Genomic DNA, 57671 nt, shown 5'->3' on the forward strand with positions numbered 1-57671 from the left:
CCCCCAAAGATCTTCTCCACCACTAATACCTTCTTCATCTCTGCTCTGGTCAATGTCACTGTCTCCTGTCCCATAGTGACATTATCTCAGAACAGTTATAGGGTGACATTATCACAGCACAACAACACATGCTGGTGCCAAATAGTTGACGAAAATTGGAGAAGTGATTAAACTATTTGAGCATTTTTATCGAAACCCGCCGTCGTGGCATCTCTTCGTTACGCTAACGGAGAACGATAGTTGAATCACCGATAACAAGGCCGCCAATTACTTCGGTGGCCTTCTGTGCATCTTATGAAGGCTTAATCATTGCCCTTGGATCGGGTCAAAAAGGTTGGCAATCATGCGCCGCGGCGCATTTTTCGCCGATAGACCCGTTAAGCTGAACCGTACCATAAGTGACGGCGAGTTTTTGGTGGGTATCGGAGAACGAGATACCTCAAGTTAAAAATTAATCAATATTTTTGTAGTATGGATATGTCGAGATTGATCCATGTTGTTCGTTGATTAAATGTAAGGAAGAAAATCTAAAGCCAAAGGAGAAGTGAAAATGAAATTCCTATGTTTGGGTTACATGGATTCTAAGAAAATGAATTCCCTCCCGCAGGATGAGATCAATGCGGTTATGCAAGAGTGTATGCCACACCTTAAGGAACTCTATAAGAGCGGCCAAGTTATTATTGATGCCGGTCTTACCTCGGAAACGAAATGCTTACGGCGGGCGAAGGGGAAGGTGAAGGTTACGGACGGTCCTTTTATCGAAACGAAGGAGATGATTGGCAGCGCATTTATCATAGAAGCACGAGACATGGAGGAAGCAACTCGCATAGCTTCTTTACATCCGACTGTACAGGTAGACTTGGGAGAGCAGTATGGTTGGAGGATTGAAATACGACCGATCCACTACTTCGAAGAGGGGTCTAGTACCATCTAAGTTCCTATTTTGCGAAGCACATGGGTTTGGCCGTCCTTACAAGGGTGGCCTTAAAACTTGCCGTTACATACAGTGCGGAGAACCGTATCATAAGTGACGGCGAAAAATTTGGTGTCGGGAATGGCAGGGGAATGCTGTGGAATCAGTGTTTGAGCCCCCTAAGGCAACAGGTTTCTGGGGTCTTTCTTTTGAGAAGAATTCACACAAAGACGACCATTATAAACCAAGCCACCACCAAAACAAGTATTGCGAGAATAAATTCAATCCAAAAATATTCGAAGATTCGCCGAAATGATGATACGCAGAGTAATGCAAGAATATGAGTCGAGCTTAAAACATTATATAGCCACAATAAAAATCACCAATCCCGACACGGACTTGGTGATTTTTATTCATATAAGCTGACTTAACGCTTAGTATCGAGCGCATTAAAGATGTCCCGATTTATCTTGTTAATCATTTCAAGTTCTTCTATACTCCTGCCGCTTATCATGGACATATGTTCATCAACTGCCCTCTGATGTGCCTTGGCGGCATCATTAGTTTCAAGCCCATCCCGAAACAACTCAATAGGCGGTACATGTAAAGCTGTAACAATTTTCTCCAATGTTTCTAGGGAAATATTGCGTTCTCCGCGTTCTACCCCACCTATATAACTATAATGAAGTGACGAAGCCTCTGCGAGTTGCTCTTGAGTCCATCCCTTCGCTTTCCGCATTGACCTAATTCTATTTCCAACCAAATTCGATAACCTCACCAAAACCACCTCTACTACAGGTTAGGGAACGTTTTAAGACACGAACAGATATTTAAAATAGAAATAGTATTGCCTAAAAAAAGTACTTAATAGTACTATTTTAAAATAAAAACTTACTCTATCGTATTTGAACCAACCATGCTGTTTGATGAACTATCAAAACTTGAAGGCGACATATTTAGAAACAAGGGCAACGGCGAAGAAATCAATTGTACCGAGAAATCGTGAAAAACTAGGAAAGGAACGGGAAGGAAAATTCCTTCAGTGAAGCTGAAGTAGCGGTTCTCAAAAAGGAAATTTCCCACAACCAAAATCAACCCTGGCGATAGAGGAGCGTATTTTCGTGAAACTTTTAACCCGCTAGAAATGGATTGAACGGATGTGGGCAGGGATAGTATGGGTTGTACGAGGAATCATAAGATAGGGAACCATTTTTATTTCTCGTCAGATGTGTTACGGAGAACCTTTACCATAAGTAGGGTGAATTTTTGGTGAAAACCCTTATTTGACTTGGAATGCTTACGATTTCTACGAGAGTCAAAATAGCATTGCGATCAGTTCCTAAGTCCACTGCTTATGGTACGCACAAACAACGATGTGATGCCATGGACAAGCTGAGATCCGGATTTGCCCGTGCAATGAAAGTTCTAATAGGCTGAGCTTGAACGAGCGAAGATGCAATGAGGCTTGAAAAGTGGGTTATTTATCTCCGACCACGAGTTGACATTGCCTCGCGCTTGTTCTAGTAATTGATCGAAAAGTTGAATGAATTGTTGAGCACGATTCAGTTGACTTATGAATAATTTGGAGTTAACGTTATTAACATGAAATAGCAAGAGGATGTGCGGCAATCAGAAATGGAAGATGACAAGCAACAGCCTGAGCAACTTACTCGCCCCTATCGAATGGAGGCCAGGGCAAGATCGGCGGCAATAACGGGAGAACGTATACTTGATGCTGCGGTGGAGATTTTTTACGAGCAACCGGTCGCTAACCTCTCTCTTGAGGAGGTCGCGCGCCGCTCCGCTGTCTCAGTGCAGACGGTGATACGGCGTTTCGGAGGCAAGGAAGGCCTCTTCGCTGCAGCCTCCGAGCGCGAATCGAGACGAATAGCCAGCCATCGTGACCAAGCGGCGGTGGGAGACGTGGCAGGGGCATTACATATATTGCTCGATCATTACGAAGAGGTAGGTGATGGGGTGCTTCGCATGTTGGCCGAAGAGCATTGGATGCCAGCACTGCGAGAGATAATTGACGGCGGACGTGGTTATCACCGGCAATGGTGCGAGCGAGTGTTCGCCCCAGCGCTGACCGAACGAGAAGGGACCGAGCGGGAGAGACGCCTTGCTCAGTTGGTAACTGTGACGGATATCTACACCTGGAAACTACTTCGTCGCGATTACGGTTTGAGCCGCGACCAAACTGAGCTCGCTCTGGGCGAGCTACTTCATCCTCTAACTGGAGGTAATTAGATGGCCCGTATCCTTGCTTATACTTCGCCCGCCCGCGGACACTTGTTTCCGCTGACTCCGATTCTGGATGAGCTTTGCAAACGCGGTCACGACATCGTACTGCGCACACTGGCTTCGCAGATGGAGCTCGCACGATCGCATGGCTTCGACGCCGCTCCGATCGACAAACGGATCGAAGCAATGCCTCACGATGATTACAAGGCACGCACGGCACGGGGGGGACTGCAACGCGCTGTAAGCATGTTCAGCGCGCGTGCGGAGCATGACGGACCCGATCTGAAGCAAGCGATCGCGAGTACGCGCCCCGACGCTGTAATCGTCGACGTAAACTGCTGGGGTGCTGTCGCGGCTGCCGAGGCTTGGGGCGGTCCATGGGGGACATTCTGCCCCTATCCGCTTGCGTTGACTTCGCGTGACGCGCCGCCTTTTGGTCCAGGGCTTCCGCCTGCTCGCGGAACTCTTGGCAGAATGCGCGATCGCGCTCTGAAGCCGTTGTTTGTAGGTACCTTCGAGCGCACTATGTTGCCGCCGCTCAACGAAATACGCAAAAGGCTTGGGCTTGGCCCGGTAAGCAGTGCCGACGATATGTTTGGCCGCCCGCCGCTTCTACTCTATCTTACAGCCGAACCGTTCGAGTACCCGCGCTCGGATTGGCCGTCAAACATCGTCATGGTCGGCCCCTGCGCTTGGGACCCGCCTGCCGAACCTCCTGAATGGTTAGCTGAGATCGAACGTCCAATCGTACTTGTTACAACGTCCTCGGAGTTTCAAAATGACGGTCGCCTTATCGAAGCGGCGCTTGACGCTTTCACTGAAGAGAATGTCCACATCATCGCAACAATTCCCTCACAAGATTCGGCCAAATTCCGAACATCAGCCAATGCCAGCTTAGTACCATTTCTTCCTCATGGACTCGTGCTTGACCGCGTAGTGTGTGCAATTACCCATGGTGGCATGGGGGCCACGCAGAAAGCTCTTGTACACGGCGTTCCTGTGTGCGCGGTGCCTTTTGGACGTGATCAACTGGAGGTGGCGCGGCGCGTCGAGGTAGCCGGAGCGGGCACGCGCCTGCCCGCCGGCCGACTCAGCCCAAGTCGCCTACGTGCCAAGGTGCGCGAAGCGATGGCGTGCGTCGAAGGCGCCCGCAGAGTATCCGAAAGTTTCGCGTTAGCGGGCGGAGCCATTGCCGCTGCTACTGCGATTGAGACGCATCTTTTAGAACTTAATCGTGACTAAACCTCAAAAGCACGAAAACGATTCAATCCTCTGAAGGTCGAAGCCGGAGAACATCCAAAAGAAACCGTTCCAACGGAATCCCGAGATCGACGTCCGACCGACGAATACGGGGTAAAACCAGAAGCCTGCTCCGCCGCGCGGCCAAATATACGTAAAGCGGAACATGCAGCGGGAGATTGCGCCCGGATCAACGGCAAGCGTCGATGTGAGAGGCTTCGGAGGAATCGTTTGAGGCGGCGGCGAAGAGGGGGGCAGCGGCCCGCCTTGCGGTCCGAAAGGAGGCGTAAAGGCCATGTTCATCACTCCTTAAGTAGTCGGCTGTCCTTGCGTCCTCAGAGTAGCGATATGGTGAGAAGGTTAAACAGAACAAGCGGAAGCACGAAGTCGGTATAAGGGTTCGGCGGACCTGGAAAGAAGGCGCGAGCGTAACCCTCGTTCGATAGGCACAAATATAGAATTCCTCTGTCGCAATGAAGGATATACCCTTCGAAGACATCTCCGTCCATTGTCTCGACCTTGACCAACCGATTGGCGTGGTGAGCGCACAACCGATGAAAATGGTCTCTGACGGATAGCAACGTCTTATGAACATTTGGATCGCACTGATAGATCGACGTTAGTTCTTGATGAACCGTAATTTTCGAGCCCATGGCAAAGACCTCCGTATTTTCGAACATGGGTTATTCTATGTAGGGGCCCACTTCGGCGTTACATTAGCATGAGTAGTCCCAAACTTCATGCAAAACAACCTCCAATTCCACCCATAAAGTGGAGATGGAGGTTGCTTTGCTTGAATTCCCTTTTCCGTTTTGAAAAATTAACGGAGAAGCTGCAGAACGCCTTGAGGTTGTTGATTGGCTTGTGCAAGCATAGCTTGCGCGGCTTGAGCAAGGATGTTGTTCTTTGTTAGTTCCATCATTTCCTTCGCCATATCCGTATCACGGATACGAGATTCAGCAGCTGTCAGGTTTTCAGAAGAAGTGTTCAAGTTGTTGATCGTGTGTTCTAAGCGGTTTTGAACAGCACCTAGGTTGGCGCGTTCAGAGGACACCTTATTTATTGCATTGTCCAGTACTTTAATCGCAGCAGATGCTTTTGTAGAATCAGTTACGTCAAGAGAATATTCAGCAGCGGTATTGTCCGTTCCATTAGTAGCGGATTTTGTTGCGGTCCAAGCTGCACCCGTTGCTCCGGTCGCTTCGGAAGAATTAGCAGCGCTAATTCCAAGAGCATCAGAACGCATGTCAGCCAAGCTCATTGCTAAAGTTTGTCCTTGATTTGCACCTACTTGCATGGTGAGGGACTTGTCTACAACTCCATTTTCAATTTCAAATGTTGCTTTGTCAGTAGTAGCAATATTAGTTCCAGCTTTAATGTTTATCCCTGTTGAACCTAAGGCTACCGTATCATTAGGATTAATAGATTGATTGGAAACGTCAGTTGTTTCATATGAACCATTGTTGTCGGCATCTCTTTTAAGTGTCATTCTGAAGTCATCCGCAGGGATAACATCTTTAACCGAGAAAAAGATTTCACCCGCAGCAATGCTAGTGCCTGGCGTAGTTCCGTTGTATTTAAGACCGACATTAAATCCTAAATCAACTTTTTCGGTTGCGGTTGTTCCAGTAAGTGCATAGGTTCCTCCTCCAGCTGAGGTTCCATCTGCCTTTTGGACCGTTGCAGTCAATGATGTCGAACTTCCGATTTTAAAGGTCACATTACTCGTTGCTCCTGCAGCCATCACGCTCAACTTGGATGAATCTAAGTCGATTTGCACGCCATTCCCTGCAGCTCCGATTGCAATGTTAGTGAGATTAGCAGAGTTGGATAATTGGCTTTCCGTGATATTAACCGGACCTCCAAGCGCAACGCCGCCTGTATCTTTCAATTGAATCGCATAGTTATCTGTGTGTGTTACATTCGTTGAATACGTATTTCCACGTACAAATTGGTTCGTATCGTCTACAGTAGTGAACGATAGTTTTCCACCATCTGCAAATGTAAGCGTCTGTGTAGCGGAAGCGGCTCCGTCATTAAAATCCGCAATTTTAATGTCACCCGTTGATTGTTGTGTAACCGTAACGCGGTTGCCGAGGGTTAATTGAATTTCTTGGTTGTCAAAAGAACCGTTTACTGCAGGAGCAGCGTTAGCATCAGCCCACATTTTGGCATTATCTAGATTGAAGCTAACGTCTCCCAATTGGATCGATGTTGAACCAGCACTATTCGTTACTGTAGTATTTGCTGTTTGTAGTACGGTTCCTCCGGAATCTTGCAATTCAAACGTAAAGGCTGCTTGACCGGCTACGCCCGCAGTAACTGTTTCGGTTTGCTTAACTACAATCTTGTAACCAGTACCATTTGCATACGGCGAATTACCGGCAATCGTAATTCCCGACATTGCTCCAGTAGTAGCCGTGTCGGTAATCGTACCTGCACCAGTTCCTGTTCCTGCCGTACTAGATATCCTAGCCGAGGTAGTGAAGGTATAAGTACCCTCTTTAGCAGGATTAGCGGGGTCGGAATTAGCAGAAACAGCGCTTATTCCCCCGCCGTTAATTGCAGTTGCTGCCACAGTAGTCGTTTTCGCGACTTCAACAGTATAGTTAGCGGCACTAGCCGCCAAATTAGAATTCGCATCGATGGTAATGGCATTATTACCGCCCGCTGTATTAAGAACGGCTTCATTAACAGTGGCGTCATCTGTAACTGTATTCGTAGATTTTGCAGTTTGGCTTGCGACTACAATTTTATAGTTACCTTCAGCGAGACCAAGGTCGCCATTGCTTGCAGTACTGAACGATTCAACTCCGGTAGCATTTGTAGTGCCTGTAAGTACGTTATCACCTACGCTTTGATAAGCATTACCGGATCCGCCGGCATTTGTAATAGAGATTTCATACTTTCCGGATCCCGCTGTTGCATTGGGATCAATAGTAAGATTACTTAAATTTGCTGAAATCACAGGTGTGGAGCCGGTTTTCAATTGTTTTGCGGCACTACTTGCAGAAATATTACCGTCTAACAATTTTTTGGTATTGAACTCCGTCGTATTAGCAATTCGGTTAATTTCAGAAGTTAGTTGATTAACTTCCTTTTGAATTTGTTCGCGGTCTTCTGAAGTATTCGTACCGTTTGCCGCTTGCGTAGCGAGCTCCTTCATACGTTGAAGAATCGAGTGAGTTTCGTTCAATGCACCTTCCGCTGTTTGAACAAGAGAGATCCCATCTTGAGAGTTACGGCTTGCTTGATCCAAACCGCGAATCTGCCCTCTCATTTTTTCGGAAATCGCAAGACCTGCAGCGTCATCTCCTGCACGGTTAATGCGAAGACCAGATGATAACTTTTCGATGTTTTTGTTGGAAGCAGCAGAGTTAGCAGACAACTGACGGTACGTGTTAAGCGATGCGATGTTGTGGTTAATTCTCATTGATTATTACCTCCATGTGGTGTGTTTTAGGATGCCTATCCTTTTGCATCCCTTTGAAGCGCATACCTTGCGATGCCTCACAAATCAGTGATGGATTGCGCGCCGATCCAAACGATTTGTAAGTCAAACGGGTTATCTTCCTTGACTTGCACCACTCGTCCTTAAGTGGAAGAGGTCTTGGCCTTTTCTGCCGTTCCTAAAGCTATATTTTTTTCTTCCCATAACTCTCCGCGAACAATGGGAATATGCTTCGGCGCTTCGATCGCCAAGCGTAAATGACCTTCATCGCTCTTGATGACCCTTACCATAATGTTGTTGTCGATCAGCACATATTCTCCAGGTTTTCTACCTAACACGAGCATTGGCTCATCCCCTTATTTCGCTTATAAAATGGACATAAAAAATGAGCAAACACGTCGCTGCCCTTCTTCATCCTGAAGAATGACGGCGACCTATTTGCTCATCCATAAGTCTGCAAATGATTCAATTTTCAAAAAGCGACATTAAACAGCAAAAAAAGACGAATAAATAGGCATGCGTTTCAGATGTTCCTCCCTGAAACTTCATGCCTATTTACTCGTCCATGAGTAATCGAATATGAGATTGATTTATATATCGACAATTCGCTTGAAATGTTTAGTCTTTTCGCGAAAATCTTTTTGAAAGTGATTAATAAATTTTTATAAATCGAATTCGTTGTGAATCCCGCTGATTAGTATATTATGAATATAGTCCTATTTTTTTGTGATTATAGTCCTATCAATATAAGGTATTCATAGGGTTCCATATCTTCAATCCATGTTAGATGGGGGTTAAAAACGTTGAACGACAACAAAGAGATGACTTTAAGGACGTTCATGAAACAGAATATAATCGATCTCCGGGGATTTTTCTCCATCGCATTGGAATTAGTAGAGTTGATTAGAAAGCGGCATCTAAGCGGTGTCATTGTGCACGATTTAAACCCAGCGAATATATGTATTCAATCCCAAAGCGCTCGACCGACGCTTCGGCTTATTCATCCATTCGGATCAGAGCAGATTCATGGGCAAACCATCGTACAGCCAGACGATCTCATCCACGCGTTTGCTTACATCTCGCCAGAGCAAACAGGTCGCATGAAACGAAAAATCGATCAACGCAGCGATTTGTATGCTTTAGGTGTTCTTTTTTACGAGTTGCTTACGGGGGACGTTCCTTTCAAGGCGAAATCGGCAAACGAGTGGATCCATGCCCACATGGCGCTGCTGCCTATTCCTCCGCGGACCGTCAAACCCGAAGTCCCGCAAATGTTGAATGATCTCGTGATGAAGCTGCTTTCGAAAACAGCGGACAATCGGTATCAAAGCGCCTACGGTCTCCATGACGATCTGCGAAAATGCTCGGAACAGCTCACGGAGAAAGGAATAATCGAGCCGTTTCCATTAGGAGAAGTAGATGAAATAAGCCGTTTTCGGTTGCCGGAAAAGCTTTATGGCAGAGAAAAAGAATTGCAAGAGCTGCTCAACGCTTATGAGCGCTCCTGTTCGGGCTCCATGGAGATCATGTTAATCGGCGGTCATGCCGGAAGCGGTAAAACAGCGTTAGTCAAAGCCATTCAAACGCCCGTTATTCATAAGAAAGGGTATTTTATTTCGGGTAAGTTTGACCAACTCAATCACTCCATACCCTACGCATCGCTTATTATTGCTTTTCGCGATTTGATTCGGCAGATTTTAGCGGGGAGCGAGGATCAGATTGCCGTATGGAAAACAAGGATTTTAGAAGCCCTGGGACAAAGCGGCATCGTTCTCATCGAAGTGATTTCCGAGCTAACGTTGATTATAGGGAAACAGCCCCCGGTAGAGGATTTGCCTCCAACGGAATCGACGAACCGGTTCCAAACGCTTTTCAGCAACTTGATTAAGGTTTTTGCGGATCGGAAGCATCCGTTGGTCATTTGGTTGGATAATTTGCAATGGGCCGATTCGGCCTCGCTTCGCTTGCTTCGGGTTTTAATGGATGACCCGTCCAATAAGTATCTGTTCATCATGGGTACTTATCGAAACAATGAAATCGACGAGGGACATTTATTAGGAGAAATGTTTTTAGATAACTCGTCTAAGATGGATAACGCCATTCATTATTTGAACATTAAAGCGCTCGGTTATCTCAAAGTAATCCAATATGTCGCGGATGCGCTGCATGCCGATCAAAGCGGAATCAAGCCGCTGGCGGAAGCCTTGTATCAGAAAACGGCGGGCAATCCCTTTTATCTAAAGCAAATGCTGCAAGTTTTTTATGATGAAAAGCTGCTCTATTTTAATTCGGACAAGACGCGCTGGGATTGGGATATTCAATCGATTAAGGAACGGGAAGGCTTTAAGGATGTCATTAGCCTGATCGCGGGCAGGTTTAACACGCTTCCGGAAGAAACTCGCCAAGTGCTGCGTTTAGCGAGCTGTATCGGAAACTCTTTCGATATTGAAACGTTGTCTATGCTATACGGGCAGGGGACGGATCATACGGAACAAGATTTGCTGCCCGCGTTAAGCGAAGGCTTGCTACTGACTGAAAAAGACGCCTATATTTTCTTGCATGATCATGTGCAGAGAGCGGCTTACGATCTTATGCCGGACGAGGAAAAGAAGCAAGTCCATTTGAAAATCGGCCGTACCATGCTTCGTTATTATCGATCGGATACAACGGACGATCATCTATTCGAGGTAGTACATCATTTGAATTTGGGCAGCGAGTGCATGACGTACCCCGCGGAGATCGAACAGTTGTCCCGGCTTAACCTGCAAGCTGGAAGAAAGGCCAAAGCTTTCGCAGCGTATGTCCGGGCGTTGGAGCTATTGGAAAAAGGCGCGCTGTTGATTGCAGCCGAGGGTTGGTCACGGCACTTTGCTCTGTATTCCAACCTCTTGCTTGAAAGCTCAGAATGCCGGTATTTCTGCGGTTATTTCGATCGGGCGGAGGCCGATTTGGAGCAGTTGCTGCTGCGCGCCGGAAACGTATCGGATCGAGCCAAGATCTATGTCATCCAGATTACGATGTACGCTTTTCGGAAGAGAGACGGAAAAGCGTCCGATATCGCCTTAAAGGCAATGGCGGAGTTCGGGATGAATATTCCTCCCAAAGCCTCGCGTCTATCCATTATGGCCGAGATTGCCTATACGCAAATGGAGCTTTCCAGAAAAGCGAGCCGCCTAAAGGACTTGCCGATCAGCCGGGATCCGTTGCATAAAGCGTTAGCGGATATCGTCATGGCCTCGTCGTCGATTTTATTTATCGTCAACGAGGAATTGGCCGTGATTTTGTTTGCGAAATACGTACGAATGTCTTTGAAGCAAGGGCACTCCGAAGCGTTCTCCATTGCGCTCGGCTCTTATGCCATGACGTTGGCTCACGGATTAAAAAGCTATAAAACCGCGTTACGTTTAGCCGAGATTGCTCTTCGCTATTCCGAGAAAGCGGACAGTATCCTTCTCAAAGGAAAAATTCACTGCATCATGGCATTGGCTTTGCAATTTCGGCGACCTCAAGAGCCGGGACGATACTTTCAGAAAGCAGAACGGTTAAGCTTGGAAGGCGGGGATAGGGTATACGCGGGATACGCCATATCTTCGAGATTAATTACGGAAAGAGAAGATTTGCGCCGCTTGAATCATATCTGTCGTCAATATGAGGAAAAAGCAACTCAAACGCTGGACGATATCACTTTAAGGGTGCTCTACCAAACGAAACAATACGTACGCCTTTTGCAAAGCGCGACGGATACGAACCATCTGATTTTCAGCAGCGAACGTTTCGATGAGGGCCAATTGCTGCGGGAAGAAAAATCGAACAACGTGTATAAAGGAAATCTGTATTATTACTACACCTGCAAGCTTGAGGTTTATTATTTATATGGCCGTTCTTCGGAGGCTGTGGCATTTGCCGAACAATCCAAGAAATTATATGCATCCCTTATGTTGTCGGTAACGCAGAGACACTGCTTCTATCATGCATTAGCCATTACGGCCGTATATCCCTCTGCTCCGAATGATGAAAGACGCAATTATCGCAAAGAGTTAAATCAATTGCTGGCCCAGATGAAAAAATGGAAGAAGCTCGTTCCGGAAAGCTCATTGTCCAAATATCGAATCATGTCGGCGGAATGGGCACGTTTGGAGGGCAAACATTCGAAGGCGGCGAAGCTTTATGATCAAGCGATTGAGTGGGCTCAAGAAACGGGCTATCCACAAGACGAAGCGGTCGCGAACGAATTGGCCGCAAAAATGTTCCTGTCGTTGAACAATAATCAAATGGCGGAAAATTACCTCCGGAATGCCTGCAAGGCGTACTTTAGATGGGGTGCGAATGGGAAGGTTAGAAGCTTGCAGGAACGCTATCCGATACTCAGGACGCTTTCGTTCGAGGAACTGGACGAATCCGAGAATTCGGACGGCAGCGCCGAGAAGGAAATCGCCGCAATGGATAGTAGGCTTCACAACGGGCTTGATAACGAATTGGATATGGATACGCTGCGGCAGGCTTCGCAAATCGGGTCCAAGGGTACGGATGAGACGGAGTTGCTGGAGGTTTTCCTTCATCTGGCCATCCATCATGTCGGAGCCGAAAAAGGTTTTGTCCTGTTGGGTAAGGAGGGGAAATGGGTTGTTGAGGCCGAGAAGGATATCAACCGGAACCGAGAGAGGACGGTGGATATCGAAGACTCTTATTCTACCGCCGTGGTTCAATTCGTGATGCGAACGCGGGAATCCGTCGTTCTTGGCGAAGCGCGCCAAAGTATATTCGCAGCGGATCCTCATATCCAACGGAAGCGCCCCAAATCGATTTTGTGTTTGCCCATTCGTTATCCGGACAACCGAAACGGCGTGCTGTACCTGGAAAACAATCTAACATCCGATGCCTTTACGGCAGACCGTTTGGAAGTATTGGAAATGGTGTTCTCGCGAATGGCCTATATGAAGCTCTGGCAATTACGAGACAATGCCGACGAAGACGCGAAAACGGTCGAAGCGAAAATAACACCTTCTCTGGTCGAATCGCTTACGAACCGAGAAATTGAAATCCTTCGTCTGATGGCCGAAGGTTTATCCAATAAAGAGATTGCCCTGCGATTAGAGATTACGGAAGGAACCGTAAAAATTCACTCTTCCAACATCTATGGAAAGCTGCAAGTGAATAGAAGGGTACAAGCCATCTCCAAAGCAAGGGAACTGCAGCTGTTGGACTAGTCCAACAGCTGCGTAGTGCAAGGTTGTTGCACATCGACTCCCGCTTATTCCCGATCAAGCAATTCTCCGCGAACGATAGGGATGTCCTTCGGCGCTTCAATAGCCAAGCGTAAGTGCCCCTCGTCGCTTTTAATGACCGAAACAATAATTTTTTCGTTGATCACGATGTATTCTCCGGGTTTTCTTCCGACAACCAGCATTCGACTCGCTCCTTTACCGGGGAGGATATATTCATGTGATTTGAACACCTTTACGAGAATGATCATAATTCGTTCCAGCCATAAAGGTATCTGACGAAAGATATAGATGGACAAATAAGTTCCGAATATTGACGTGACCAACCTGTATAACGAAAGATATATTCGATAAATTTCCCGTGCAGAGAGTTATGAACCGAACTCATGGCAATGTACTATAAAGGGCGCAAATAAAGGGAAACCAATGCTTGTATAGAAATTATATTTTAGAATACCTTCACGGAAAGGAGTCAGTGTGTTGAAAGCAAATCGTATGGAAGCGTTCAGCGATGGCGTGCTAGCCATCATAATTACCATCATGGTGCTCGAATTCAAAGTTCCCGAAGGCCATGATTGGAGTTCTTTGGCCGACTTGGTTCCCAAGTTCCTCAGCTACGCGGTCAGCTTTATTTATGTAGGGATCTACTGGAACAATCATCACCATCTGCTTCACACGGTTCAAACCTTAAACGGAAAGCTAATGTGGTTGAATTTGTTGTTGTTATTCTCGCTGTCTCTCGTGCCGTTCTCTACGGCTTGGATGGGAGAAAGCAACTTTTCCTCCACGCCAACGGCGTTGTATGGTATCGTGTTGCTGCTTGCAGCGATTTCATACACACTGTTGCAGCGCGCGATTCTTAAACAGCACTCCTCCGATTCTGCTTTCGCGATCGCGATGGGTAAGGACTTCAAAGGCAAGATTTCACCTTTGTTTTACCTGGCAGCCGTTGTGTCGGCATACCTCAATTCATGGGTATCATGCTTCTTCTACGTGCTGGTCGCTGTGATTTGGTTCGTGCCTGATAAGCGGATTGAGCACTTTATAAGGAGCAGGGCATCGTAACCAAGAAAGAGACCCTATGAACTTCTGTGAGAACCGACCTCTAAAACTCAGTTTTAGGGGTAGTTTCGTTCCTCGCTTTAATCGTTCTAGCATATTCCGACGGCGTCATGCCGACCGTTTTCTTGAAGTGTCGAGAGAAGTAATGGACGCTGCTGTATCCGAGCAGATCCGATATTTCAGTCAAATTGTATATCTCTTCGCGGATGTATTTTTTCGCGTGCTCGATTTTCGACTGATTGACGTAAGCGATAATCCCGATCCCGACAGTCCGCTTGAACAGGATGTTCATTTGCGTTCTGCCCATGCTGAATTGCGCGCACAAGCCGTCCAACGTAATTTTGCTCGACAAATTCCGTTCGAGGTATTCGATGATTTGCTTGCTGAGATGCGCGCTTTGATTTTCTCTTGTCGTCGATAATAGGGCGGCTTGCGGCATGTCTGAGCGTTCATTGCGTATGATCAATATAAGCAACTGTTCTAGATAGATTTTGAAAAGCTGCTCTGAGGCGAATGGAGCATCTTGCTTAGGCGTGATCGGGAACAGATTCAGGCCGAAGGAATTCAGGCTTTCCTTCATTAATCGCGCTAACACCGCATGCTCGACTTGCCCAATGCGAAACAGCTTATGTTCGTCAAAAAACTTCATCGCCTCGTTATCGCAGCGAAACGTGACAATGAACAAATTCGGCGCCTTATTGCCGGTGCTCTCCAGTTGATGGTACTCATTCGGACTATGAACGAGAATGTTGCCCTGATTGAGCCGATAGTAGCCCGATTCGGTATTCGCGTTGACTTCGCCTTTATCCACGTAGACGATTTCCCAGAAATCATGACTTTCCCCGTTATATTGTTGCCGATTGGACAACTCGAAATAGTAACAGGTGAAGATGTCGTTAACGACAATCTGTTCGTTGAGTCTGTAAGGTACAAAGTCCATCGTCAGTTCCCCTCCAATATAAAGTATAAATAATCCGTTCTATAATGCAAATGGAAGTGCAAATAAATCGATGCATTATCTAAATCAAGCGGATGAATTAAGCGTTATCATGGTGACTGTCAGATTGCATTCCAGATAAGGAGATGGCAGTACGATGATTAAAGTCGGATTGATCGGTTTGGGGTCGATGGGACGTGTGCATCTGGATATTTTCGCGAGGTTAGAGAGCGAGGGATTTCCGATTAAGCTGGTTGCTATTTATGATGTCGATGAGCAGAAGTTTAAGGGGAAAAGCCAGGAGAGCAACATAGTCGATTTGGGTACGGCGTACGACTTGTCCAAGATCAACACGTATACGGATTTAGAGCTATTTTATCAGGAAGAATTGGATATGGTGGATATTACGCTGCCCACTTATTTGCATGATGAGTTCACGATCCGATCGTTGAACAAGGGGCTTCATGTGCTATGCGAAAAACCGATTGCGCTAGATTCGGACAGAGGGGCGGCCATGGTGGAGGCAGCAGCGGCAACGGGGAAAAGTTTGATGATCGCTCATTGCCTTCGTTTCTGGCCTGAATATGAATACTTAAAAAGCATGGTAGACAGCGAAAAATACGGAAAAGTAAGGGTGGCCAATTTCTACAGAGGCGGCAATGCACCGGGATGGTCCTATGAGAACTGGATGCTGCAAGTAGATAAGAGCGGCGGCGCGCTCGTGGATTTGCACATTCACGATGTAGACATGATCAACTGGCTGTTCGGCAAACCGGAAGCGGTATCGGCGCTGTGCAGCGAAAGTTATGATATTGTTTCCGCGCATTTTCGTTATTCGGACGGGAAAATCATTCAAGCGCAGGCAGATTTATCGCTGCCGGGGGAAGTCGGGTTCTGGATGAGTTATCGCGTTCATATGGATACGGCGACGCTTGAGTTTCAAGATGGCCGATTAACCGTCTATCCGGCGAATGGGCAGTCCTGGGTTTACGAGCATGAAGGGGATCTTGGATATTATCGAGAAATCAAATATTTCGCGGAACGACTGTTGAACGAAGAGGCTGTAATCACGTCGACGCCGGAGGATTCTCTTCTTGCGCTGCGAATCGTCGAAGCTGAGCGGAAATCCTCCGGCAAAGATGGACAATTCGTGCCGATAGGCGAATAAAGGAGGCAGTTATGATGGAAATCGGCGTCATTCATATGCTCGACACAAGCGTGAAAGGGAATATGTTTCAGGTTGTCAGCGAATATGGCTTTCGCGTCTGTCAGCTTTGCGGTTGGGACATGGAACTTTGTACGCCTGAAGTGGCCGAACGCGTAGTCCAAGAAGCGCGCGAGGCTAATGTACGCATTTGCGCGATGTGGGCAGGGGTTCCGGGTCCGGCGGTATGGAATTTTACAGAGGGACCTGTCACGCTGGGACTTGTACCGGAGCAATATCGCGAGGAACGGATCAAGGCGCTGAAAGGATGGGCGGATTTCGCGGTATGGATCGGCGCGCCTGCGATTATTACCCATTGCGGATTTATTCCGGAGAACATGACGGATCCGGAATATCCGCAAGTCGTAGCTGCGATTCGCGAGGTGGCTGCCTATTGCGAAAGCAAAGGGATCGGCTTCTGGTTCGAGACTGGACAAGAAACGCCGATCGTGCTGCTTCGCACCATACAGCGGGTCGGCACATCCAATCTGGGAATTAACCTGGACCCTGCGAATTTGATCTTGTACGGCAAAGGCAACCCGATTGATGCGCTGGATACAATCGGCCCTTATGTGCGCAATATTCACGTGAAGGACGGGCTGTATCCTGTCGACGGCGACCGGCTGGGCGAAGAGGTGCGGGCAGGCGCGGGGAAGGTGAATTATCCGGTGTTCATGCGCAAGCTTAAGGAAATCGGTTTTACAGGTGAATACATTATTGAACGCGAAATAGCGGGAGAAGAGCAGCGGCAGGATATTTTGCATACGACAAATGATTTGAAACGGTGGATGCAGGAAGAGTAGACTCATAATCCTATCGAAGCCGATAGAACCGTCAGGGCCTCTGACGGTTCTTTGTGATAATCGGACCCTAAAGCGATCATAAAAAAGACGACTCCTAGTGAATTTAGGAGCCATCTCATGGCAAATTGCATAGGATCTTCATGATTGGAAAGAAGCTTTTTTATGTCAACTAGGTGGGTCGATATCCTTATTTGGTCGATAAAGAGGAATAAACCTTTTCCAGATAGGCAATCGAAACTTGCTCCGCTTCCTTCCTGAGTACCAAATCAGTAAAGCGATAACGAAGGTTTTGGTATAAACGAATGGTTGATTGCAGGGCATTATAACAGCTCTTGGAATTGTGGGAGGGGATAGTCTCCTCTAATTCTGTGATCACGTTGCCGGCATGTTGCTCCAGTCTCCTTACGCCCCTAGGCAGCTGTCCGTTCTCGGTAAGAATTAATGGACCTAATACCACGCTCCGTATGAATGTAAGAAGATCAATTACTTCGAATAACTCGCCTCTACCTAGTTTGGTGGCACCGTAATGGATCCATACCCAGAATCGGTCTTCATTCCATTGAGGATCAGGAGAAGGACTGTTGGGGGAAGAATGCTGTAGTATTGTACTGATTTCTATCCCTCTCTCCCAAAGAATAAGAGGCTGCTCGATTCGTTCTGCAAGCTCCTCGGGTGTAACGAACTTAAAATCCACATGTAATGGGGATGGACCGTATAGGCAGATGACTAGCCGCGGCTCTCCCACATGTTCACCAGTGAATGCTGACAGCAAGCTCCCTAACTTTTCCACTATATTTAAGCGTTGTTTCATGATCTCTGCTTGATAGGCTGGCTGATACACGACAATAAGATCCAAATCGCTGTACTCATCCATTGTTCCATATATCATGGATCCGCCCGCAAGAAGGCCAATTATCCTTTTATCTTGGATGAAACTCTCTTTTACATGTTCGATAAAGCGCATATGAATCGGTAACACCATTGTAATGCCCCCTAATAATATGACCCATGAAAATGGGTATTACGCGAATATATCATTGGTATATTACCTTGTCAATGCAGAGAACCGTATTATAAGTATCGGCGAAAATTTTGGTGAAGCAGCTTGTGGAGAGCAGTTAAAGGGAGTGGTTAATACTGTAAGAACCAGCCTCTAATCTCGGTTTAGGGGGTTTTTGTTGTCTCTAATCGTGTCAATGAACTGTAAACAAAGGTGAACTAACTACAAATCGCCATACTGTGTTAGATTAGAGTTAGAAAAGGAATTTCATGGGATTTATGGATTCGTAGAAATGCCGTGTATATGGATGTTTACGAACTTCGCAAATAAGAGTTATAGGAAATCAACGCAAATCATTAAAAACTCTTGTAGGAGCCCATATGATGAAGATAAAAACAAGAAATATTAGTGTGCTATTAATAATTCTCGGAGCTTTATTTTTAATATTTTGGCGAATTGGATTACTCGGTTTATGGAATGAAGGGATATCATATATTGCTGATAACACAAAGAATTATAGCGATAAAAATGGTCATATAATTCAAGAAAATTATTCAATTTCGATTAATCTTGCAGATTTAAAAAGCAATATTGGCAAAGTCTTATATGATGATGGAGATAATAAGATTTATGTAATATGGGTTAGTAATTCAGACAATATAAACTCGGGTGGTTATAACATCGGTTTTAGATCAATCGGTAAATATTCATTATCAGGAGCAACATTGATTTCTGGGGTACATCATAAAACATTAGGGGAACATTCATTTACTACAGAAATGTCAGCAAAAATGACTGTTGAATATAAATCCAAGAAATACTCAAGTTCCACTGCTGGAATTAGTGGTTTGAACTATAAAGATGGGGACGATTTTTCATTTTTTATTTTCCCGTCAACCGCATATGAAACAAAAGAGGTATCATTAAATGAAACAGGAGAAGTGATTATTACAATATCCAATCTCTTTAAAAATATCTGGATCAGAAAATAATAATGAAACTACTACTGTCGGTTAATTCGAAGACGGCGTTGACATCCTATAACACCATGTTCACGCTTCGGGCCATTCAGCCCTCGGTCCGGCAGGAGTTAGATGAGGATTCAGAGATGCAATAGGCAGCAACGAGGAAGCGGAATCAGCCGGACACATCCGCACCACCTAACCGCGTCGCGGCCGGCACCTGACGGTGCCTTAAGGTGGTGGGACGTCGTGAACACGAAACGTTATGTGAAATACTTACAATTAATTAATTATTGGAGTTGATTCAATGCTTGTAGTTCATTGGTCTCCAGTAAATAATTCAAAAAGCATTCTGAAAAATGGGATAAGAAAAAATCAAAATGGCCTATACTGTTATCCAGTTACAGGCCATCTTTCTTTAGATAGGTGGTGGATGAAGGCTCTTAAAAGATTTCGGAGAGATGGAAAACGATATAATGGTTTTATTTTCAAAGTCGAGGAACAAGATCTACCAGCATATTATGGTCATTTCATGGGAGCGACTACAAAAGATAAATTTGAAAAACCAATAAAAAGCTTATTAGAATTAGGGCAAGAACTTCAGAATACAATCATCTGGAGAATCGGGGAAAGAATTTCAGGGGGAACCTCAGAAAGGATAACAAACGAAACTGATTATTTAAAGCTCGGTAGGGATGAGATCATAAAGAGACCTGATATATATAAAGAAACACTTAATGATACTGCATTTATGGAATACATACTTGAGGACTTCCAAATAGTATTAACGAAATCAATAGCAGCAAATAGAATAATTCGAATTATCCCGTCAAACGAAGAATTCGGAAGAATTTTATATAAAAACAAAAAACAGCAATATGTTGAGGGAGAATTCAGGGAAGGCAAGTACTTCGGCTAACACCATGTTCACGCTTCGGGGCATTCACCCCTCGGTCCGGCAGAAGTCAGATGTGGATTCGACGAGGCATTTCAGTATCGAGGAAGCAAATTCAGCCGGACACACCCGCACCACCTAACCGCATCGCGGCCGTCCCTTCGGGACTTAAGGTGGTGGGGCGTCGTGAATACAAGAACGTTATATGCAATCAAAGCAAATTCCCATGTGGAGGTAATTCAATGGCAGAGAAAACAATTAGATCATACGAAGACTTATTGAGCATGCTTGATCAGAAGTTTCGTTCACCTGAACAATTCTGGGATCCCTTTTATACAAATCGGGAAAAGCCTGTCCCGTTTTTCAAGAATGCTCCAGATGAGAATTTGGTATCTTATTATGAAAGAAATCTTATCCAACCAGGTAAAGCAATGGATTCAGGATGTGGTTCGGGTAGAAACTCCATTTATTTAGCTAAACAAGGATTTGATGTTGTTGGTTACGACATTTCAAGCGTAGCAATTGAATGGGCACGGGATCGTGCAGATGAGAGTAAGTTAAATATACATTTTGAATGTAAATCAGTGTTCGAAATTAATGTCCTTGAACAATTCGACCTTGTTTACGATTCAGGTTGCTTGCATCATCTCTTGCCTCATCGAAGAATCCAATACCTTGATATGATTTACCGGTCCTTAAAGTCTGGAGGATTTTTTGGAATTACATGTTTTAGACCAGGTTTTGGAGATCTAGGTGGTCCTGTTCGTGAGATGTCCGATTGGGATGTATATGAAGAAGGGACTATGAATGGTGGATTAGCATTTTCAGAGGAGAAAATAAGATATATTTTGGAACCATATTTTGAATGCATCGAATTCAAGTCAGTTGAAAAGCAGGATAATGATGAAGTCTTTGGAGTCCCCTTCTTATGGGGTTCTCTGTGGAAAAAGAAGTAGTTGTGAGAAATCTCGAAGATGGCTTCGACAGCATATAACACCGTTTTCACGCATCGGGTCATTCGGTCCTCGGTCCGCCCGAGGTATTTCGAGGAAGCTGATTCAGGCGGACACATCGATCTCCCTAAGATAAGAGCTATCTTAGGGAGATCGACGTCGTGAATACATGAACGTTATACGAAAGAACCTAAGAGATTTTAAACACGTAGGAGATCATTATGACTAAACATCAATTGATTCTTGATGTAGCAGGAGTAATAATAACAAACCTTTCTCCGACATTTTGGCATGAAATAGCCGATTCAGCGGGCATCCCTTTTGAAGCCATCACAATTCAAACAAGATATTCGTAATTTATTATGGTCAGGAAAGATAAGTGAAGATGCGTTTTGGTATTGGCTTAAAAAACAATGCCCATCATTGGAGATACATAATGCAAAGTCAATTTTAATCAAACAGCTTAGTTATTTGCCTGCATTTAATTGTATACCTGACTGGAGCCAATTAGCTGATATTCATCTGCTAAGTAATCATCGATCGGAATGGTTAGAGCCGCTATTAAAACCAATAAAAAAGTATGTTAAGAGCATAACAATCTCAAGTTCCGTTGGATTTTGTAAACCTGACCGAGAGATATATGAAATCGTTCATAATAAATTAAATGTGAAACAAAAAGTATTGTTTATAGATGATCAGGAGGAGAACTTGAAACCTGCACAAGAATTATTTTGGAGTACGCTAATTGCAGATAAAAAAGGCATTTGGATAGAACAAGTAAATGAAATGTTAAACACTGATTAAAGATTTTGCAGCAAGTTCAATGAAGAGGTTCCTTCGTATAACACCGTATTCGCGCTGCGGGCCATTCGGCCCTTGATCTGCCAGAAGCATTAAGTTTATTCAGGCAGATACATCCATTCCCCTAAGATAAGAGCTATCTAAGGGGAATGGACGTCGTGAATACAAGAACGTTCTACGAAAGTCCACAAAGGCTGTAGGCTCCAAAGATATGGTATAATTTCTTCATAAGCCCAAGAAATGAGGTAGAGCCATGAATTGGGAAACTTTAAGAAACCATTTTCCAGATCAGTGGGTACTTTTCGAAGCAATTGAAGCGCATTCTGATAACGGTAGAAGATTGGTTGATCGAATAGCAATGATTAATCAATACGTTGATGGTAAAGACGTCTTAAATGAATATAAAATAATCCATAAGACAGAACCTAACCGAGAACTTTATGTTGCTCATACAAGTAAGACTGAATTAGAGATTATAGAGCGCAAATGGATAGGTGTTCGAATATGAATAAAGCAATTCAGCTTTCAAATAGCGATTTACCTTTTATTGAGAATACGGTATATTACAATAATCAGAGCATTAGATTGCCCAAAGTACTGATTGATACAGGATCATCAAGTACGATCTTAAAATTAGATATAATGGAAGAAATCGGATTGACTGTCGAACTCGAAGATGTCTTAGGAACAATAAGCGGTGTAGGCGGAAGTGATTTCGTCTTTTTTAAAACTGTAGATGCAATTGAAGTACATGGATTTAAAATTGAGAACTTTCAGGTCGATATAGGAACAATGAATTACGGGATAAATATCGATGGAATTATTGGAATGGACTTTTTATTAAAGGCAAAAGGGATAATTGACTTGAATGAATTAATATTGATATGTAAGTAAAGCAGGAAGCGTGGACCTTCGTATAACACCAAATTTACGCTTCGGGGCATTCGGCTCTCGGTTTGCCCGAAGCAATTCAAAGTAGAATATCAGGCAGACAAATCGATCCCCCTAAGATAAGAGCTATCTAAGGGGATCGACATCGTGAACACAAGAACGTTATCTGAAAGCTTCCAAGAGCATAATGATTTCCATTTTATTGTTATTGTTGTAAGATTAATTATAGCAAATTGAATTGAGGGATGATTATGTTACCTCCATACGTAATAGATCTCTAGGTACCGTACTCAGTACCCAATAGGGTAAATCTAAAGTATGTGCCAGGGATTGTATTGTTTAATGTAAATGAAATTAATGATTGGAAACAAGCTTTACTTGAAAAGAGATTATTAAAAAAACAAAAAGCATGTAGATGTTTTGACCCTAGACTAAAAAAGCTTAAAGAATATCGACATCACAGAAGAACTAAATATATCTATGGGAATGAAAGCAAATTTATTAGAAACATGACTCAAAGAAAATTTAGAAGAGCAATGAAAAGAGAAATATTAAGAGAAGAATATTACAGACCTGTACCCCATGATTATAAGACATATGGATGGCTGACTTGGTGAGAAAGTAAAGCAAATGATTAACTTCCTGAGAACTGATGATTTCCCGCACCAAGGATGTGTTTCCAGAAATGGACGATCCTGAGATGCGGGAAATTTTTATATATAGGTTTAGATTGATTTATCAAATTACCCCCGAATAAAAACCCCAAACTCAGTCGAATATCTGCAACTCAACTACAACCACACGCATGCCATTTCCCAACTTCGCTAGAAATTTAAATCATTTTTTTTAGAAGGCCTGTATTTAATAAAATTTAAATGTTCGACAATTATACTGGGGTTATCAGGAGAGTGGTATTCAGAATAGTTGAAGCGGAGGGATTGATATGGCCAAAATGAACAAAAAGTGGGTAATCCTGTGTTCAACGGCTGTTGCTGCGGTATACGCTGCCGGATATTTTACGACGGAAACCCAGGCATCCATACAACAACAACCGCAACACACCCAGATTAATATTCAATCGAATGGCGGCCAATCAAATGATACTTCAATAAATAAGAGCCCAACAAGCAGCCTTTATCAAGACGGTACCTATACGGGTATGGGAAGAAATCGGCGTGGATCGATTCAAGTAGCAGTAACGATTAAGAACGATAAAATTACGGATGTTGAAATCAGCGATTTTGCCATGCATTATTCCGAAAGTGACGTAGTGGGAATGCCTGAAGAAGTCATACAAAACCAAAGCGCGAAAGTGATGAATGTCTCAGGCGCGACGTACAGCACTCAAGCTTTCGAAGATGCCGTACTAGATGCACTCTCACAGGCACAGAACGCCTAATGGATAAACAATGAAAAAAACTAAATTATATATGGATACGGTTGTAGATATACAGGTAGTCACTGGGAAATGGAAATCAAAGGACGAGGCTGAAGCTAAAATCAATCGGGCTTTCGAGGCGTTTCAAAGAGTAGAGCAAGCTTGCAGCCGTTTTAGTCCTGAGAGTGAATTGATGGTGGCTTGCAGTCAGATCGAAACCTCGATCCAGGTGAGTCCGTTTTTATTTGAACCGCTCAAGTTTGCTTTAGAAATGGCGAAATGGACAAATGGTGTATTTGATCCTACCGTGGGAAAAGCGATGGAAGATCATGGATTTAATCGTCATTACTTAACGGGGCAATCCATTGAAAGTCCTTCTGCCGATTCAGTTACGTATCGGGATATCGTGTTAAATCAAGAAGATCGTACATTATACTTACGGAAACCTATGGTAATTGATTTAGGAGCCGTGGCCAAAGGGTTCGCCATCGATTTGGCCGCAAATGAGTTGAAAGAATTTGATGGTTTTGTGGTTAATGCTGGCGGTGATCTGTTTGCAGGAGGTCTGGATGAGCGGGGAAACCCCTGGGAAATAGGCATTCAGCATCCCGGGCGAAGAGAACAAATCATACACACAATTAGAATTCCTAATGAGGCGATCTGCACATCTGGAAGTTACGAGCGTAAGAGCGCAATAATGCCCGGCATGCATCACTTATTCCACCCCATAACGAGAATATCGCCAAATGATTGGATAAGCTGCAGTGTAATTGCCCCTTTCGCCATGATGGCGGACGCTTTTTCGACGGCATCGTTTTTGCTGGGGACAGAAAGCGGGAAAATGTTGATCGAACAAGCCGATCTAAGAGGAATCTTGATCACATCCGGTTTACAAATCGTTAGAGTTGGAGGGATATGAATGACAGCAAACCAATGGATCAAATCACCAAAGGGTTATGTCGCAATTGCCATAGTTGCATATCTTCTTATAGCCTCCATTGGGTCACAAGACATGATGGGCATTATAAATGGTATCGTTGCCGTCGGTGTTTCTGTGGTCGTTGATATCATTTGTAGCCGTATTGAAAAAAGAAAACGAATCATGCCGGATGGTGCGGTTATTACAGGGTTAATCATTTCTTTGATCTTGAGTACAACAACCTCTTGGCCCATCGTTGCGGCAACTGCAGCCATATCTATTTTGTCCAAACATCTTCTTGTCCACAAGAAAAAACCGATCTTTAACCCAGCAGCTCTAGGATTGCTTCTGTCCATCTTGTTCTTTCAAACAGAACAAAGCTGGTGGGGGGCATTCGGGGATCTTCCCGTATGGACCGTTACGTTTCTTTTGATTGGCGGATACGCAGTAACTAACCGAGTGAATAAATATCCTCAGGTTTTTTCATTTCTTGGAACGTTTTTCATTCTACTGTTCTTTATGGGCCATTTTAATGTTGGAGATGCCTCTGACGCACTCCGACCGCCATTTATTAACGCTGCCCTTTTCTTTGGTTTTTTTATGCTTACAGATCCGCCTACTTCGCCGGCCAAAGTTAAGGGTCAAATCTTTTTCGGCATCCTCGCCGCGGTAGCGGGAGCGGTTGTTTATGGACTCTTCGGAGGATTGATGTACTTGTTTATCGGACTACTTATTGGGAACCTTTTTCACTTACTAAAAACACGCTCGTCATCACAGCGAAAAGTCGCAGAACGATTGGAACTATAGATGGTGACCTGCGTTTCAACGGCAAGTGAGCACGAGAACAGCACAATTAGTAAACGTTCTATGAAGCTGGTAACGAAAATCCCGAGTCAGGCTGGTGCTAACTTGATGAATAAACTAAAATCTTGGCCTATAATTTGTGGAGTTATATGGTCATTATTATTTGCTTTCATGAGTTTCTATTGGGCGAGCGGAGGCATGCTTGGAGTTGACACTCTCGGAGGAGAAATTTATCGGCAGGCTGTTTTGCGGAACGAGGGTTTTATTTTAATCGTATGGTTAACGGGAATTGCCAAAGTGCTAGGAGCGCTTTTATTGCTCAGTCTCTTTATACATTGGAAAAAAAAGCTCATTATCAGAGCCATTTATTTTATAACTTTGATAGTCGGAATTTTTCTTTTGATTTATGGTTTGATAAACTTTGTCACGATTTTTCTCTCACTCATTCATATCTTGAACCTTTCGATTGATAATCGTTCGGCATGGTGGAGGCTTCTTTTCTGGGAACCTTTCTGGATGTTAGGCGGGGTGTTTTATATGATTTCCGGTCGTTTGTTGATTAGGGGAAAAGCCTCTGCAAATGGTCACGAGTAAGCGGTACCGGGTGTAGGTCTTGCTTTTACTGCAGCAGCTTTAGGATATAGATTAATTATTACACTTCCAGAGAGTTTCAGTGTCGAACGTCGAAAACTCTTAATTGCTCTTGGAGCAGAATTAGTACTAACCCCAGCTCCTGAAGGAATGTCGGGAGCAATCAGAAAGGCTGAGGAAATAGCCTCCACAATTCCTAACTCATTCATACCTCAACAATTTAAAAATCCTGCGAATCCAGAAATCCATAAGAAAACAACTGCTGAAGAGATCTGGAGAGATACGGAAGGTGAGGTAGATATTTTTGTTGGGGGTGTTGGCACAGGAGGTACAATATCTGGAGTTGGTGAAATACTTAAAAAAAGAAAACCTTCCGTTAAGATTGTAGCTGTTGAACCTTTTGATTCACCAGTACTTTCCGGAGGGAGTAAAGGGGTTCATAAAATCCAAGGTATAGGTGCAGGATTTGTTCCCGAAAACTTTAATAGGTCAGTTGTTGATGAAATTATCCAAGTAAGAAATGAGGAAGCATTTGAAACTACCCGTCTATTAGCTAGATCCGAAGGCTTGCTTGTAGGAATCTCATCGGGCGCTGCCGTATTTGCGGCACTTCAACTAGCCAAGAGACCGGAAAATCAAGATAAAAAAATAGTCGTACTTCTTCCGGATACAGGTGAACGTTACCTATCCACTGCTCTTTACCCGGATATATAAGGATATTAATGATGGAAATTTAATACCTGTTCCTCAACTAACCGAACCATTTCAGCAGCAGATATATTGAGTTGTTGAGTCAACGCAAAAATGGTATTTAGAGTTGGCCGGCGCTTGCCGCGTTCCAGTAAACTAATATAGGTACGGTCGAGCTTTGCGCGAAAAGCCAATTCCTCTTGGCTGAGTTTGTTTTCTTCTCGAATTTTACGTAATTGTTGCCCAAAAATGATCTCAATGCTCAAGGTAATATCACTCCTTGAGCTTTATTATTTCTAGTCATGCGACAAATAGTCTACGGACTATAGTCACGTGATAACATTTATGATATTGTGATGACTATAGTCCGAAAATGATGCGTGTTCTTCAGGAGGGCAGCATGTCGAAGAAGTTTGATAGTAACATTCAAAAAAAGCGAGTAGATATCGTTCAACTTCGAATAGTAAGAGAAAATAGTTTGTGGGCTACTTATAAGGTTGAGTCTCCAGAAGACGCTCATCACGTATTTCGTCAATTTATCGGAACGGAAAGAGATCGCGAGCTTTGTGTTTTGTTATGTCTGGATACCAAAAATCGGCCAACGACCATTCATGTGATTTCCATTGGAACACTGGACAGCGTGCTGATCCATCCACGCGAAGTTTTCAAAACAGCCATTATCGCAAATGCGGCATCTATAATTTGTGCACATTGGCATCCAAGCGGGGACCCCGAACCGAGCACGGAAGATGTGAAAATCACGTATCGGCTAATACAGACGGGAGCTATTGTTGGCATCACGTTACTGGATCATTTGATTATGGGCTCGGACAATGGTTATATCAGTCTTAAAGAGAGCGGTCTTATGGATATGATGAAACAAGCAGGAGTCACGTAATAGCTAATGACAGATGCGGGCTGCACCCAATAACCCCTGTTTTTTAAACAAAGAGCAATCATGATATAATTGTATTTATTTTCACTGAGGAGCAGATGAGCATGCGATATCATCGTCTTGGGAATAGCGGGCTGGAAGTATCGGCATTAGGATTGGGCACGAACGCATTTGGCAAACGGGCCGATCAAGACACATCCATCAGAATCATTCATTATGCCTTGGATAACGGCATTAATTTCATAGATACGGCTAATATTTATACGGGTTCCGAGTCAGAGAGAATCATTGGACAATCTCTGGAGGGAAAGCGGCATAGTGCCGTATTAGCGACCAAGGCTGGTTTGGTGAAAGGGAAAGGTCCGAATGAGAGAGGTTCTTCTCGCTACCATTTGCAGCAGGAGTTAGAAAGCAGCCTTAAACGTCTAAAAACGGATTATGTCGACCTGTATCAAATCCATGCATTCGACCCGAATACTCCGCTTGAAGAGACATTGCGCACTTTAGACGACATGGTGAGTTCAGGGAAGGTTCGTTATATTGGAGCCTCTAATTATGTTGCATGGGAGTTAATGAAAGCGCTGGGGATTAGCGAGCTCAGAGGGTTTAGCCGGTATATTTCAACGCAAATCAGTTATTCTCTAGCCGATCGCACGCCTGAAAAAGAACTTATCCCGATGTGTCTAGACCAAGGCGTCGGGATCATTCCCTATTTTCCATTGGCAGGCGGGATCTTAAGCGGAAAATATAGCTTAACGGATAAGGCGCCTGTAAGCTCGCGGGCGGATACGGATCCTAACTTTAGTAAGTTTCTTGATGATAGAACCATTACGCTCGGCCAGAATGTAAGTAAATTGGCAGCCGAACATGGCCATACCTCCAGCGCCCTCTCGTTAGCGTGGCTCATGGATAGACCCACCGTATCGACTGTTATTGTAGGAGCTACGCGGGTAGAGCAACTCGAAGATAATTTGAATAGCGTATCCATTATTTTGGATTCAGAAGTCATGCAGAAGTTGGATGAAATCAGCGACCCATTTCGTTACGGTAAACCATTTGCTACTTTCCGTTTACCTAAATGATTGGGCGGTACTAGGAGGATTGTTGCAGTTATGGCGACTATAGATGATTTTATTGCGTTAGACATACGTATAGGCACCATTGTAAAAGCAGAGCCTTTCCCCGAGGCGAAGAAACCCGCTATTAAGCTGGAGATTGATTTTGGACCATTAGGAATTCTAGCCTCTTCGGCACAAATAACGAATAGGTATTCTCCCGAGACGCTCGTTGGCAAACAGGTTGCGGCTGTCGTGAATTTCCCTACGAGGCGCATTGCAGGATTCAAATCCGAAGTGCTCGTTATCGGCGCCGTTCCGGAAGAAGGCGATGTCGTGCTTCTGCAGCCGGATCAATTCGTCGAAAATGGTACGCCTATTGCTTGATCTGATTCAACAGGAGGGGGCGCTATGCCGATGTCGAACCTGCAGGTGGGCACATTCCTTCGTCATCTTCGAGTTAGTTCCAAGGATGAGCTTATGCAGCGGGTTGGGTTGTACCTAAAGGAAATCAACGAGAACCCGGTTCCTTTTCGCTGGAAATAGAGTCTGGAAAAAGCTTCATCTTGCCCTATTTCGAAACTCCAATGGGGGCATTCCAGAATGGGCTTTAAATACTTTGCTGAAATAGCGCTGGTCTGCATACCCTGTGAGCTCGGCGACCTCTTTCAAAGGGAGAGAGGTGGTGTGAAGCAAATCAGCGGCTTTCCGGAGACGCATTTCGGTCAGAAACTCCACGAACGTCCTATTCGTAAATTGCTTGAAAAGGGAGCATAGATAAGAAATGGATACGCCGTACAAATCGCTGAGAACTCCCAAAGTCGCCGGCTCATTCAGATGGTTGGACAGATAATCGCGAATTTTTGCGAACAACTCTTCCCGGGTTGCGGCGATTTCCGGCGGCTTCCATTCTCTTGAGATGAAAGAAACGAACTTTTCGTTTAAGGTTCGATAGGAAAAGGAGGAACGAACGAGCCGCTCCGCGACCATCTCGTATTCGACCATACTCTCCGTGGCCTCCTCTGCAAACTTGGCGATCAGGCCGGTTAATTTCTTCATATTCCATTCAAGCGCGTTTAAAGAGCAACCTTCTTGTTCCCATACGGAAAGCATTCGTCCAATGAACCTCTCCAATCCGTTCCAATCCCGGTTGCTAAGAATGGCGCGTATTTTGCTGTCATGAACCGAGCCGAGGCGGGTGAAACCCCGGTGGCCAGTATCCGATTTGCCTGGCAGTCGAACGAACGCAGGCTCGCTCAAGGTAACGCAGTGATGAAAACGGGTATGCAGTTGTTTCATGTCCTTTAATTGGTCAATTCCGAGGTTGCACCGATATCCGACCTGCAAAAAAGACGGGAATTCTGCACGAAGCCGGGTGAGGATGGCTTGAAGGTCGGAGTCCACCAAGCGCGGAGCGGCGATCACGATAAGCATCTCGGTCAAATGCCCCAGAGGAAACAACCAAACGTGAGAATCCGAACCGCTCATGCTTAGCAGCTCGGCGGCGATCGAACGAAGCGAAGCTTCGGACGTCGACCTTTCGTGTGAAATTCCGCTAACAAGGTGAGTCCGAAAGATGAAGATCGAGTAGTGCAACGGGCCCAAAAGCTCGCCGAGTGTGGCTAGAATAGCGTCTTGATCGGAAGGTTGCGACCATAAATGTTCCAACCATTGCCGTCCATGGTCGTGCTTATGCCGCAGCTCGAGCTTATGCACCAATTCGTGAAAAATCTCGGAATGAACCGGCTTCTGAATAAAATCGACGACGTTCGACTTGAACGCTTCCCGGGCGTTCTCGAATGACGGATAGCCGCTCACGACGACGACCTGAACGTGTGGCCAATTCTCCCGGATTTGCTTGGCCAACGTCAGCCCGTCAACGGTCGCCATCCGAATATCCGTAAATACGATATCGGGACAGACGAGGGGAAGCTCCTCCATCGCCTGTACACCGTCGTAAACCTCTGAAACGATTTGGAGGTTGGAGCCGTAAGCCAAATTATAATCCGCAAGGAGTTTGCGTATTCCCATGATAAAAATCGGTTCGTCGTCGACGATCATGCATTTCATGTGAGCGCCTCCTTTCCTTTCGGCAGCGTATATTGGATGCGAATGATGGCTCCCTGACCATCGTTCGCATCTATGCGAAGATCGATCCGCTCCCCGTATAGCAGCTTTAACCTTAAATACGTACTGGCGATTCCCATTCCGCCGACGGACAAGCCGTCAAGGCCGTCCTTCCGGGATAAGCCGTCCCCATGACGCTTCATCGCTTCCATGACTTCGCCGTACTTGTGCGGCTCGAAGCCGCTCCCGTTGTCCTTGATCTCGATCGTCAAGCGATCGTCAGCCATCCGTGCGCCGACTTCGATGAGCATGGGGCGGTTCAGATTTTTGAAGCCGTGTTTCAGGCTATTCTCCACTAGAGGCTGTATGATCAGCTTCGGCAGCTCGATATCCGCGACTTCTTCCGGCAGCGAGATTCGATACTCCAGGCGATGCCGGTAGCGGCTTTTCATCAGCTCCAGATACATTTCCGTAATGTGAAATTCTTCCTTCATTGGCACTTTGGTTTGATTGTCGCCGATCGTGTATTTGAGAAATTCCGCCAGCTTTATGCAAAGATCGGCGGCAAGCCGGCTCTCGTTATGGTCGGACAGCACCTGGATGACGCCCAGCATGTTGAACAAAAAATGCGGATTGATTTGGGACTGAAGCAGGTCAAACCGGGATTGAAGCTGCAGATTGCGAAAATGGACGATTTCATTTAACGATTGCTGCAGCCTTGCGTTCATTTTGCGGAAGGAGCGATTCAACCGTTCCATCTCGTCAAGGTAATAGTTTTGGTTCAGATCGACTTCCCATGCGCTTTCGTCATCACCGCTTAATTGCAAAGAATCGAGAGCGGACCTGATCTTCTTCAGCGGCGAAGTGAGAATCCGTGCTAAAAAGTAGTAGATCAACAGCGAAAACAGGACAAGGAAGGAGACGATGGCGATCATCACCCATTGAAAATTCCGGATCGGCTTATAAAGTCTGTCCAACCCGACCGTCATGTAGAGCGTGAAATGGCCGGATTGCGATTGCCGATAAAATTCCAATCGATCCGACTTCGTTCCAGACTTCGCCGTATCAGGGTAGGAGTAAATGGGAGAGGAGCCACTGTAAATGATGAATTGATCGAAAGGAATATCGGAAAGTTTAGCAGGATCGAATATTCTTGAGGCTTCGATCTGAATTTGCATCACCCCGACTGGCTCTGTTCCGACTTGCAGCAGTCTGGAGAGGGCGAATACGGGAACGTTGCGATTCTCGGAGTAAGGGTCGCGCTCGCTGTAATTTGCGGCAACAGCCCCCCCTAACCTACGGGCATTGTCGATCCATCGCTCGCGCTCGGCATTCGGCGGGTCGCCAGAAACTTCTTTATTAGAAAATATCGTGCCGTCTTGGAGAATGATGTTGATGCGGTCCCAGTCCTTGTTAATCTCTTGGCCAAGCGAGATGAAATTTTTCACGGATTGAATCGTCACGAACTTGTCGGCGGTTTGGTGTCCCAACGCAGCGAGTTGTTCCACCAACGTATCGTTGGACTCGTTCCCGTAACCTCTGATCAGGTACATCTGTTTCGTATAGTTGTCGAATTGGGACTCCAGAAGGTTGAAGTTGTTTATTGAGCTGTTAAACACCTGCTCGACAATGGCGTTTTGGTTTCGGACGAGTTTTTCTTTCAAGTAGTAATAAGTCGGCACGGCTACGGCAACCGTCAGCAAGATAATGATCAGCGAGTAGGAGACGAACAACTTGGTATGAAAATTACGAAATAACAAAAATCTCCTTCTCACGGCGCCGCCTCTCGTCCTCTGTTTTTTAGTAGACTCAGTGTAGCATAATCCAAAATGTTTGAAAACGCTTTAGTCTCAGGAAGAAGATATTCCACATACCCGTGCAAGATATTCGATTGTTGAGGGAACGGGGAGCAAATATAATCTGACTGTAAGCACTTACAACTCAATTGGGGGAAGCAGTATGAACCGAAAGTTACGGAAGATCGCTACGTTCGTCACGATGATTTGCCTGTTGGTTACGCTAGCTGCATGCGGCGGCAACAAAGACGCTAACGGCGGCAATTCACAGTCCGGTGGTAGCTCCGAATCCGTCGGAACGCCTACGGCTTCGGGTACTCCGGAGCCTATGAAACTGAAAATCGTCGGGAACGGATCCAACTTCACAACCGGTTGGGAAGCCGTGATGGCGGACGCGAAAACGAAAGGCTTTGAAATAGAACTCGAGAAGCTTCCAGGCGGCAGCCAAGGTGACGATATCGTCAAGACGAGGCTGGCGACTAAGGAATTGCCCGATATTTTGCTAACCTATTCAGGCCAAGCGACGATCGTAGGGAATGGGAACCCGGACGAGCTGTATGTAGATCTGACCAATCAGGCTTGGGTGAAAAATTTGAATCTCGATACATGGGGAAGCTCATTCGCCTATCAGGGCAAGGTCGTGGGCGCTCCGTTCCAGGGTGCGCAGGTGATGGCGGTATTCTATAACAAGAAGGTATTTGAGAGCATGGGGCTAAAGCCGCCAACCACGTACGACGAATTCCTGGCGGCGTGCGACGTCGTTGCCAAAGCGGGCAAGACACCCGTATTTTTGCCGGGCAAGGACCCGTGGACGCTTCAGTTCCCCACGCTGTTATCCACGGCGAAGAAGGACTCCACCGAGATTACCGGCAAAATCAGCCAAAATCAAATGAAGTTTGCGGAATATGAGGATTTCAAGACGGGGCTGAACTTGCTGAAGGAAATCGTAGACAAAGGGTACGGAAGCAAGGATCCGTTCGCGCATGGCTATGACGATGCCGTGAAAGCGCTGGCCGACGGAGATGCCGCCATGTTCATGATGGGCGCATGGTTCATGACGGACGTCGTGAAGAAATATCCGGACAAGGTGAACGATATCGGCGCGTTCGCGATGCCGTTCCCGGACGGCAAAACGCCAACTGTAGCCGTCGCTCCATCGGTTGCCTTATATGTTATGAAAGGATCTGAAAATCAGGTTGCGGCAGAGAAATTCATCGAATATTTCGAGTCGATCGATACGCAAAATATTTTCTTTGGCGCGGAAGGCGGCATTCCGGAAATCACCGGTGTGAGTAAGCTGACCTTGACGCCGGCCGAGTTGGAAGCGAAGGAGATCGTGGACGCGGCCAATGGGTTCGTGAACTTCCAAGGATCTGTATTGAAATATCCAGGGGGCGATTTCCCGAGTTTAAGTGCGGACATCGTCGGAGGGAAGAAAACGCCGGAGAAAGTGCTGGAAGCGATGGATAAGGAGTTCGTCAAACAGGCGAAGTCCAAGAACGATCCGAATTTCAAATAGTAACCATGGAGAAGAGAGGGCGGTACGTGCCCTCTCTTCACAACGAAAGAGGTGAATGTCGGATGAGCAAATTGACCAGACAAAACTACCCATACTACCTGTTGCTGCCCGGCCTTCTCATTTTCTTCTGTTTTTTTGCTTATCCGTCGGTTAGCGGGTTTTATTATGCCTTCGTGAATTGGGACGGCATTCAAGTCAGAGGATTTACCGGATGGGACAACTTCCGCAATTTAATTGACCGTGACGACTTCGGCCTGGTGTTCTACAATACGTTTTTGTTTACAGCCGTCACGACCTTTTTCAAAATCGCGCTCGGTTTGCTGCTCGCGGTTTTGGCCAATATGACGCTGCGATTTTCCAAACTGCTGAGGTCCGTATTGTTCTTACCTGTTATCCTCAGTTACGTGGCCGTCGGTTTGGTGTTCTCGGCGATCTTTGAACCCGATCGCGGCCTGTTGAATCAGTTGCTCACGTGGGTGGGAATGGGTGGATGGACGCAATCTTGGTTGACGAACGAGCATCTCGTCATGTTTTCCATCTCGGCCGCCGAGATTTGGAAGACGGCGGGTTTTTGCATGATGCTGTTTTTGGCGGGGCTGCAAACGATCCCGAAGGATTGGTACGAAGCGGCCCAAATGGACGGTGCCGGCGCCGGCGCGAGATTCCGCTATATTACGCTGCCCGCGCTTCGGCCGGTTATCCAGATCAACGTGATTCTAACGTTAATCAGCGGACTGAAAGTGTTCGATCTCGTCTACACGATGACGGGAGGGGGGCCGTCCGGCGCGTCGGAGGTCATCTCCACGGTCGTCTATGATTCTTTCTCCAAAGGATACTACGGCGAAGGCACGGCTGCCAATTTGCTCTTGTTCGTGCTGATTTTAGTCGTAGTCATCTTCACGCACAAGTTGATTACGAAAAATGACAAGGAGACCAGCCATGCTTAAAAAACGAAAAAGCAACCGGGCAGGCTGGGAACTCCTCATCTTGGCCATTTGTTTCGTCGTGTTTCTTCCTACTTTCATGGTGGTCGTCAATTCGTTCAAGGACGCCGCCGGCGCCGCGGACATGTCCCTTTCCTTGCCGGGGGTTTGGCACATCGCCGACAATTACGCGACCGTCTATCGGGAAGCGAATATTCCCCGAGCCTATTGGAACACATCGGTCGTCACCGTGCTGAGCGTGATCGGGATCGTCCTGCTTTGCAGCACTTCCGCTTACGTTATCCAACGCAGAGACGACCCGATCATCCGCACGCTGAGATACATTCTGTTGGCCGGCATGATCTTACCGTTAACGATCATCCCGACGTTTATTTTCTTTCACAAAATCCATCTCACCGGAAATTACTGGGGGGTTATCCTGCTCTATATCGCTTCTTCTTACCCTTTCATCTCCTATGTGTACAGCGGTTTTTTCGATGGCATCTCGAAGGATATTGACGAGGCGGCGGCCATGGACGGGGCCAAAGGGGCGGGGCTTTTTTTTCGCGTTATCTTCCCGCTGCTCATGCCCATTAATGCGACGGCCATCATCATTAGCTTCATGAGCTTCTGGAACGATTTCGGCATAGCGATTTATTTCCTGAGTTCGCCGAAGCTGCAGACGCTCGGCCTGACCGTCTATTTTTTCTTCGGTATCCATACCAGCGACTGGAATTACGTCTTTGCCGACTTAGTGCTCATTTCTTTGCCCGTCATCGCATTATATGTCGTGCTGCAGCGGTATATTGTGGCGGGACTGACTTCAGGCGCTGTCAAGAGTTAAAGGGAAAGGAGAGGAAATCGGGACCATGAAACTAACGGACTGGGAGAAACGAGAGGACGCCCTTTATCTCGAAACGGAGTCGGGGATTGCGAAGCTGACTCCGGTTTCCAATCGGATCATACGCGTCGTCTTTACGCAAGATCGGGAGTTTAGCTCCAAGGAGAGTCTTGTCGTCCTTCCGCAAGCCGAGGAGTCGGTGCGGTGGGAAGTCCGGGAGGATACGGAGCGGCTTGTCCTGCGGACGCCTGTGCTGCAAATCGAGATCCGGAAAGAGACTTGCGCGATCACGTATTTGGACGGCAACGGGCGATTGCTGACAAAGGAGCCCGAGCGGGGAGGCAAGACGCACGTGCCGATCGAAGTCGAAAAAACCGTATACGACGGTAACGTAACGATCAAGACGGGACAGGGCGCCGACGGGGTACGAGCGCGGGTCGAAGGCTCCCGCAAAACGGTCGACCGGCGCGCTTATCATACGAAGCTGGAATTCGAATGGCAGCAGGATGAAGCACTGTACGGATTGGGCTCTCATGAGGAAGGCGTCATGAATTTGCGCGGAAGCCATCAATATTTGTATCAGCAGAACATGAAGGCAGTCGTGCCGATGATCGTATCCACCCGGGGTTACGCCGTTCTGTGGGACAGCTGTTCCTGCATGATTTTTCGCGACGATATGCACGGATCCTACCTGTGGACCGATGCGGACGATGAGATGGACTTCTATTTTATATACGGGCCTGAATTCGACGAACTCGTCGGCGGGTACCGGAAACTGACGGGCGCCGCTCCGATGCTGCCGAAGTGGGCGTTCGGCTATGCCCAATCGAAGGAACGGTACAAATCGCAGGAGGAACTGCTCGATATTCTGCGAGAGTATCGCGAGCGCAAGCTCCCGCTTGACCTGCTCATTCTGGATTGGCAATCCTGGCCGGGCGACTGGTGGGGGCAAAAATCGCTTGATCCCGAACGCTTTCCCGACCCCGCCGGCATGATGCGGAGCATCCATGAGGAGGGAGCCCGACTCATGGTCTCGATCTGGCCGATTATGAACAATAACGGTCCCAACCAGCAGGAGATGAGGAATCGCGGCTTTCTGCTCGGCAATCAGGCCAATTACGATCCTTTCCAACCCGAGGCGAGGCGTCTCTATTGGGATCAAGCCAACGATGGATTATTCAAGTATGGCATCGATGCCTGGTGGTGCGACTGCACCGAGCCGTTCGAGGCGGATTGGAAGGGGGCGGTCAAGCCCGAACCGGAACAACGGCTGTCCATTAACGTGAACGAGTTCAAAAGTTATTTGGATCCGGAATTCATCAACGCCTACTCGCTGCTTCATTCCCGCGGCATATACGAAGGCCAGCGGGAAACCGGCGATGAGAAGCGGGTCGTGAATCTGACAAGATCCGCCTATGCCGGACAACAGCGTTATGGAGCCATCACTTGGTCGGGCGACACGGCGGCGTCTTGGACGACCTTGCGCAACCAGATTCCCGCGGGTCTGCATTTCTGCGCGACGGGAGTTCCGTACTGGACGATGGACATCGGGGCGTTCTTCGTCGGGAGAAAACCCGAAATGTGGTTCTGGAACGGGGATTACGACCGGGGCTGCGAGGACGACGGATACCGGGAACTGTACGTCCGCTGGTTCCAGTTGGGTGCCTTTCTTCCGATGTTCCGTTCCCACGGGACCGACACGCCGCGAGAGGTGTGGAGATTCGGCGAACCCGGCACCGTATTCTACGATACGTTGGCGAAGTTTTTGCGGCTTCGATACCGCCTGATGCCGTACATTTATTCGCTGGCCGGCTCGGTGACGCACGAGCACTATACGATGCTTCGAATGCTGGCTTTCGACTTCAGGGAAGACATTCGCGCGCACGATATCGGCGACCAATTTATGTTCGGCCCCGCATTTATGGTGAATCCGGTGACAGAACCGATGTACGACGGCAGCCGTTCACGCAAGCCGGAGGGCGTATCGCGGACACGCCAGGTATACTTGCCGGCGGGGACGGACTGGTACGACTTCTGGACGGGAAAGCGGCTGGAAGGAGGCCAGGAAATCGAAGCGGAGGCTCCGTTGGAAATCATACCGCTGTTCGTTCGCGCCGGATCGATCGTGCCGATGGGGCCGGTCGTGCAGAATACCGACGAGCTCGGCTCGCAGCCCTATGAAATCCGTATTTATCCCGGACGAGACGGGAGCTTCGGGCTGTATGAGGACGAAGGCGACAACTACAATTACGAGAAAGGCGACTACGCCTGGATTCAGATGGAGTGGCTGGACAAGGAGCGTACCTTCAGAATCGGAAGAAGAAACGGGGCTTTCCCCGGCCTCGTGAGAGAGCGTCGAATGAACCTGATCCTGGTCGGGACCGAATCCGCACAAGGCAACGGGGAAGCGGAGACCAACGTTTTCGATTGCACGGTGACGTACTCGGGAGAAGCCGTTGTCATTTCGTTCGACTCGGGAGGAGCAACGCTATGACGGCCGCGGGCAACGAGTTGAAGCTGTGGTACGAGCAGCCGGGTAGGAGATGGGCAGGCGGATTGCCCTTGGGGAACGGGCGATTGGGCGCCATGGTTTATGGCGGTCCTGAGGAAGAAATTTTGGCTTTAAACGAGGATACATTATGGTCAGGCTACCCGAAAAAGGCGCACAACGACCAGGCGCTGAATGATTTGGAGCCTGTCCGGCAGCGTTTGTTCGCGGGCCGTTATAAGGATGCCCAGCAATTGGTCGAAGACAACATGCTAGGATTTTGGCAGGAATCTTATTTGCCGTTGGCCGATTTGTCTGTTTCACTGGAAGCACTTCCTCATGTTTCTGATTATCGGAGAGAGCTGGATTTGCGCACGGCGATCGCTTCCTCCCATTACACAAGCGCCGATGGCGTACGGATTGAGCGGGAGTGTTTTGTTTCTCATCCCGATCAGGTTCTCATATACCGTATAGTTGCGTCCCGGCAGGGTAGCTTGAATGTGAGAATAAAATTGACAAGCCAGCTGCTCAACCAGATTCAAACGGAAAACGGCGAGCTACGCCTGAAGGGAGAAAGTCCTTCGCACGTTGTGCCCCATTACGTTCCAAGCAAAGATCCGATCCGTTACTCGCAGGCCGGAGATCGTCGGGGGATGGCTTTCGGTGCGGTAGTGAAGGTATTGCGGGACGGGGGAAAGCTTCATCATGATGGAGAGGGCATACGGGTTACGGAGGCGAGCTCGGTTACGCTTCTTCTCTCGACGGCGACGGGCTACAACGGGTATGAAACAGCCCCTTCCCGTGACGGCGAGCAGTGCCTGGCGCAATGCCGCAAGCGAATCCGCAATGCGGCGTCCAGACCGTTCGAACAACTGCTTCGCTCCCATCTGCGGGATTACCGTTCTTTGTTCGACCGCGTCGAGTTGAAATTGGGTTCCGGGAGCGAGCCCGGCATTCCGACCGATGAACGGCTGCGCAGGGCGTCCAGCGGCAGCGCAGACCCGGCATTAGAGGTTCTGCTGTACCAGTTCGGGCGATATTTGCTCATTTCCAGCTCACGACCGGGTACTCAGCCCGCCAACCTGCAAGGAATTTGGAACGACCGAGTCCGTCCCTATTGGAGCAGCAATTGGACGACGAATATTAACGTTCAAATGAACTATTGGCTGTCGGAAAGCGCGAACCTGGCCGAGTGCCATGAGCCGCTGCTTCGGCTGATCGAGGAGATTAGCCTGACAGGGAAGGATACAGCCCGCATCCATTACGGCTGCAGCGGATGGGTCGCCCATCACAATGTCGATCTGTGGCGAACGACGACGCCGGCGGCGGGGCTTGGGGAGCACTGGGCCTGCTGCTCTTTCTGGCCGATGGGGGGCGTGTGGCTGAGCCAGCATCTATGGGAGCATTATGCGTTCGGCCTGGACAAAAGCTATTTGGCCGAGCGAGCCTATCCGGTCATGCGGGAAGCGGCGATGTTCTGTCTGGACTGGCTGGTCCGGTCGCCCGATGGATACTGGGTGACCGCTCCGTCCACGTCTCCGGAAAATTCGTATTTGAACGACGAAGGTGCACGAACGACCGTCAGCATCGCCACGACGGCCGATATGTCGATGATTTGGGAGCTGTTCGCTAATTGCATTGCGGCAAGCAAGGAACTGGATAAGGACGAGACGTTCCGAGCTACGCTGGAGGAAGTTCAAGCGCAGCTGTACCCCTTTCGCATCGGCAAGCATGGGCAGCTGCGCGAGTGGTTCGACGACCCGGAGGAGTTCGAAATCGGGCATCGTCATTTTTCGCATCTGTTCGGCCTATACCCGGGAACAAGGATTTGTCCGGACGAGCAACCCGAACTGGCGGCAGCGAGCCGAATCAGCCTGCAAAGACGGTTAACCGGAGACTCCGAGCCGATCGGCTGGATTCTTGCCTGGCTTGTCTCCCTCTACGCGCGATTGGGAATGGCCCGGGAGGCCCACGAAGCCGTGCTGCAATTTGTGAGAAATTCGGCATACGAGACCTTGCTCAGCTGTCACTCTCCGCTTAGCCAGGAAGAGGAGGCGGTATTCCAGATCGACGGGAATTTCGGCATGACGGCAGGGATCAATGAAATGCTGCTTCAAAGCCAATCCGGCGTCATTCACCTGCTGCCCGCTTTGCCCGAAGCGTGGCCTGACGGTAGCGTAACCGGATTGCGGGCAAGAGGAGGTGCAGAGATCGGCATGCGCTGGGAGGGGGGCAAGCTGCTGGAATACGTGATCCGATCCTCCATCGACGGCACGGTCACAGTCCGCTATGAAAGCGCAATCCGTACCGTTCGGCTTAAGGCCAATCAACGGCATACCTTTAAGGGAAGCGAGTTTGAAAAGGGAGAGACTGAATCATCTTGTTGCTTGTAAAAATGAAAATCGGGAGGCAAACAAATGAAACGGTTCGTCATGGTGACCATACTCAGTCTGTTGGTTTGTTCAATCGCTCCGTTCCTGCCGACTACTGAAGTATCAGCCGCTGTTCAAGCCACTTATTACGTATCTCCGAATGGAAGCGATACTAACCCGGGCACGCTGGCTGCGCCTTTCCGCACGTTGGAGAAAGCTCGCCAAGCTGTACGTACAGTGAACGGAAATATGACGGGCGACATCATCGTCTATTTTCGAGGGGGGCAATATCCTTTTACGGGTCCCGTGAATTTCGATCAGGCGGATTCGGGCACGAACGGCTACAATGTTTATTACCAGGCGTATCCGGGCGAAGTCCCGGTCTTTAACGGAGGAACCAAGGTCACGGGGTGGACGCAAACGTCCGGCAACATCTATCAAGCGACGCTGACCCGGAGCGCCAAACTGAGGACGTTGTACGTCAACGGCAAACGGGCCGTCATGGCCCGGGGTCCGGTCATTGCGCCGCAAGGCGGTGACGGGACTTATACGATCAGCGGCACCGAGAGCTGGGCGCTTAGCGCCGGCTCGACCTACTCGGGCATTAAATTCAACGCGTCCGATTTGGGGAGCTATGCCAGACCTTCGGATGTCGAGCTCGTGAACCAGGTCGGCTTTTCCTTCCATGTCGTCGGCTTGTCCGATTTAACGACAAGCGGCTCCTACCGGATAGCGAAGCTGCAAATGCCAATGGGAGCGATCGCGTTATCGGAGCCGCAAGGTTGGGGAATGGCGTTTTATCAATACAACAACAATCCCGCCAATCATTTTTACGTGCAAAACGCTTACGAGCTGCTCGATCAGCCGGGGGAATTTTATTTTAACCGGAATACGAATACGCTTTACTACTATAAGAGAAGCAATGAAGACATGAGCAAGGCCGAGGTGTACGCGCCGACCTCCGAAGGCATGATCCGGATCGGCGGAACTTCTCGGTCGAACCGGGTGCACCATATTGTGTTCCAAGGAATCACGTTCGCGAACGATCATTGGTCCCTCATGAACGTGGCCGGCTCGGTCGGGGCGACGACCGTCCAAGCGAACGCGTTGTACAACAAGTACGTATCCGACGGCAATTGGCATAGTGTCACGTACCGGAATACCGATGTGATGCCCGCGACTGTCGAAGTTGCCAGTGCGAGCGACATTCAATTCGTTCGCAACGTGTTTGAGCATCTGGGTGCGGGAGCGATTACGTTCGGCAACGATACGGTGAATTCTTCTATCGTCGGCAACCGGTTTTCCGATATTAGCGGCTCGGCCATTACGGTGGGAGACCCGCTGAATACGTATATCGGAGACGGCGATTTCGCCGCAAATCAGGAGGGCGCTCCAACGAATATTTCCGTGCAGAACAATTACGTGATTAACGCAAGCGCGGAGTTTCTGCAGACGGTACCGGTTACGATTATATACACGGTCAATCTGAACCTGGCCAACAATTTGATCGTAAACTCCCCTTATACTGCGATAAGCTTGGGATGGGGATGGAATAATTTCGCGGGGTACGAGGCAGGCGTAACGCCGACCGATGTCGCGTCGGGCAATACGATTCAAAATAACCGCATTCTCTCGTCGATGAAGCTCTTGCACGATGGCGCAGCCATCTATACGGTAGGCAAACAAACCGGCACGAGAATTACCGGCAATTATATGTATGATATAGGCGGCGTATCTTACGGCAACGGGATTTATACCGATCAAGCTTCCTCGGAGATGGAAATCGATCATAACGTGGCGGAAAATTTCAACGGCGTATGGTGGTTCGTATGGGGGACCTACGCTTACGTCAGCCAGTTGAACGTGCATGACAATTACGTCGACTACGCCACGGGGAACGAAGGATCGTACGCGACGAGCACGACGCGAACGAACAACGTCGCGGAGCCGTCGGCGCCGCCAGTGTCGTCATGGTCGTCCGGCGCGCAAGCCATTATTAATGGCGCGGGACTGCAATCGGCCTATCGCGACATCGCGTCGGCGAACGGTACCGTGTTCGAAGCGGAGGACGGCGTCAAATTCGGCCGGGCCGCCGTATACGACGACACGGCCGCCATCAACGGCCAGGGCGTGCAAAATCTCGATTTGAACGGGGACGCTCTGCAGTTCAATAACGTGCCTGCCGGCACGCAGCTGACGCTTAAGTACGCAACACCGAATACAGGCAATTACAGCTTATACGTCAACGGTGTCAAAACTTCCGTCAGCATCGCCTCGACCGGGAGCTGGAACACTTACGGCGTCAAAATCGTTCCGGTCAACATTCCGGAGGGGGCAAGCGTCAAACTCCAGCATGACACCGGAGATATCGGCATCAATCTCGATCAAATCGCCGTGAGCTACGGGCATACGGTTCTCGAAGCGGAGTGGGGGAGCATGTCGGGCCGGGCGTCCGCCTACGGCGATCCGGCCGCTTCCGGAGGTCAGGGCGTGCAGTATCTCGATTTGAACGGGGACGCTCTGCAGTTCAATAACGTGCCAGCCGGCACCCAACTGACTCTCAGGTATGCAACACCGAATACAGGCAATTACAGCTTATACGTTAACGGTATCAAGACAAGCGCCGCGATCCCGCCCACCGGAAGCTGGTTAGGGTACGGGACGGTAACGATCCCGATGGGTATTCCGGCCGGCGCCACCTTGAGGCTCCAGCATGATACAGGGGATATCGGCATCAATCTCGATCAAATCGTCGTGAGCAATGGTAGCACGGTTCTCGAAGCGGAGTCGGGGAGTCTGTCGGGGCGTGCGTCCGTTTACAGCGATGCGGCCGCTTCCGGAGGTCAAGGCGTGCAGAATCTCGATTTGAACGGGGATGCTCTGCAGTTCAATAACGTGCCAGCCGGCACGCAACTGACGCTCAGGTATGCAACGCCGAATACAGGCAATTACAGCTTATACATCAACGGTGTCAAGATAAGCATCGCGATTCCGTCCACCGGAAGCTGGTTCGGGTACAGGACGGTAAAGATCCCGATGGGTATTCCGGCCGGTGCCACCTTGAGGTTCCAGCATGATACCGGAGATATCGGCATCAACCTCGACCAAATCATCGTGAGCAATGGGCTTACGGTTCTCGAAGCGGAGTCGGGGAGTCTGTCGGGCCGTGCGTCCGTTTACAGCGATCCGGCCGCTTCCGGAGGTCAGGGCGTGCAGAATCTCGATTTGAACGGAGACGCTCTGCAGTTCAATAACGTGCCAGCCGGCACGCAACTGACGCTAAGGTTCGCAACGCCAAATGCGGGCAATTACAGCATATACGTCAACGGTGTCAAAACAAGCGCCGCGATTCCGTCAACGGGAAGCTGGTTCGGGTATGGGACGGTAACGATCCCGATGGGTATCCCGGCCGGTGCCACCTTGAGGTTCCAGCATGATACAGGGAATATCGGCATCAACCTCGACGTCGTATATCTTCAGTAAGGAGATACGAGGAAAGCGATAACAAACAGCCTCGGCTCGATTGCGGATCAAGCCGAGGCTGTTTGTTTTTTTCGGTGTTCAACTGAACCAGATCAAGATCAGTCCGCAGCGATCTTCTCCGCATACTGCTCGAAACCGTTGGCCAGCGCTTCTGCGGTGAGCCGACCCGCATGCACGAGCATGCCATAACGCAGACGGAGCAATTCACCCGGCGGCAGATCGAACGCTTCCTCGAACAGAAAGGCGGATTGCAAAAACTGCAATTCAGGGGTATTCCACACATAAAAAGGAGAAGAGAAACGGAGATTGCCGGGATGATCGTACATGCAGATCCCGCCGAAAATATCCTTTCCGCCGTCCAGCGGTCCTGCAAAATCGCACCACTTGGCTTTCATTCCATGCGCTTGCTCGACTGTGCTCCCGCCTTCCGAATTCGCGATCGCCGCAGCAGCCATGCTTCGGACCGGCCGGAACGACATTCCCGCATAGCCGCCCCAAGAGAATGTCTCCGGCGGCGTTCGGTCGAAACGGAGAACTTTCGCTGTCGCGTTGCGGAAGGTCGTGTCCATTGCAATCCAATACCCGCAGGCGGGGGCCGGTCTGTCCGCTGCGTCCCAGTCTGAGATGCGTATCGACCGTTCCTCTTCCATCAGCAGCGTGTGATCTTCACCGCATTCCCAGACCAGCTTCTGCTGCAGATGGACGCCATTCTCTCCTGCATTAGCGGTGATGTTGTCAATCGTGCGCATTTTTCCGCTGTCGGCGGCGGGCTCATTTTCCTCCCAGAAATTGAATCCGTTGATCAACTTCCACGCGAAATACAAGCCGTGATGCCAGTAATGATCGTAAGGCGAATCGAGCGTCAACACATGCCCGCCCGGCAGCCGGACGGGATGAAAATAGCTTTTTGGCTTATCCTCTCCATACTGGTAGGTCAGCAGATGCTCCGCACCCTTGTAAATGTCAATTCTCTTGCCCGGATCGTGTATGCAGCCCCAAGTCATATCGGGCTACCTCCTTAAGGCATATTTGCCGATTTGTTGTACAGTACGAGTATAAAGGTCTATACGGCACGCAGGAATGGGAATAGCGCGCCACTTTTTAACCATTTGTTGCTGAGGGTGGCTTTAGCCGGTATTGGGAAGGCGACAGCGAAGTCCAGCGCTTGAACTGCCTGCTGAAGTGATAGACGGAGGAGAAGCTTAGCATCCGGGATATCTCTTCTACAGCCAGATTGGTCAGCAGCAACAATTCCTTGGCCTTCTTCAGCTTGAGATTGGAGTAATATTGCCGGGGCGAGACGCCGAAAACTTTGGTGAAGATACGCGTACATTGACTGCGGCTTAGCCCGACGGCTTCGTATACCTCGGACATGCTCAACGACTCCAGCACATGGGATTCAAGAATTCCGCGGACGTTATCGGCCATTGTCAGATCCTGTTTGGAAATATCCTGATATTCTCCAGACAAAGCAGTCTCGCTTACTCTTACCTGCCGAATATATTCCGAAATGATCTGCAGAATGCACGCTTGAAACGTAAGCTTATCGCTCTCATCCAACTGGAGAGCCAACCGCATGTCTCTCTCGATGAAACGATTGCGGCTGATATTCGATTGGAGCAAGTTGTTGATCGTAAGCGTCAAGTCCTTCAGCTTCATGTTCCCGGCCAGCTTAGCCGGCACATGGATCAGTGCGGATCGCTTCAGCAGCCGCCGCAGTCCGGGATCGTCGATATCGAAATGGATCGCCATATAAGAGAAGTGATGATCCGGCGAGCTCGTCGTGCCGTGTTTTACACCCGGTTTCAGGAACATCCAGTCTCCTGCGCCATAGACGAAAGTCTCTCTGCCGATCCGCTGCTCGGCCAATCCTTCGATGCAGAACGTTAGCTCGAAGATATCGTGATGGGAATCTTCCAATGTCCACCCCGGCTCTTCAACTCCGAAGATAAAGCCATGAATAAAGATGTTGCTGTTGATATCGGGCACTGTGATATGCGTTCGCATGCTTGTCCCTCCCTGTATGAAGCGTGACGCCCCTATTCTAACACAGGCCGGTTTTGCTACAAAAGGTTAAAAAGACTCGCACTTTCGCTATTTCTTTGAAAACCGGTTTCCCCAATAATGTAAGGGAAAGGTCAAATCCAAATGAACGGAGGAATTTTTTTTTATGCCTATGAAAGTCGGATGTTTTGCTCTGATCGATCCCTTTACCGTGTTGGAACACCAACTGAAACGAATCGCGGATATGGGCTTCCGTTACGCCGATATTACCGACAATCGCGACGGCGCCCAGCTTGGCGTCGAGTTCGGTTTTGCCGCGACGGCAAGCCTCGATGCGAATCCCTTTGATCTCAAGCGTTTGTTCGAGCAAGCCGGGCTTACCATCACCACGTTCTGCGCACATGCAAACCTTCTGGATCCTTCCGCTCCCTGGCGATATGGCACATCGCAAATCATTAAGGCCATCCGCTCCGCTGCCGCGATCGGCATCGAGTATGTGATTACGACTGAAGGTGAGCCGTCAACGGCATTCGGTCACAACCTGACGGAAGATCAGAAGGTGTTTTCTGTTATAGAGAAGCTTCAGGAGCCGCTCCGGGTCGCCAAGGATCACGGAATTTCCCTCCTGCTTGAGCCGCACGGCGAGCTGACCGACTCTGTCGCCGGGCTCGAGAAGTTGATTCACGGACTGGGAGATCCCGATCATCTTGGCATTAACCTGGACACCGGAAACAGCTGGCTCGGCGGGGCGGACCCGGTCGAAATGGCCAAAGTATTCGCTTCAAAAATCAAGCACGTCCACTGGAAAGATCTCCTGAAAGAGATGGAATCCAAGCGTGGGACAACCTACGGCTGCGGCATGAGCGTCATTCCGCTTGGCACCGGAGCGATCGATATCGAGGGTGTGTACCGGGTGCTGGAGAAGGCAGGTTTCAATGGACATACGACATTGGAAATCGCCGGAGACGCTGCCGTGCTGGAGAGTTACGCTTACCTGAAACGGCTGGGTGCCGAGTAAGACATGCCATGAAAAGAGGAGAGAACGCAGTGTTGAAACTAGGTGTCGTTGGATTGGGATTAGGGATGACGCATGTAGACGCAGCTCAACAATGTGGAGAGGAAGTTGCCTTAGTCGCGATATGTGACGCAAATCGTGATCGCCTCCAAGCCGTGAATGGCGATATCCGGCGTTTTACCGATTATGGTACATTTCTGCGCGAGTCCGGTGCGGATGCTCTGGTGCTTGCCGTCCCGCACGATCTTCACGCAAAAATGACACTCGAGGCGATGGAGCATGGAAAACACGTGTTGCTCGAGAAACCGATGTCGACCTCGGTCGCCGACGGTGAACGGATGGTGGCATCGGCGAAAGAACGGGGCCTATCCTTCATGATCGCCCAGAATTGGCGATATACGCCTTGGTGCCGGCAGATTAAAAGCATTATTGACAGCGGAGAGTTGGGCAATATCCGGATGATTCGTTCGGATTGGGTGCTGAACTTTCATGATTTTTATCCAAAAGGAACGTGGATATACGATGGGCAACGCGGTGGAGGCGGGGCTGTGATTGGTCTCGTTGTGCACAATTTGGATTATTTGCGGTTTCTGTTCGGCGAGGTGCGGAAGGTGTACGCACAACATCTTTATACGGATGAGTGGTCCTCGAACAGGGCAGAGAATATGTCGATGATCCAGTTCGAATTTGAATCGGGTGCTCTTGGACAGATGCTTACCTCATATACTCCTTTCATCAATCAAGATTCTGGTCCTCTTCAGGTGTACGGCGATCAAGGCATGTTAACGGCCAAGCGCATGTTCCCCGAGCATATTTACGTCACTTCCTCAAGCCGTACCTCGGCAGAGAAGGCGGTTGATCGCCGGTTTGACGAGGTTTCGGTGGAGCCGGGCGAACCTTTTGCTGTAACGCAGTTGCGGCATTTCGCCGAGTGCGTGAAGACCGGAAACAAACCGATCTCAAGCGGCGAAGATAATCTTGGGACAATTCGGCTGGTAGAGAGCATCTACGAATCCGCGAGGACGGGCGAGCCGGTGCTCGTTGGCTGTCTTTGAATTGGATAAGACTTTTAACCTATGATTCCTGAACCGATAAAGCCGATTTCCTCCCCGGCTTGCCTCAGCAGTAGAAAAGCAGTATTCGCCAAGCCGAACAACTGCAAGTGATTAAAAAAGAAAAAAGGAACATGCTTATGTCTACTATCAAATCGAACCCGCTTACGGGATTCATCATCCGCGGCGGCCTGAAGCGGACTGCCGAGAAGTTGAAAGGCGGGCGAGCGACAACTGTCGCCTTTATCGGGGGATCCGTTACGGTGGGAGCAGGGGCGTCCGACGGCGAATGTACCGGTTATCGGGCGTTGACTTGCAATTATTTGCAAAGCCGTTTCCCGGACGTCGCCTTCACGTTTGCTAACGCGGCCATCGGAGGGACCGACTCGGCGTTGGCCTTCATTCGGTTTTTCAAAAAACATAATCATCTCACCCCGCAGGAATACCGGACGATGTCGCATAACCAGCATAATACTTAATTGTCTTTATCGAGTCTTCTCAACTGCTTGCGCCATTCGGCCGGGCTTTGCCCGTAAGCTTGCTTGAATAGCCGGGTGAAATAATGGACGCTGTTGAAGCCGGTTACTTCTATGATGGCGCTGATCGGCATATCGCTTCCGGACAAATAGCGGACGGCTGCTTTAAGACGAAGGTCGCGGAGATAATCGAAAGGGGTTGTCTTCGTCTGTTTCTTGAACATTCGGACGAGATAGGAAGGGTGCAAATGCGCCAACTCGGCCAGCGTTTCAAGGGTTATGTTTTCTTTATAGCGCCAATCCATGTAATTGATCAGCATGTCTGCCACCTCATGGGGCTTCCGTTTGGTCTTCAAGACGCTGGAAGGCAACTCGTTCGAGGTACTGTCCAGAATGTGCGCGATCAGCTTGTACGTCTTCTGGATTTCAAGCAGGCACACCTCATCGAGGTTCGGATCTTGATGCGCCGCTCCCGTAGACTGAAGGTGATAGACAAAATCTAACGATTGAACGATTGAGGATGCCAGTAACGTCTTCGAATAGATGTCCTTACGCGACTGCATGAAGTTCCATTGGTTCACTTGTTTGTCCGTGAAAGGGAATTGGTCCCAGTCGGCGAGTTCCACGAAACGGAACTTGGCTTCCGAGTGCAAGCTTGTCAGTTCATGAGGCGTGGATACGGACATGATGAATACAGCCGGCGCCTCCGCTTCGCATACGTTGTCCGTCCATCGAAATCGCACCTTGCCCCCGGTAATATGAAGGATTTCATAGATGGACGGATGCATCCCCCCGCCCGGAATATCAGCTGACTTGGAGATCGAGCCAGCGCTGCACAGACGGATCTTCATCACAACTTCCTCCTCTGAAATAAAAAATGTCAATATCGTGCAAAGCCATTATCGAAATACCCGCAATATTCCTTGTTGAATAAAATAAACATAGATCCGGTATAGGGATATACCGTGCAAAGACGATCCTTCATCCCCATTGTACACTTAAACCAGTTAGGTCAAAATACTTTGGGGTAAAGGATGTTGATTAAGTTGAAAGCATTGCAGATTATCGGAAAAGATTCATTCGAAATTATAGACCTACCGTTGGCGGAACCGCACGAGGATCAAGTGACGGTTCGCATCGAGATTACATCCACTTGTCCGCGCTGGGATATCAGCATGATGGGGGGCAAGGATATGTTCGATGCGACCAAGCAACCCGACTATCCGTTGCTCCCCGGATTTCCCGGCCACGAGATTGCGGGAACGGTCGTTGCGGTAGGCCGCGGAGTCCGTTCTTTGAAAGTGGGCGACCGAGTGGCTGCCCTGGAGCATCTGAGCGGAAACGGGGCTTACGCGGAGTACTTGAATTACCGCGAGCATGAGCTCATTAAGCTGCCCGATGCGGTTGAATGGAAACAAGCGGTATCGTTCGAGCTGTTGAAATGCGTATTGATTGGGCTGCTTCAGTTCGGCGACATTACCGGCAAATCGATGCTGGTGTCCGGCCTTGGGCCGGCAGGGATGTTAGCCATGCAGGCGGCCAAGCTGCTTGGAGCGGCGAGCGTAACGGCAGTGGATATTAACCGCGAGCGGATCGCTCTCGTGAACGGCTTGGGAATCGGGTTGGCGAAAAATACGGAGGAGTTGGGAGACGAGCGGTTCGACCTAGGCTACGATTGCGTGGGCGCTTCGGCTTCCGTGCAACAGCTGCTCGAGCGAGTCGACTCGCATCTGGTCATCTTCGGGGTGTTGAAGGGAGAAGTTCGCTACGGAGAGCATCTTTGGTTCAGGGGAACTAAGCTGGAATCGTACCGGTACCGGAAATTCGGCGAACAAGATCAAGCACTGCTGCTCGATCTCGTCGTGAACAAGGGGTTAAACACGGAATGCCTGCAGACGCACCATGTTCCTTTTTACCGGTACGGGGAAACGGTTGAGCTGTTAAGAAAACAAGAAGCGATTAAAGTATACTCTTATCCCGCGACCGACTTCGTCGCCGCGCCTACAGGAGGTTAACATGAGAGCAGAAGCCGTCGTATTTACGGGAGTGAGGCAAGTTCGCTACATGGAAGTCGAGGCGCCGGAACCGGGTCCGGAGGACGTCGTCATCGATCTGGAGTATTCATGGATTAGCAATGGGACGGAATCATCATTCCTATACGGAGAGAGGGTCTCGGGGGAACAAGTAACAAGACCGGGAGACGAACTGCCGTTCCCTCAAGTGGCCGGTTACCAGAAGGTCGGTATCGTACGAAGCTGTGGAGAACAAGTGCAAGGCTTGAAGCCGGGAGACCGGGTATTCGCGTCTATAAGCAAAGTGAACGGCATGAAGTTCGACTCCGGCGGCCACGTTAATCCGTCCGTTACGCATAAGAGCCAGGTGTGGAAACTTCCCGAGGGCGTTGATCCGCTGGCTTATAGCGGCATGGTTCTTACGCAGGTCGGATACAATTGCGGTATCCGTCCGGCGGTCGCGCCGGGAGATCAAGCGGTTGTCATCGGCGACGGAATGGTCGGGCAATGGGCTGCCCAGACGCTCGCCCGTCGGGGGGCGGAAGTTACGGTACTCGGCCGCCATGATCGGAGATTGGCATTGCTTCCGCCATCTATTCACTCCTATAATCTTAAGAAAGAGCCTTTGGCACAATGGCTGGGCGATCGGGCGGACTTGGCAATCGTCGTCGATACCGTCGGTGCCATGGATACTTTCCGGCAGTTGAAGCCGGCCATGAAGCTGAACAGCCATCTCGTTTCGGCCGGATTCCTAGGTACGGCGGGAATGGTCGACATTCAAGAATTGCGGGCGCAAGAAATTACTTTGCATTGTCCCTCGGGGTGGACGGAAGAACGAATGAATAATACACTTACAGGTATACACGAGGGTTGGCTTCAAACGACGCCGCTGATCACGAATAAGTTTCCGGCGGAAGAAGCAGAGGAAGCTTGGCGATTGATCATGGATAAGTCTGAGTTTTTTCTAGGCGTCGTGTTGGAATGGAAAAGGATGAAATAACGAGGGAATCAAAAGGGAGTGGACATTACAGATGGTTAGCCAGCAGACAGCGGAATCATTCGTGTTCATGAAGGAAGAAGCGTTGCCTCTTCGATACCGGCCGCTCGCCGGACAGTCGATAGAGTTGCGAAATGATTCTGATCCTTCGCACCCGGGTCTGATAAGTTACGAGGAAGGCATAGACTTCGTTGTCGATTATGACAAGGGGTTGATAAGCCGGACGAAGGGAAGCCGGATTCCCGATGGTTCGCTTCACCCTATGTACGGGGTGAACGAATTCGACCACACGCTCTATCCGGATTACAGCAATCGCGAATATACGGTATACGCGGATTATGCGACTGAAGGCGGCCTGGCTGACGAGAGTCTGACGATCGAGGATGTCGAGCGATCCGGGTTGCTCGGGCGGACAATCCGCAAGCTCGCAGCCGGAGAAGAAGTGCTCTACGTCGTCTACGGTGACAGTATTAGCACGGGCGGTGAAGCAAGCACAGAAAGTTTGGCCTATTTCGGGAGATTTGCTGAAATGTTGCAAGGTTTATATCCGGAAGGTCGAATCCGCATCGTAAACAAGTCGATCGGAGGAGAAGCGAGCGATGGCGGGGCGAGCCGGGTGAACGATGATGTCGTTCCGCTCAAGCCGGATCTCGTATCGATCGGTTACGGGATGAACGACCAGAATAAGCACGAACATGGTAACTACGTGCCGTTGGAGGATTACGATAAGAACCATCGGCATATCATCGATGCGATCCGCAGGGACGGCGATAGCGACATCGTGCTGGTCACGCCTTGCGAGCCGAATCCGCACTGGCGGTATACGAGCGGCGACACTCACCGCTACGCGGAAAAGCTGCGCCAATTGGGTGCGGAGTACGGAATCGGCGTGGCTGATGCGCATACGCTATGGTGCCAAGAGCTTGCCGCCGGCAAAACGCCGGAAAGCCTGCTCCTCAACAACATCAACCATCCCAACGATTACGGTCACTGGATTTATAGCCGTGCATTCGTGCCGATGTTGAAGAAATAACATAATAAACATAAGAAACATAAGAAACCTCCCTTTCTCATCGCGATTTAGGGAGGTTTCTTATTGTTATTTTTTAATCTTGCCAAACGGGAAAATAAAAAAGTTCTAATTTTTGCACAGTAAATTGCCGTAATAATGTAAGGAAGCCGAATTCAGTAAACGCCTCAAGTAAAAGACTTTGGAGATGAATCGGGAATGCAGTCTCTTTACAAAAATGATTATTTCTACCTTCTATCTCAGCAGGATAAGGTTTATATCGAGGTTTTCGTAGCGGATTTTCAAATCAAGCAATTCGACCAGGTGCTGCAAGAGGTCCCGCGAGTCGCGCTGACGCAATTCGCGAATCTGAAAAATGCACTGCAATCCATCTCCAAACACGTCGTAGAAATCGGCACTTTGAAGCCGCGCGTCGAATTAACGATATCCAACGATTTACTGCAAGTTAAAGTCAAGTTGAACGTAACCGCGGCAGAGCTTGAAGAAAGCTTGCCGGAAATCACTGCAGAAATCATGGAGGCGCTTAACGCACACCATATAACCGATGGATTGCGGGAAGATGTGCTTAAGTCAGGCTTGAAAGCCCGGGAAGAGATTTTGATTGCCCAAGGGGAGTACCCGGTTCATGGGGAAGATGCGGTTATCAATTACTATGTTTTGTCGGAGCGTAAGCCCGTTATCCAACAGAATGGAACCGCGGATTACTACGAAATGAATTTTTTGGACGAAGTGAAGAAGGATGAATGGCTCGGAGAAAAAATAAAGGCCGGTGAAGGAACGCCTGGCCTAACCGTTACAGGTGAAGTGATTCCCGCTAAGCCAGGGAAGGATAAGCCGCTGCACTATGATAAAAACACGATCGTCGAAGTCGATGAAGGCGATAAAGTTATACTCCGAGCTAAGACCGACGGCGTTGTTACTAAAGTGAATGGAAACATCTCGGTAGAAGAAGTGTTGGTTATTGAAGGAGATGTTGGAGGTAAAACGGGTAATATCGACTATGATGGCTGCGTAACGATTAAAGGCACCATCAACGACGGCTTCAGCGTTCATGCAACTAAGGATATATCGGTGCTTAGCGATATCGGTCTTGGAGCGATAGATAGCATCGTTTCACGCACGGGAGATATTTATATTAAAGGCGGCATATTCGGCAAAGAGAAGGCATTGATCCAAGCTGCGCAAAATGTTTACATGAAACACGCCAATGAATGCACGATTCAAGCAGGCGGCGACATACATATCGGTTTATATGCAATTGGTTGCAAGCTGACGGGTAATAATATCTATCTGGATGTTAATAGAGGTCGTATTATCGGCGGGGAGATCCATGCGAAAGCGCAAGTGGTTACGGCTATCATCGGTAATGAAGCGGAACGCGCGACAAGCATCAGCATCGAAGGCTTTGATCGCAATGCCGTTAAGAAAGAGCTTGATGATCTCGTCGATAACTATCGTAAACTAGAAATCGTCATGAGTAGATTGCAGGGCGATCTTGAATCGTATCAGATTATCGTGGAAGAGAGAACGGGGAACGAAGTAGCGGCGCATGAGGCGATTCAAAGCAAATATGAGCAAATCCGCAGAGTCATGGCTTCGATTGATGAGCGCCGAAATGCGTTAAATACCTTTCTGAGAACAAAAGGAGAGGGAGAAGTATCGATTATGCGCAAGGCATTTCCAAAGACATCTCTCAACATTAAAGAGCTCCAGAAAGAAATCGAGAATACGACGACGGGGGTATTTTTCGTTAAAGACAAGACATTGTTCTTCGAATGAGAAGCTGTTGGCTGTTACAAAGCAAATTTACGTATTAGGTCTTCTATTAGGGGCTCTCCCCGTAGGTCTATCACGACCTTATGGGATAGCCCCTTCTGCGGCTTTATTGACAACCATTGGCCTGTCGCTTAAAATCTACCTATCAGACAGGTGGCAAGGTGGGGGGCGGGCAGGCAATGAGAAAAATTCAAAAAACTCTTGTGCACGAATTGGTGTCGCAAGAAATTCAAAATTATATTCAAGAGAAGGACCTGAAGGAAGGACATAAACTGCCTTCCGTTGATGAAATGACGCTAATGTTCGGAGTCGGACGTTCTTCCTTGCGGGAAGCGTTGCGTTACTTGGAAGCGGTTGATATCGTGCAGGTGGAGAACGGCAGAGGTATTTTTGTACGAGACGTCAATACGTACCGATTTACCGGCAAAGTCAAGATTGAGAAAGAGCGCAATTTTCTGCTGAATACCCTCGACGTGCGAAGAGCCTTGGAAGGCAAAGCGGTAGAGCTGGCTTCGAAGAACATTACGGCGGACCAAATCAGGGAATTAGAAGATTGTCTTGAAGAGTACCGAATTCTGAAGGAAAACGATAAGGATACTTCCAAGATCGATTTGGCATTCCATCGCTATATTATCAAGGCAACTCACAATCCGATTCTCGAGACGGTGATGGATTCTTTTTCCGGTCTATACGAGAAGTTCTTTAACGAACCGCTTGGTAACAAGCAGCTCTTCGATGAGACTTATCCTTATCATCGAACGATGTTCGACGCGATTGCCGTCCACGATACGGAAAAAGCCCTGGATGAGTTCAATCAAATGATGGACTGCATCGAGGAAAAGATCAAAACTTACTAGGTTGACAGGGTTGTCTCTGAAGCAAAATTAATCGCTTTTGGGTCAGCCCTTTTCTATGCATGCATGTCACCATGGTAAACGTAGGGGCATTTATGATCTTTTAACAAAAGTGGTTTATTGTCTTGACAAGAAAAAGCGCTTTCAATATAATCAACCTATCAGACAGGATGACTGTATGATACATGTAATAAAAGGGGGATAAATGTCGATGATAAAGCGCAAAAAAGTGCTAGTTTCGTTGCTATGTGCCGTAGTAACGGTTGGACTGTTGGCGGGATGCAGCGGCAAGAACGAAAATAGCGGTAATAGCGGCAGTGGGGACAAGGTCACGCTTCGTATGATCGAGAGCTTGACCAGTCCTAAGAGAACTGAACTGATTCAAGCAATGGTTACCAAATTCGAAGCGGCTAATCCGAACATTAAAGTAGAGTTCATCTCACCTCCTTTCGACCAAGCAGACAACAAAATCAGAACGATGCTCGGCTCGGACGAACAGCTGGATGTCCTTGAAGTCAGGGATTTGACCGTTGCCGAGTTCGTCAATAACGGCTATGTCGAACCGCTGAATGCATATGCCGACAAGTGGAAAGACTTCGCTACTGTAAGCGCCGTATCTAAATCCGTCGGAACGGTAGGCGACAAACTGTATTTCGTGCCTAACGGCCTTTACGAAAGACAAATGTTCTACCGGGCGGACTGGTTGAAGGAAGCGGGCTTGAATCCGCCGACAACATGGCAAGAGCTTTACGAAACAGCTAAGAAATTGACAGATCCGGCTAAAAACCGTTTCGGCTTCTCGTTCCGCGGCGGCGCGGGTTCTAACGGTACCACGGATGCCATGATTCTGGCGTTCAACGGAGATAAAGTGAATCTGGACGATTCCATGTTCACGAAAGACGGAGCAACCATCTACTCCACGCCTGAAGCCAAAGCGGCTATGGACCTTTACCTGAAGCTTTACAAGGATGCATCTCCTCCGGATTCCATCAACTGGGGTTTCCAAGAGCAAGTGCAGGCATTTACTTCCGGCGTAACCGGTATTCTGCTGCAAGATCCGGACGTCATTCAATCGTTGCAGGAGAAGATGGCCGAGGGAACTTGGGCAACCGCTCCTCTCGTTACGGGCCCGACAGGCAAAGCTCTATTCGCTGCAGGCGGCGCAGGATGGGGAATCACATCCAAATCCAAGCACAAAGAAGAAGCTTGGAAGCTTGTTGAGTTCTTGTCCAGTCCAGCCGAGAATACGGCATTCTCCAAAGACTACGGCTTAATTCCGATTCATACGAGCGCAACTGAAGACGAATTCTTCAAGACGGGTCCTTACAAAACATTGATCGACATGACGGATAAACCGGATACCTACGTGAACTACAAACCGCCTTTCCAATACCCAGGTACGGGTCAGTGGGGTCAAGTCACGATGGAGTCCGGACAATCGCTCCTGTTGAACAAATCCAACGTTGACGATACTCTCAAGAAGTGGGACGCTTACTGGGCGGATCAGAAGACAAAGTTAAAAAAATAATCGGTTAATATAAGTCGTGATGGGTGGCGGTTGCCGCCCATCACCATTTATTATCCAAGGCGGTGCGGAAATGAGAAAACAAAGAGTCTTTATTCTATCCGGGTTAATTCCCGCCCTGCTGTTAGTGCTTGCGTTCACGTATTATCCGTTTGTCAAAGGGATAGTGATGGCTTTTCAGGAGTATAAGCTTTTCGATTTGCGCAGCGTTCATTTTGTCGGGCTCGACAACTTTAAGGCTGCTTTTAACGATCCCAAATTCATTATGGCTTTGCAGAATAGCGGATACTGGGTGTTCTTCTCGCTTATTCTTCAGTTCTTATTTGGTTTAACGCTTGCGCTGCTATTAAAGAAACAGTTCAGAGGACGCGGAGTTTATCAAGGATTCGTGTTCTATTCTTGGGCTTTGTCCGGTTTCCTCATCGGGATGATCTGGAAATGGATGTTCAACTCCCAGATCGGCGTCATCAACGATATCTTGCTCCACCTAGGCCTCATTCATGAGCGCATCGGATTTCTATCGGATCCGAAA

The 57671-nt window shown here is 48.3% G+C and carries 52 protein-coding genes and 1 pseudogene (1 of these 53 running past the window's edge); 39 read left to right on the forward strand and 14 right to left on the reverse strand.

Annotation, left to right across the window (positions count from 1 at the left end; all coding sequences use genetic code 11):
* The first annotated feature begins 550 nt into the window (after window positions 1-550).
* Window positions 551-934 (forward strand): YciI family protein, encoded by a 384-nt coding sequence (locus tag K7P76_RS09115; RefSeq protein ID WP_232184979.1) that lies wholly within the window; start codon window positions 551-553, stop codon window positions 932-934.
* A 406-nt stretch (window positions 935-1340) separates the two neighbouring features.
* Here K7P76_RS09115 and K7P76_RS09120 read toward each other — a convergent pair whose 3' ends face one another.
* Window positions 1341-1691: a helix-turn-helix domain-containing protein gene (locus K7P76_RS09120; RefSeq protein ID WP_309244747.1), complete on the reverse strand. Its 351-nt coding sequence runs from the start codon at window positions 1689-1691 to the stop codon at window positions 1341-1343.
* A gap of 905 nt (window positions 1692-2596) precedes the next feature.
* Between K7P76_RS09120 and K7P76_RS09125 the strand changes: the two genes are divergently transcribed.
* Entirely contained in the window at window positions 2597-3163 is a 567-nt protein-coding gene (locus K7P76_RS09125; protein WP_255678443.1) for a TetR/AcrR family transcriptional regulator, read from the forward strand.
* Window positions 3164-4399 carry a glycosyltransferase gene (locus K7P76_RS09130; protein WP_232184982.1) on the forward strand — a complete coding sequence of 412 codons (1236 nt, stop codon included), beginning with the start codon at window positions 3164-3166 and terminating at the stop codon, window positions 4397-4399. It begins immediately after the preceding gene.
* A gap of 3 nt (window positions 4400-4402) precedes the next feature.
* On the opposite strand, the gene K7P76_RS09135 is transcribed toward K7P76_RS09130, so the two are convergent.
* From K7P76_RS09135 to K7P76_RS09155, 4 genes are all read right to left on the reverse strand, one after another.
* The gene (locus K7P76_RS09135) at window positions 4403-4693 is read right to left on the reverse strand and encodes a transporter (protein ID WP_232184983.1); all 291 of its coding nucleotides are present in this window, start codon (window positions 4691-4693) and stop codon (window positions 4403-4405) included.
* 38 nt (window positions 4694-4731) lie between these two features.
* Complete coding sequence (locus tag K7P76_RS09140; protein WP_232184984.1) at window positions 4732-5049, reverse strand: hypothetical protein; 318 nt, start codon at window positions 5047-5049, stop codon at window positions 4732-4734.
* 167 nt (window positions 5050-5216) lie between these two features.
* Window positions 5217-7829: a flagellin N-terminal helical domain-containing protein gene (locus K7P76_RS33420; RefSeq protein ID WP_309244748.1), complete on the reverse strand. Its 2613-nt coding sequence runs from the start codon at window positions 7827-7829 to the stop codon at window positions 5217-5219.
* A 161-nt stretch (window positions 7830-7990) separates the two neighbouring features.
* Complete coding sequence (locus tag K7P76_RS09155) at window positions 7991-8191, reverse strand: carbon storage regulator (protein WP_232184985.1); 201 nt, start codon at window positions 8189-8191, stop codon at window positions 7991-7993.
* Between the two features lie 459 nt (window positions 8192-8650).
* Here K7P76_RS09155 and K7P76_RS09160 point away from each other — a divergent pair, with 459 nt between their 5' ends.
* Window positions 8651-13054, forward strand: coding sequence for an AAA family ATPase (locus tag K7P76_RS09160; protein ID WP_304518393.1), 4404 nt, complete (start codon window positions 8651-8653; stop codon window positions 13052-13054).
* A gap of 44 nt (window positions 13055-13098) precedes the next feature.
* Here K7P76_RS09160 and K7P76_RS09170 read toward each other — a convergent pair whose 3' ends face one another.
* Window positions 13099-13254: a carbon storage regulator gene (locus K7P76_RS09170; RefSeq protein WP_232184986.1), complete on the reverse strand. Its 156-nt coding sequence runs from the start codon at window positions 13252-13254 to the stop codon at window positions 13099-13101.
* A 295-nt stretch (window positions 13255-13549) separates the two neighbouring features.
* Between K7P76_RS09170 and K7P76_RS09175 the strand changes: the two genes are divergently transcribed.
* Window positions 13550-14134 (forward strand): TMEM175 family protein, encoded by a 585-nt coding sequence (locus K7P76_RS09175; RefSeq protein WP_232184987.1) that lies wholly within the window; start codon window positions 13550-13552, stop codon window positions 14132-14134.
* Window positions 14135-14174: 40 nt separating this feature from the next.
* On the opposite strand, the gene K7P76_RS09180 is transcribed toward K7P76_RS09175, so the two are convergent.
* Entirely contained in the window at window positions 14175-15071 is an 897-nt protein-coding gene (locus tag K7P76_RS09180) for an AraC family transcriptional regulator (RefSeq protein WP_232184989.1), read from the reverse strand.
* A 154-nt stretch (window positions 15072-15225) separates the two neighbouring features.
* Between K7P76_RS09180 and K7P76_RS09185 the strand changes: the two genes are divergently transcribed.
* Both K7P76_RS09185 and K7P76_RS09190 read left to right on the forward strand, forming a co-directional pair.
* Window positions 15226-16236, forward strand: a complete 1011-nt coding sequence (locus K7P76_RS09185; protein WP_232184991.1) for a Gfo/Idh/MocA family protein — start codon at window positions 15226-15228, stop codon at window positions 16234-16236.
* 11 nt (window positions 16237-16247) lie between these two features.
* Window positions 16248-17075, forward strand: a complete 828-nt coding sequence (locus tag K7P76_RS09190) for a sugar phosphate isomerase/epimerase family protein (RefSeq protein ID WP_232184992.1) — start codon at window positions 16248-16250, stop codon at window positions 17073-17075.
* Between the two features lie 187 nt (window positions 17076-17262).
* Here the strand turns inward: K7P76_RS09190 and K7P76_RS09195 are convergent, their stop codons facing one another.
* Window positions 17263-18057: a nucleotidyltransferase domain-containing protein gene (locus tag K7P76_RS09195; RefSeq protein WP_232184994.1), complete on the reverse strand. Its 795-nt coding sequence runs from the start codon at window positions 18055-18057 to the stop codon at window positions 17263-17265.
* Window positions 18058-18458: 401 nt separating this feature from the next.
* Here K7P76_RS09195 and K7P76_RS09200 point away from each other — a divergent pair, with 401 nt between their 5' ends.
* The 12 genes and pseudogenes from K7P76_RS09200 to cysK form a co-directional block, all read left to right on the forward strand.
* Window positions 18459-19067 (forward strand): hypothetical protein, encoded by a 609-nt coding sequence (locus K7P76_RS09200; RefSeq protein ID WP_232184995.1) that lies wholly within the window; start codon window positions 18459-18461, stop codon window positions 19065-19067.
* Between the two features lie 277 nt (window positions 19068-19344).
* Window positions 19345-19956 carry a hypothetical protein gene (locus K7P76_RS09205; RefSeq protein WP_232184996.1) on the forward strand — a complete coding sequence of 204 codons (612 nt, stop codon included), beginning with the start codon at window positions 19345-19347 and terminating at the stop codon, window positions 19954-19956.
* 218 nt (window positions 19957-20174) lie between these two features.
* The gene (locus K7P76_RS09210) at window positions 20175-20888 is read left to right on the forward strand and encodes a class I SAM-dependent methyltransferase (RefSeq protein ID WP_232184997.1); all 714 of its coding nucleotides are present in this window, start codon (window positions 20175-20177) and stop codon (window positions 20886-20888) included.
* A 318-nt stretch (window positions 20889-21206) separates the two neighbouring features.
* Window positions 21207-21689: an HAD-IA family hydrolase gene (locus tag K7P76_RS09215; RefSeq protein ID WP_232184998.1), complete on the forward strand. Its 483-nt coding sequence runs from the start codon at window positions 21207-21209 to the stop codon at window positions 21687-21689.
* A gap of 250 nt (window positions 21690-21939) precedes the next feature.
* Window positions 21940-22194 (forward strand): hypothetical protein, encoded by a 255-nt coding sequence (locus K7P76_RS09220; RefSeq protein ID WP_232184999.1) that lies wholly within the window; start codon window positions 21940-21942, stop codon window positions 22192-22194.
* Window positions 22191-22580: a retropepsin-like aspartic protease gene (locus tag K7P76_RS09225; protein WP_232185000.1), complete on the forward strand. Its 390-nt coding sequence runs from the start codon at window positions 22191-22193 to the stop codon at window positions 22578-22580. Before K7P76_RS09220 ends, K7P76_RS09225 begins: the two co-directional genes overlap by 4 nt.
* Before the next feature lie 317 nt (window positions 22581-22897).
* Window positions 22898-23194 carry a hypothetical protein gene (locus K7P76_RS09230; protein WP_232185001.1) on the forward strand — a complete coding sequence of 99 codons (297 nt, stop codon included), beginning with the start codon at window positions 22898-22900 and terminating at the stop codon, window positions 23192-23194.
* Between the two features lie 326 nt (window positions 23195-23520).
* Window positions 23521-23976: an FMN-binding protein gene (locus K7P76_RS09235; protein ID WP_232185003.1), complete on the forward strand. Its 456-nt coding sequence runs from the start codon at window positions 23521-23523 to the stop codon at window positions 23974-23976.
* Window positions 23977-23986: 10 nt separating this feature from the next.
* Complete coding sequence (locus K7P76_RS09240; protein WP_232185004.1) at window positions 23987-24874, forward strand: FAD:protein FMN transferase; 888 nt, start codon at window positions 23987-23989, stop codon at window positions 24872-24874.
* Complete coding sequence (locus tag K7P76_RS09245) at window positions 24875-25681, forward strand: RnfABCDGE type electron transport complex subunit D (RefSeq protein ID WP_232185005.1); 807 nt, start codon at window positions 24875-24877, stop codon at window positions 25679-25681.
* A 105-nt stretch (window positions 25682-25786) separates the two neighbouring features.
* The gene (locus tag K7P76_RS09250) at window positions 25787-26272 is read left to right on the forward strand and encodes a DUF3995 domain-containing protein (RefSeq protein WP_232185006.1); all 486 of its coding nucleotides are present in this window, start codon (window positions 25787-25789) and stop codon (window positions 26270-26272) included.
* A 9-nt stretch (window positions 26273-26281) separates the two neighbouring features.
* Window positions 26282-26983 (forward strand): annotated as a pseudogene (gene cysK / locus K7P76_RS09255) (cysteine synthase A); the annotation flags it as partial.
* A 5-nt stretch (window positions 26984-26988) separates the two neighbouring features.
* Here cysK and K7P76_RS09260 read toward each other — a convergent pair.
* Window positions 26989-27225 (reverse strand): helix-turn-helix domain-containing protein, encoded by a 237-nt coding sequence (locus K7P76_RS09260; protein ID WP_232185007.1) that lies wholly within the window; start codon window positions 27223-27225, stop codon window positions 26989-26991.
* A gap of 134 nt (window positions 27226-27359) precedes the next feature.
* On the opposite strand from K7P76_RS09260, the gene K7P76_RS09265 reads away from it, so the two are divergent.
* The 4 genes from K7P76_RS09265 (at window position 27360) to K7P76_RS33080 (ending at window position 29455) form a co-directional block, all read left to right on the forward strand.
* Entirely contained in the window at window positions 27360-27857 is a 498-nt protein-coding gene (locus K7P76_RS09265) for a JAB domain-containing protein (protein ID WP_232185008.1), read from the forward strand.
* A gap of 101 nt (window positions 27858-27958) precedes the next feature.
* Window positions 27959-28936, forward strand: coding sequence for an aldo/keto reductase (locus K7P76_RS09270; RefSeq protein ID WP_232185009.1), 978 nt, complete (start codon window positions 27959-27961; stop codon window positions 28934-28936).
* A gap of 30 nt (window positions 28937-28966) precedes the next feature.
* Window positions 28967-29296 (forward strand): chaperone CsaA, encoded by a 330-nt coding sequence (gene csaA, locus K7P76_RS09275; RefSeq protein ID WP_232185010.1) that lies wholly within the window; start codon window positions 28967-28969, stop codon window positions 29294-29296.
* Between the two features lie 24 nt (window positions 29297-29320).
* Window positions 29321-29455, forward strand: coding sequence for a hypothetical protein (locus K7P76_RS33080; RefSeq protein ID WP_255678433.1), 135 nt, complete (start codon window positions 29321-29323; stop codon window positions 29453-29455).
* A gap of 15 nt (window positions 29456-29470) precedes the next feature.
* Here the strand turns inward: K7P76_RS33080 and K7P76_RS09280 are convergent, their stop codons facing one another.
* Together K7P76_RS09280 and K7P76_RS33425 are read right to left on the reverse strand one after the other, a co-directional pair.
* Entirely contained in the window at window positions 29471-30979 is a 1509-nt protein-coding gene (locus K7P76_RS09280) for a response regulator transcription factor (protein ID WP_232185011.1), read from the reverse strand.
* Window positions 30976-32751, reverse strand: a complete 1776-nt coding sequence (locus K7P76_RS33425; protein WP_232185012.1) for a sensor histidine kinase — start codon at window positions 32749-32751, stop codon at window positions 30976-30978. The genes K7P76_RS09280 and K7P76_RS33425 overlap by 4 nt, the downstream gene beginning before the upstream one ends.
* Window positions 32752-32935: 184 nt before the next feature.
* Here K7P76_RS33425 and K7P76_RS09290 point away from each other — a divergent pair, with 184 nt between their 5' ends.
* The 6 genes from K7P76_RS09290 to K7P76_RS09315 all read left to right on the forward strand — a co-directional run bounded on the left by K7P76_RS09290 (window position 32936) and on the right by K7P76_RS09315 (window position 44398).
* Window positions 32936-34291 (forward strand): ABC transporter substrate-binding protein, encoded by a 1356-nt coding sequence (locus K7P76_RS09290; RefSeq protein ID WP_232185013.1) that lies wholly within the window; start codon window positions 32936-32938, stop codon window positions 34289-34291.
* Between the two features lie 62 nt (window positions 34292-34353).
* Window positions 34354-35238 (forward strand): carbohydrate ABC transporter permease, encoded by an 885-nt coding sequence (locus K7P76_RS09295; protein WP_232185014.1) that lies wholly within the window; start codon window positions 34354-34356, stop codon window positions 35236-35238.
* Window positions 35231-36058 carry a carbohydrate ABC transporter permease gene (locus K7P76_RS09300; protein WP_232185015.1) on the forward strand — a complete coding sequence of 276 codons (828 nt, stop codon included), beginning with the start codon at window positions 35231-35233 and terminating at the stop codon, window positions 36056-36058. The genes K7P76_RS09295 and K7P76_RS09300 overlap by 8 nt, the downstream gene beginning before the upstream one ends.
* A 25-nt stretch (window positions 36059-36083) precedes the next feature.
* Window positions 36084-38549, forward strand: a complete 2466-nt coding sequence (locus K7P76_RS09305) for a glycoside hydrolase family 31 protein (RefSeq protein ID WP_232185016.1) — start codon at window positions 36084-36086, stop codon at window positions 38547-38549.
* Window positions 38546-40936, forward strand: a complete 2391-nt coding sequence (locus K7P76_RS09310; protein ID WP_232185017.1) for a glycoside hydrolase family 95 protein — start codon at window positions 38546-38548, stop codon at window positions 40934-40936. The genes K7P76_RS09305 and K7P76_RS09310 overlap by 4 nt, the downstream gene beginning before the upstream one ends.
* Before the next feature lie 24 nt (window positions 40937-40960).
* Complete coding sequence (locus K7P76_RS09315; protein ID WP_232185019.1) at window positions 40961-44398, forward strand: carbohydrate-binding protein; 3438 nt, start codon at window positions 40961-40963, stop codon at window positions 44396-44398.
* 98 nt (window positions 44399-44496) lie between these two features.
* On the opposite strand, the gene K7P76_RS09320 is transcribed toward K7P76_RS09315, so the two are convergent.
* Both K7P76_RS09320 and K7P76_RS09325 read right to left on the reverse strand, forming a co-directional pair.
* Window positions 44497-45402, reverse strand: coding sequence for a DUF6807 domain-containing protein (locus tag K7P76_RS09320; RefSeq protein ID WP_232185020.1), 906 nt, complete (start codon window positions 45400-45402; stop codon window positions 44497-44499).
* Between the two features lie 97 nt (window positions 45403-45499).
* Window positions 45500-46405 carry an AraC family transcriptional regulator gene (locus K7P76_RS09325; protein ID WP_232185022.1) on the reverse strand — a complete coding sequence of 302 codons (906 nt, stop codon included), beginning with the start codon at window positions 46403-46405 and terminating at the stop codon, window positions 45500-45502.
* A gap of 163 nt (window positions 46406-46568) precedes the next feature.
* Here K7P76_RS09325 and K7P76_RS09330 point away from each other — a divergent pair, with 163 nt between their 5' ends.
* The 3 genes from K7P76_RS09330 (at window position 46569) to K7P76_RS09340 (ending at window position 48948) form a co-directional block, all read left to right on the forward strand.
* Window positions 46569-47420 carry a sugar phosphate isomerase/epimerase family protein gene (locus K7P76_RS09330; RefSeq protein ID WP_232185023.1) on the forward strand — a complete coding sequence of 284 codons (852 nt, stop codon included), beginning with the start codon at window positions 46569-46571 and terminating at the stop codon, window positions 47418-47420.
* A 29-nt stretch (window positions 47421-47449) separates the two neighbouring features.
* A complete protein-coding gene (locus K7P76_RS09335) occupies window positions 47450-48472 on the forward strand; it encodes a Gfo/Idh/MocA family protein (protein ID WP_232185024.1) in 1023 nt (340 codons plus the stop codon).
* Window positions 48473-48609: 137 nt separating this feature from the next.
* A complete protein-coding gene (locus K7P76_RS09340) occupies window positions 48610-48948 on the forward strand; it encodes an SGNH/GDSL hydrolase family protein (RefSeq protein WP_232185025.1) in 339 nt (112 codons plus the stop codon).
* Here K7P76_RS09340 and K7P76_RS09345 read toward each other — a convergent pair.
* Complete coding sequence (locus K7P76_RS09345) at window positions 48945-49796, reverse strand: helix-turn-helix transcriptional regulator (RefSeq protein ID WP_232185026.1); 852 nt, start codon at window positions 49794-49796, stop codon at window positions 48945-48947. The genes K7P76_RS09340 and K7P76_RS09345 overlap by 4 nt on opposite strands.
* A 195-nt stretch (window positions 49797-49991) precedes the next feature.
* On the opposite strand from K7P76_RS09345, the gene K7P76_RS09350 reads away from it, so the two are divergent.
* From K7P76_RS09350 to K7P76_RS09380, 7 genes are all read left to right on the forward strand, one after another.
* Window positions 49992-50960, forward strand: coding sequence for a zinc-dependent alcohol dehydrogenase (locus K7P76_RS09350; RefSeq protein WP_232185027.1), 969 nt, complete (start codon window positions 49992-49994; stop codon window positions 50958-50960).
* A 1-nt stretch (window position 50961) separates the two neighbouring features.
* Window positions 50962-51957: an alcohol dehydrogenase catalytic domain-containing protein gene (locus K7P76_RS09355; RefSeq protein WP_232185028.1), complete on the forward strand. Its 996-nt coding sequence runs from the start codon at window positions 50962-50964 to the stop codon at window positions 51955-51957.
* 31 nt (window positions 51958-51988) lie between these two features.
* On the forward strand, window positions 51989-52987 hold the full coding sequence (locus K7P76_RS09360; protein ID WP_232185029.1) for an SGNH/GDSL hydrolase family protein: 999 nt from the start codon (window positions 51989-51991) through the stop codon (window positions 52985-52987).
* A gap of 195 nt (window positions 52988-53182) precedes the next feature.
* Window positions 53183-54763: a flagellar assembly protein A gene (locus K7P76_RS09365; RefSeq protein WP_232185030.1), complete on the forward strand. Its 1581-nt coding sequence runs from the start codon at window positions 53183-53185 to the stop codon at window positions 54761-54763.
* Window positions 54764-54939: 176 nt separating this feature from the next.
* Complete coding sequence (locus K7P76_RS09370; RefSeq protein ID WP_232185031.1) at window positions 54940-55617, forward strand: FadR/GntR family transcriptional regulator; 678 nt, start codon at window positions 54940-54942, stop codon at window positions 55615-55617.
* 208 nt (window positions 55618-55825) lie between these two features.
* The gene (locus K7P76_RS09375; protein ID WP_232185032.1) at window positions 55826-57142 is read left to right on the forward strand and encodes an ABC transporter substrate-binding protein; all 1317 of its coding nucleotides are present in this window, start codon (window positions 55826-55828) and stop codon (window positions 57140-57142) included.
* Between the two features lie 70 nt (window positions 57143-57212).
* Window positions 57213-57671, forward strand: partial view of a carbohydrate ABC transporter permease gene (locus K7P76_RS09380; protein ID WP_232185033.1) — the 5' portion only. 423 nt of this gene lie beyond the right edge of the window; only the first 459 of its 882 coding nucleotides appear in the window; the start codon lies at window positions 57213-57215; its stop codon lies beyond the right edge, outside the window.

It is taken from the genome of Cohnella silvisoli (genome assembly GCF_021190915.1).
GTDB lineage: Bacteria > Bacillota > Bacilli > Paenibacillales > Paenibacillaceae > Cohnella > Cohnella silvisoli.

Bases quoted from the DNA above. Each gene is read 5' to 3' on its own strand.
- K7P76_RS09140 (WP_232184984.1), bottom strand. From the start codon at position 5,049: ATGGGCTCGAAAATTACGGTTCATCAAGAACTAACGTCGATCTATCAG.
- K7P76_RS09360 (WP_232185029.1), top strand. From the start codon at position 51,989: ATGGTTAGCCAGCAGACAGCGGAATCATTCGTGTTCATGAAGGAAGAA.
- K7P76_RS09340 (WP_232185025.1), top strand. From the start codon at position 48,610: ATGTCTACTATCAAATCGAACCCGCTTACGGGATTCATCATCCGCGGC.
- K7P76_RS09250 (WP_232185006.1), top strand. From the start codon at position 25,787: ATGAATAAACTAAAATCTTGGCCTATAATTTGTGGAGTTATATGGTCA.
- K7P76_RS09300 (WP_232185015.1), top strand. From the start codon at position 35,231: ATGCTTAAAAAACGAAAAAGCAACCGGGCAGGCTGGGAACTCCTCATC.
- K7P76_RS09305 (WP_232185016.1), top strand. From the start codon at position 36,084: ATGAAACTAACGGACTGGGAGAAACGAGAGGACGCCCTTTATCTCGAA.
- csaA (WP_232185010.1), top strand. From the start codon at position 28,967: ATGGCGACTATAGATGATTTTATTGCGTTAGACATACGTATAGGCACC.
- K7P76_RS09130 (WP_232184982.1), top strand. From the start codon at position 3,164: ATGGCCCGTATCCTTGCTTATACTTCGCCCGCCCGCGGACACTTGTTT.
- K7P76_RS09135 (WP_232184983.1), bottom strand. From the start codon at position 4,693: ATGGCCTTTACGCCTCCTTTCGGACCGCAAGGCGGGCCGCTGCCCCCC.
- K7P76_RS09320 (WP_232185020.1), bottom strand. From the start codon at position 45,402: ATGACTTGGGGCTGCATACACGATCCGGGCAAGAGAATTGACATTTAC.
- K7P76_RS09205 (WP_232184996.1), top strand. From the start codon at position 19,345: ATGCTTGTAGTTCATTGGTCTCCAGTAAATAATTCAAAAAGCATTCTG.
- K7P76_RS09180 (WP_232184989.1), bottom strand. From the start codon at position 15,071: ATGGACTTTGTACCTTACAGACTCAACGAACAGATTGTCGTTAACGAC.
- K7P76_RS09265 (WP_232185008.1), top strand. From the start codon at position 27,360: ATGTCGAAGAAGTTTGATAGTAACATTCAAAAAAAGCGAGTAGATATC.
- K7P76_RS09325 (WP_232185022.1), bottom strand. From the start codon at position 46,405: ATGCGAACGCATATCACAGTGCCCGATATCAACAGCAACATCTTTATT.
- K7P76_RS09195 (WP_232184994.1), bottom strand. From the start codon at position 18,057: ATGGTGTTACCGATTCATATGCGCTTTATCGAACATGTAAAAGAGAGT.
- K7P76_RS09115 (WP_232184979.1), top strand. From the start codon at position 551: ATGAAATTCCTATGTTTGGGTTACATGGATTCTAAGAAAATGAATTCC.
- K7P76_RS09375 (WP_232185032.1), top strand. From the start codon at position 55,826: ATGATAAAGCGCAAAAAAGTGCTAGTTTCGTTGCTATGTGCCGTAGTA.
- K7P76_RS09370 (WP_232185031.1), top strand. From the start codon at position 54,940: ATGAGAAAAATTCAAAAAACTCTTGTGCACGAATTGGTGTCGCAAGAA.
- K7P76_RS09270 (WP_232185009.1), top strand. From the start codon at position 27,959: ATGCGATATCATCGTCTTGGGAATAGCGGGCTGGAAGTATCGGCATTA.
- K7P76_RS09295 (WP_232185014.1), top strand. From the start codon at position 34,354: ATGAGCAAATTGACCAGACAAAACTACCCATACTACCTGTTGCTGCCC.
- K7P76_RS09155 (WP_232184985.1), bottom strand. From the start codon at position 8,191: ATGCTCGTGTTAGGTAGAAAACCTGGAGAATATGTGCTGATCGACAAC.
- K7P76_RS09310 (WP_232185017.1), top strand. From the start codon at position 38,546: ATGACGGCCGCGGGCAACGAGTTGAAGCTGTGGTACGAGCAGCCGGGT.
- K7P76_RS09240 (WP_232185004.1), top strand. From the start codon at position 23,987: ATGAAAAAAACTAAATTATATATGGATACGGTTGTAGATATACAGGTA.
- K7P76_RS09200 (WP_232184995.1), top strand. From the start codon at position 18,459: ATGAAGATAAAAACAAGAAATATTAGTGTGCTATTAATAATTCTCGGA.
- K7P76_RS09225 (WP_232185000.1), top strand. From the start codon at position 22,191: ATGAATAAAGCAATTCAGCTTTCAAATAGCGATTTACCTTTTATTGAG.
- K7P76_RS33080 (WP_255678433.1), top strand. From the start codon at position 29,321: ATGCCGATGTCGAACCTGCAGGTGGGCACATTCCTTCGTCATCTTCGA.
- K7P76_RS09280 (WP_232185011.1), bottom strand. From the start codon at position 30,979: ATGAAATGCATGATCGTCGACGACGAACCGATTTTTATCATGGGAATA.
- K7P76_RS09290 (WP_232185013.1), top strand. From the start codon at position 32,936: ATGAACCGAAAGTTACGGAAGATCGCTACGTTCGTCACGATGATTTGC.
- K7P76_RS09330 (WP_232185023.1), top strand. From the start codon at position 46,569: ATGCCTATGAAAGTCGGATGTTTTGCTCTGATCGATCCCTTTACCGTG.
- K7P76_RS09220 (WP_232184999.1), top strand. From the start codon at position 21,940: ATGAATTGGGAAACTTTAAGAAACCATTTTCCAGATCAGTGGGTACTT.
- K7P76_RS09190 (WP_232184992.1), top strand. From the start codon at position 16,248: ATGATGGAAATCGGCGTCATTCATATGCTCGACACAAGCGTGAAAGGG.
- K7P76_RS09235 (WP_232185003.1), top strand. From the start codon at position 23,521: ATGGCCAAAATGAACAAAAAGTGGGTAATCCTGTGTTCAACGGCTGTT.
- K7P76_RS09355 (WP_232185028.1), top strand. From the start codon at position 50,962: ATGAGAGCAGAAGCCGTCGTATTTACGGGAGTGAGGCAAGTTCGCTAC.
- K7P76_RS09245 (WP_232185005.1), top strand. From the start codon at position 24,875: ATGACAGCAAACCAATGGATCAAATCACCAAAGGGTTATGTCGCAATT.
- K7P76_RS09315 (WP_232185019.1), top strand. From the start codon at position 40,961: ATGAAACGGTTCGTCATGGTGACCATACTCAGTCTGTTGGTTTGTTCA.
- K7P76_RS09170 (WP_232184986.1), bottom strand. From the start codon at position 13,254: ATGCTGGTTGTCGGAAGAAAACCCGGAGAATACATCGTGATCAACGAA.
- K7P76_RS33420 (WP_309244748.1), bottom strand. From the start codon at position 7,829: ATGAGAATTAACCACAACATCGCATCGCTTAACACGTACCGTCAGTTG.
- K7P76_RS09210 (WP_232184997.1), top strand. From the start codon at position 20,175: ATGGCAGAGAAAACAATTAGATCATACGAAGACTTATTGAGCATGCTT.
- K7P76_RS09185 (WP_232184991.1), top strand. From the start codon at position 15,226: ATGATTAAAGTCGGATTGATCGGTTTGGGGTCGATGGGACGTGTGCAT.
- K7P76_RS09345 (WP_232185026.1), bottom strand. From the start codon at position 49,796: ATGAAGATCCGTCTGTGCAGCGCTGGCTCGATCTCCAAGTCAGCTGAT.
- K7P76_RS09365 (WP_232185030.1), top strand. From the start codon at position 53,183: ATGCAGTCTCTTTACAAAAATGATTATTTCTACCTTCTATCTCAGCAG.
- K7P76_RS09125 (WP_255678443.1), top strand. From the start codon at position 2,597: ATGGAGGCCAGGGCAAGATCGGCGGCAATAACGGGAGAACGTATACTT.